This window comes from Pseudarthrobacter arbutini, from assembly GCF_054510915.1.
This window is the reverse complement of the sequence record NZ_JBTNDQ010000002.1, coordinates 228096-284424: the sequence shown is the minus strand read 5'-3', so window position 1 is coordinate 284424 and position 56329 is coordinate 228096. Positions and strand designations below refer to the sequence as shown.

At 65.0% G+C, this 56329-nt stretch carries 56 protein-coding genes and 2 pseudogenes (1 of these 58 running past the window's edge); 35 read left to right on the top strand and 23 right to left on the bottom strand.

Annotated elements, in window-relative coordinates; all coding sequences use genetic code 11:
* Positions 1-29 precede the first annotated feature (29 nt).
* From ACX80V_RS03400 to ACX80V_RS03390, 3 genes are all read right to left on the bottom strand, one after another.
* Positions 30-1544, bottom strand: coding sequence for a CYTH and CHAD domain-containing protein (locus ACX80V_RS03400; protein WP_485841949.1), 1515 nt, complete (start codon positions 1542-1544; stop codon positions 30-32).
* Positions 1545-1718: 174 nt separating this feature from the next.
* Positions 1719-1937: a three-helix bundle dimerization domain-containing protein gene (locus tag ACX80V_RS03395; protein ID WP_485841948.1), complete on the bottom strand. Its 219-nt coding sequence runs from the start codon at positions 1935-1937 to the stop codon at positions 1719-1721.
* Between the two features lie 672 nt (positions 1938-2609).
* Entirely contained in the window at positions 2610-3533 is a 924-nt protein-coding gene (locus tag ACX80V_RS03390) for a low temperature requirement protein A (RefSeq protein WP_485841947.1), read from the bottom strand.
* Positions 3534-4170: 637 nt separating this feature from the next.
* Here ACX80V_RS03390 and ACX80V_RS03385 point away from each other — a divergent pair.
* The 6 genes from ACX80V_RS03385 (at position 4171) to ACX80V_RS03360 (ending at position 11832) form a co-directional block, all read left to right on the top strand.
* Positions 4171-4410 carry a hypothetical protein gene (locus tag ACX80V_RS03385; RefSeq protein WP_485841946.1) on the top strand — a complete coding sequence of 80 codons (240 nt, stop codon included), beginning with the start codon at positions 4171-4173 and terminating at the stop codon, positions 4408-4410.
* A 228-nt stretch (positions 4411-4638) separates the two neighbouring features.
* Positions 4639-7146, top strand: a complete 2508-nt coding sequence (locus ACX80V_RS03380; RefSeq protein ID WP_485841945.1) for a galactose oxidase early set domain-containing protein — start codon at positions 4639-4641, stop codon at positions 7144-7146.
* Positions 7143-7673: a hypothetical protein gene (locus ACX80V_RS03375; protein WP_485841944.1), complete on the top strand. Its 531-nt coding sequence runs from the start codon at positions 7143-7145 to the stop codon at positions 7671-7673. Before ACX80V_RS03380 ends, ACX80V_RS03375 begins: the two co-directional genes overlap by 4 nt.
* A 56-nt stretch (positions 7674-7729) precedes the next feature.
* Complete coding sequence (locus ACX80V_RS03370; RefSeq protein WP_485841943.1) at positions 7730-9019, top strand: glycosyltransferase family 2 protein; 1290 nt, start codon at positions 7730-7732, stop codon at positions 9017-9019.
* A gap of 27 nt (positions 9020-9046) precedes the next feature.
* The gene (locus tag ACX80V_RS03365) at positions 9047-10684 is read left to right on the top strand and encodes a glycosyltransferase family 39 protein (protein ID WP_485841942.1); all 1638 of its coding nucleotides are present in this window, start codon (positions 9047-9049) and stop codon (positions 10682-10684) included.
* The gene (locus ACX80V_RS03360; protein WP_485841941.1) at positions 10681-11832 is read left to right on the top strand and encodes a glycosyltransferase; all 1152 of its coding nucleotides are present in this window, start codon (positions 10681-10683) and stop codon (positions 11830-11832) included. The genes ACX80V_RS03365 and ACX80V_RS03360 overlap by 4 nt, the downstream gene beginning before the upstream one ends.
* 331 nt (positions 11833-12163) lie before the next feature.
* Here ACX80V_RS03360 and ACX80V_RS03355 read toward each other — a convergent pair whose 3' ends face one another.
* Positions 12164-12382 (bottom strand): hypothetical protein, encoded by a 219-nt coding sequence (locus tag ACX80V_RS03355; protein ID WP_485841940.1) that lies wholly within the window; start codon positions 12380-12382, stop codon positions 12164-12166.
* 409 nt (positions 12383-12791) lie between these two features.
* Between ACX80V_RS03355 and ACX80V_RS03350 the strand changes: the two genes are divergently transcribed.
* From ACX80V_RS03350 to ACX80V_RS03340, 3 genes are all read left to right on the top strand, one after another.
* Entirely contained in the window at positions 12792-12998 is a 207-nt protein-coding gene (locus ACX80V_RS03350; RefSeq protein WP_485841939.1) for a hypothetical protein, read from the top strand.
* Positions 12999-13187: 189 nt separating this feature from the next.
* The gene (locus ACX80V_RS03345; protein WP_485841938.1) at positions 13188-13526 is read left to right on the top strand and encodes a type II toxin-antitoxin system RelE/ParE family toxin; all 339 of its coding nucleotides are present in this window, start codon (positions 13188-13190) and stop codon (positions 13524-13526) included.
* Positions 13526-13831, top strand: coding sequence for a helix-turn-helix domain-containing protein (locus tag ACX80V_RS03340; protein ID WP_320538102.1), 306 nt, complete (start codon positions 13526-13528; stop codon positions 13829-13831). Before ACX80V_RS03345 ends, ACX80V_RS03340 begins: the two co-directional genes overlap by 1 nt.
* A 524-nt stretch (positions 13832-14355) precedes the next feature.
* Here the strand turns inward: ACX80V_RS03340 and ACX80V_RS03335 are convergent.
* Positions 14356-15378 carry a zinc-binding alcohol dehydrogenase family protein gene (locus tag ACX80V_RS03335; protein WP_485841937.1) on the bottom strand — a complete coding sequence of 341 codons (1023 nt, stop codon included), beginning with the start codon at positions 15376-15378 and terminating at the stop codon, positions 14356-14358.
* Positions 15379-15574: 196 nt separating this feature from the next.
* Complete coding sequence (locus ACX80V_RS03330) at positions 15575-15946, bottom strand: ribosomal maturation YjgA family protein (RefSeq protein WP_485841936.1); 372 nt, start codon at positions 15944-15946, stop codon at positions 15575-15577.
* Positions 15947-16441: 495 nt separating this feature from the next.
* Between ACX80V_RS03330 and ACX80V_RS03325 the strand changes: the two genes are divergently transcribed.
* Positions 16442-17008: a hypothetical protein gene (locus ACX80V_RS03325; protein WP_485841935.1), complete on the top strand. Its 567-nt coding sequence runs from the start codon at positions 16442-16444 to the stop codon at positions 17006-17008.
* A gap of 201 nt (positions 17009-17209) precedes the next feature.
* Here the strand turns inward: ACX80V_RS03325 and ACX80V_RS03320 are convergent, their stop codons facing one another.
* Positions 17210-18130, bottom strand: coding sequence for an IclR family transcriptional regulator (locus tag ACX80V_RS03320; RefSeq protein WP_485841934.1), 921 nt, complete (start codon positions 18128-18130; stop codon positions 17210-17212).
* 140 nt (positions 18131-18270) lie between these two features.
* On the opposite strand from ACX80V_RS03320, the gene ACX80V_RS03315 reads away from it, so the two are divergent.
* The 15 genes and pseudogenes from ACX80V_RS03315 to ACX80V_RS03245 all read left to right on the top strand — a co-directional run.
* Entirely contained in the window at positions 18271-18936 is a 666-nt protein-coding gene (locus ACX80V_RS03315; RefSeq protein WP_485841933.1) for an ABC transporter permease, read from the top strand.
* The gene (locus ACX80V_RS03310; RefSeq protein WP_485841932.1) at positions 18929-19966 is read left to right on the top strand and encodes an ABC transporter ATP-binding protein; all 1038 of its coding nucleotides are present in this window, start codon (positions 18929-18931) and stop codon (positions 19964-19966) included. The genes ACX80V_RS03315 and ACX80V_RS03310 overlap by 8 nt, the downstream gene beginning before the upstream one ends.
* On the top strand, positions 19963-20748 hold the full coding sequence (locus ACX80V_RS03305; protein ID WP_485841931.1) for an ABC transporter permease: 786 nt from the start codon (positions 19963-19965) through the stop codon (positions 20746-20748). Before ACX80V_RS03310 ends, ACX80V_RS03305 begins: the two co-directional genes overlap by 4 nt.
* A gap of 33 nt (positions 20749-20781) precedes the next feature.
* Entirely contained in the window at positions 20782-21714 is a 933-nt protein-coding gene (locus tag ACX80V_RS03300; protein WP_485841930.1) for a glycine betaine ABC transporter substrate-binding protein, read from the top strand.
* A gap of 2 nt (positions 21715-21716) precedes the next feature.
* Complete coding sequence (gene fae / locus ACX80V_RS03295; RefSeq protein ID WP_485841929.1) at positions 21717-22274, top strand: formaldehyde-activating enzyme; 558 nt, start codon at positions 21717-21719, stop codon at positions 22272-22274.
* A 5-nt stretch (positions 22275-22279) separates the two neighbouring features.
* Complete coding sequence (locus tag ACX80V_RS03290; RefSeq protein WP_485841928.1) at positions 22280-23383, top strand: mandelate racemase/muconate lactonizing enzyme family protein; 1104 nt, start codon at positions 22280-22282, stop codon at positions 23381-23383.
* A 10-nt stretch (positions 23384-23393) separates the two neighbouring features.
* Positions 23394-24914 (top strand): aldehyde dehydrogenase, encoded by a 1521-nt coding sequence (locus ACX80V_RS03285; protein WP_485841927.1) that lies wholly within the window; start codon positions 23394-23396, stop codon positions 24912-24914.
* 25 nt (positions 24915-24939) lie between these two features.
* A complete protein-coding gene (locus ACX80V_RS03280; protein WP_485841926.1) occupies positions 24940-25938 on the top strand; it encodes an NAD(P)-dependent oxidoreductase in 999 nt (332 codons plus the stop codon).
* A 1-nt stretch (position 25939) separates the two neighbouring features.
* A complete protein-coding gene (locus tag ACX80V_RS03275; protein ID WP_485841925.1) occupies positions 25940-27127 on the top strand; it encodes an iron-containing alcohol dehydrogenase family protein in 1188 nt (395 codons plus the stop codon).
* 24 nt (positions 27128-27151) lie between these two features.
* On the top strand, positions 27152-28633 hold the full coding sequence (locus ACX80V_RS03270) for an NAD-dependent succinate-semialdehyde dehydrogenase (protein ID WP_485842055.1): 1482 nt from the start codon (positions 27152-27154) through the stop codon (positions 28631-28633).
* Positions 28633-29313: an SDR family oxidoreductase gene (locus tag ACX80V_RS03265; RefSeq protein ID WP_485841924.1), complete on the top strand. Its 681-nt coding sequence runs from the start codon at positions 28633-28635 to the stop codon at positions 29311-29313. Before ACX80V_RS03270 ends, ACX80V_RS03265 begins: the two co-directional genes overlap by 1 nt.
* Positions 29314-29390: 77 nt before the next feature.
* Positions 29391-30464: a DNA polymerase IV gene (locus ACX80V_RS03260; RefSeq protein ID WP_485841923.1), complete on the top strand. Its 1074-nt coding sequence runs from the start codon at positions 29391-29393 to the stop codon at positions 30462-30464.
* Positions 30461-30850 (top strand): carboxypeptidase-like regulatory domain-containing protein, encoded by a 390-nt coding sequence (locus tag ACX80V_RS03255; protein ID WP_485841922.1) that lies wholly within the window; start codon positions 30461-30463, stop codon positions 30848-30850. Before ACX80V_RS03260 ends, ACX80V_RS03255 begins: the two co-directional genes overlap by 4 nt.
* 92 nt (positions 30851-30942) lie before the next feature.
* Positions 30943-31324, top strand: a pseudogene (locus ACX80V_RS03250) (YidH family protein).
* Positions 31324-31443: pseudogene (locus ACX80V_RS03245) on the top strand (DUF202 domain-containing protein); the annotation flags it as partial. The pseudogenes ACX80V_RS03250 and ACX80V_RS03245, both read left to right, overlap by 1 nt.
* A gap of 208 nt (positions 31444-31651) precedes the next feature.
* Here the strand turns inward: ACX80V_RS03245 and ACX80V_RS03240 are convergent.
* The 6 genes from ACX80V_RS03240 to ACX80V_RS03215 form a co-directional block, all read right to left on the bottom strand.
* Positions 31652-32854, bottom strand: coding sequence for a cation:proton antiporter (locus ACX80V_RS03240; RefSeq protein WP_485841921.1), 1203 nt, complete (start codon positions 32852-32854; stop codon positions 31652-31654).
* A 108-nt stretch (positions 32855-32962) separates the two neighbouring features.
* On the bottom strand, positions 32963-33655 hold the full coding sequence (locus ACX80V_RS03235; RefSeq protein WP_485841920.1) for an alpha/beta fold hydrolase: 693 nt from the start codon (positions 33653-33655) through the stop codon (positions 32963-32965).
* Positions 33656-33704: 49 nt separating this feature from the next.
* On the bottom strand, positions 33705-33923 hold the full coding sequence (locus ACX80V_RS03230; protein WP_485841919.1) for a three-helix bundle dimerization domain-containing protein: 219 nt from the start codon (positions 33921-33923) through the stop codon (positions 33705-33707).
* Positions 33924-34030: 107 nt separating this feature from the next.
* Positions 34031-35275 (bottom strand): non-homologous end-joining DNA ligase, encoded by a 1245-nt coding sequence (gene ligD / locus ACX80V_RS03225; RefSeq protein ID WP_485841918.1) that lies wholly within the window; start codon positions 35273-35275, stop codon positions 34031-34033.
* A 105-nt stretch (positions 35276-35380) separates the two neighbouring features.
* Positions 35381-36073 carry a DUF4386 domain-containing protein gene (locus tag ACX80V_RS03220; RefSeq protein ID WP_485841917.1) on the bottom strand — a complete coding sequence of 231 codons (693 nt, stop codon included), beginning with the start codon at positions 36071-36073 and terminating at the stop codon, positions 35381-35383.
* The gene (locus ACX80V_RS03215) at positions 36070-36675 is read right to left on the bottom strand and encodes a hypothetical protein (RefSeq protein ID WP_485841916.1); all 606 of its coding nucleotides are present in this window, start codon (positions 36673-36675) and stop codon (positions 36070-36072) included. The genes ACX80V_RS03220 and ACX80V_RS03215 overlap by 4 nt, the downstream gene beginning before the upstream one ends.
* Before the next feature lie 91 nt (positions 36676-36766).
* Between ACX80V_RS03215 and ACX80V_RS03210 the strand changes: the two genes are divergently transcribed.
* A complete protein-coding gene (locus ACX80V_RS03210) occupies positions 36767-37417 on the top strand; it encodes a TetR/AcrR family transcriptional regulator (RefSeq protein WP_485841915.1) in 651 nt (216 codons plus the stop codon).
* On the opposite strand, the gene ACX80V_RS03205 is transcribed toward ACX80V_RS03210, so the two are convergent.
* Complete coding sequence (locus tag ACX80V_RS03205) at positions 37407-37808, bottom strand: RidA family protein (protein WP_485841914.1); 402 nt, start codon at positions 37806-37808, stop codon at positions 37407-37409. The two genes, ACX80V_RS03210 and ACX80V_RS03205, sit on opposite strands and share 11 nt — an antisense overlap.
* Before the next feature lie 254 nt (positions 37809-38062).
* Between ACX80V_RS03205 and ACX80V_RS03200 the strand changes: the two genes are divergently transcribed.
* The 8 genes from ACX80V_RS03200 (at position 38063) to ACX80V_RS03165 (ending at position 46969) form a co-directional block, all read left to right on the top strand.
* Positions 38063-38830, top strand: a complete 768-nt coding sequence (locus ACX80V_RS03200; RefSeq protein ID WP_485841913.1) for a CPBP family glutamic-type intramembrane protease — start codon at positions 38063-38065, stop codon at positions 38828-38830.
* A gap of 129 nt (positions 38831-38959) precedes the next feature.
* Entirely contained in the window at positions 38960-39838 is an 879-nt protein-coding gene (locus ACX80V_RS03195; protein WP_485841912.1) for a MurR/RpiR family transcriptional regulator, read from the top strand.
* Positions 39839-39878: 40 nt separating this feature from the next.
* The gene (locus tag ACX80V_RS03190; RefSeq protein WP_485841911.1) at positions 39879-42056 is read left to right on the top strand and encodes an outer membrane protein assembly factor BamB family protein; all 2178 of its coding nucleotides are present in this window, start codon (positions 39879-39881) and stop codon (positions 42054-42056) included.
* 11 nt (positions 42057-42067) lie between these two features.
* Positions 42068-43015 (top strand): carbohydrate ABC transporter permease, encoded by a 948-nt coding sequence (locus ACX80V_RS03185; protein ID WP_485841910.1) that lies wholly within the window; start codon positions 42068-42070, stop codon positions 43013-43015.
* Positions 43012-43833 carry a carbohydrate ABC transporter permease gene (locus tag ACX80V_RS03180; protein ID WP_485841909.1) on the top strand — a complete coding sequence of 274 codons (822 nt, stop codon included), beginning with the start codon at positions 43012-43014 and terminating at the stop codon, positions 43831-43833. Before ACX80V_RS03185 ends, ACX80V_RS03180 begins: the two co-directional genes overlap by 4 nt.
* A 78-nt stretch (positions 43834-43911) precedes the next feature.
* A complete protein-coding gene (locus tag ACX80V_RS03175) occupies positions 43912-45210 on the top strand; it encodes an extracellular solute-binding protein (protein ID WP_485841908.1) in 1299 nt (432 codons plus the stop codon).
* A gap of 2 nt (positions 45211-45212) precedes the next feature.
* Entirely contained in the window at positions 45213-46349 is a 1137-nt protein-coding gene (locus ACX80V_RS03170) for an ABC transporter ATP-binding protein (protein ID WP_485841907.1), read from the top strand.
* The gene (locus ACX80V_RS03165) at positions 46346-46969 is read left to right on the top strand and encodes an HAD family hydrolase (protein ID WP_485841906.1); all 624 of its coding nucleotides are present in this window, start codon (positions 46346-46348) and stop codon (positions 46967-46969) included. Before ACX80V_RS03170 ends, ACX80V_RS03165 begins: the two co-directional genes overlap by 4 nt.
* A gap of 32 nt (positions 46970-47001) precedes the next feature.
* Here the strand turns inward: ACX80V_RS03165 and ACX80V_RS03160 are convergent, their stop codons facing one another.
* Positions 47002-47427, bottom strand: coding sequence for a nuclear transport factor 2 family protein (locus ACX80V_RS03160; RefSeq protein ID WP_485841905.1), 426 nt, complete (start codon positions 47425-47427; stop codon positions 47002-47004).
* A gap of 235 nt (positions 47428-47662) precedes the next feature.
* Here ACX80V_RS03160 and ACX80V_RS03155 point away from each other — a divergent pair, with 235 nt between their 5' ends.
* Positions 47663-48298, top strand: coding sequence for a dihydrofolate reductase family protein (locus tag ACX80V_RS03155; protein ID WP_485841904.1), 636 nt, complete (start codon positions 47663-47665; stop codon positions 48296-48298).
* A 22-nt stretch (positions 48299-48320) separates the two neighbouring features.
* On the opposite strand, the gene ACX80V_RS03150 is transcribed toward ACX80V_RS03155, so the two are convergent.
* From ACX80V_RS03150 to ACX80V_RS03115, 8 genes are all read right to left on the bottom strand, one after another.
* Positions 48321-49145 (bottom strand): HpcH/HpaI aldolase family protein, encoded by an 825-nt coding sequence (locus tag ACX80V_RS03150; RefSeq protein WP_485841903.1) that lies wholly within the window; start codon positions 49143-49145, stop codon positions 48321-48323.
* Positions 49130-49915 (bottom strand): 2-oxo-hept-4-ene-1,7-dioate hydratase, encoded by a 786-nt coding sequence (gene hpaH / locus ACX80V_RS03145; RefSeq protein WP_485841902.1) that lies wholly within the window; start codon positions 49913-49915, stop codon positions 49130-49132. The genes ACX80V_RS03150 and hpaH overlap by 16 nt, the downstream gene beginning before the upstream one ends.
* A gap of 2 nt (positions 49916-49917) precedes the next feature.
* Positions 49918-50997: a 3,4-dihydroxyphenylacetate 2,3-dioxygenase gene (gene hpaD / locus ACX80V_RS03140; RefSeq protein WP_485841901.1), complete on the bottom strand. Its 1080-nt coding sequence runs from the start codon at positions 50995-50997 to the stop codon at positions 49918-49920.
* 33 nt (positions 50998-51030) lie between these two features.
* On the bottom strand, positions 51031-52545 hold the full coding sequence (gene hpaE, locus ACX80V_RS03135) for a 5-carboxymethyl-2-hydroxymuconate semialdehyde dehydrogenase (RefSeq protein WP_485841900.1): 1515 nt from the start codon (positions 52543-52545) through the stop codon (positions 51031-51033).
* A 59-nt stretch (positions 52546-52604) separates the two neighbouring features.
* The gene (locus ACX80V_RS03130) at positions 52605-53285 is read right to left on the bottom strand and encodes a GntR family transcriptional regulator (protein ID WP_485841899.1); all 681 of its coding nucleotides are present in this window, start codon (positions 53283-53285) and stop codon (positions 52605-52607) included.
* Complete coding sequence (locus ACX80V_RS03125) at positions 53278-54786, bottom strand: fumarylacetoacetate hydrolase family protein (protein WP_485841898.1); 1509 nt, start codon at positions 54784-54786, stop codon at positions 53278-53280. Before ACX80V_RS03125 ends, ACX80V_RS03130 begins: the two co-directional genes overlap by 8 nt.
* 147 nt (positions 54787-54933) lie before the next feature.
* Positions 54934-55428, bottom strand: coding sequence for an SgcJ/EcaC family oxidoreductase (locus tag ACX80V_RS03120; RefSeq protein WP_485841897.1), 495 nt, complete (start codon positions 55426-55428; stop codon positions 54934-54936).
* 49 nt (positions 55429-55477) lie between these two features.
* Positions 55478-56329: the 3' portion of a xylulokinase gene (locus ACX80V_RS03115; protein WP_485842054.1), read on the bottom strand. Its footprint extends 741 nt past the window's final position; only the last 852 of its 1593 coding nucleotides appear in the window; the start codon falls outside the window, past its right edge; the stop codon is at positions 55478-55480.

Genomic DNA, 56329 nt, shown 5'->3' with positions numbered 1-56329 from the left:
AAGGTGGCCACCTCTACACGGAGCGGCCTCTACAGGGAAGCGGCCGGGAACTTCTTCCATTGGCGGTGGAAACGGGCCTCGGCGTCCAGGGCGACGGATTGTTCCAAGGCGTGAAGCCGGCCATAGCTGAACCCATTTTCTCCCTGAACGAAAGCTTCGGCACCGAGCCTGCGCAACAGGTCCCGGGTGACGACGCTGTCCTGGTGGTCGCCCAGGATCTTCTGGACGCCGTGGGCGGCATCCACAAGTCGGGCGGCGTTCTCCGAACTTATGGGCGTCGCGGCCTCGGCGGCGTACCGCAGCCGCTTGCCGTCCTTCCGTGCCTCGTGCAGGGCCGGATGGTCACCGGTGCCGGCAGGATGTTTCTTGGCGTCCCGGACCGCCGTTCGCAGGCGCTTGATGTCCCGTTGGACCAGCCGGGGAATTACCTTCCGTGCCGGTTTGGACGCCATTGGCGCCAGGGGCGGGGCGGCTAGCAGCGACTCGAGGGCGTCCAGGAGGCGGAAGTAGCGCGGCCTGTCCAGTGCCTTCAGGACCTTGGTGTGGGCCTTTTGGTAGTCGGCTCCGAGCTCAAGATCGATCCGGCGGGTGACCGGTCCCATGACAAGCTCACCTGGCTCTTCGGCGATCATGTCCTTGAGACGGGCATGCATGACTTCGGCGTCGCGGGCCTCGCCGAGCACACCGGCGAGCCACTTCAGTTCATCCCGGAGGGAGTTGACAGAGCCAGTGTCGGCCAGCAGTTTCCGGTATGTCGCCAGCACTGAGCGCATCCTGCGGGTGGCTACGCGCATTTTGTGGACCGCGTCGGGGGCGTCCAGCCGGACGAGGGGGTCCTGGGCCTTGAGTTCCCGTACCTGTTCGCCGAGGTAGGCGAGCATGACATCCGCCGCTGGGCTCTTGGGTTTCGGTTGCGGTGCGACGTCTGAAGCTTCCTGCGGATCCCGGCCCAGCGCGCGGGCCAGCTTGGAGGGATGGGCGGAGGGCCGGATGCCCACAGCTGCCAGTCGTTCCTGCCCGGCATCAAGCAGGTCCCGGGAGCCCTCGACCAGTTCGATTTCCCACTCACGCCAGTTCCGGAGGGCCCGTTTGGGCGTAAGGGTCTCGGCTTCAACCTGGTCATCACTTACGCTGGCGAGAACATCGCCCTTCTTGTTCAGGAGGTGGTGCACGATGCGCCTGGTCTTCAGCCTCGCAACCGTGCCCAGGGCCCGTTCCCTGGTGTGCACGCGCACGAGCTTTAGGAGCGGTTCGGGAACCCCGTCCTCGACTTTCCCGAGCGGTTCGTGGAATTCCCTGCGCTCGTCCCCGGCTGAGGGCAGTTTCAGATGCCATCCTGCGTCCTCGCCGCCGGTTCGTCGGCGGAGTGTTATCTGCGCGGATGCCAGGCGCAAGTCCCGGGTATCGAAGTATTCGGCCTCCAACCGGTGCTCCACGGGCTTGTCCGTCCGGTCAACCCCGGGCAGTTCCTGTAGAGACGGAAGAAGGGCCGCATCCTCTACATCAAACTTCCGTTCGATCTCAACAACATGTGTCGCGGCCATAGCAAATTCTACGTCCCCGGCTGCCGGGCAGGACAGCAGAAACTGCTGCAGCCGCCCGGCCTCGCAACAATCGCCCGGCCTCCGTCACCTGTCCCTTGGGAGCACACGAGATGCTCACCCGCGGCGGGCCCCACCGGGAATTGCGTCCGTCAGGGGCGGAGGAGGTTGGTACCGCTAGCGGTCGGAGTGCTGTCCGGGGAATTCGCGATGGAGCCGGTTCCGGGCACTGTGCTCGACCAAGGTAGGTATGAAGGTTCGGATGCGGCCTGTGTCCAGGGTGTCGTACTCTTCCCTGACGATTTCCTCGATCTGCGCCCGCGGGGCCACCGGGTAGCGGGCCGCCAGCCGGCTGACGACGACTGTGACAATATGGTCCTTGCTGTCCTCGCTCATCAGCCACGTCTGAGTCACCCACTCGTAGACGTCAAGGAAAGCAAACTGGCGGTTCGTTCCACTTCGCCCGCCAGAAATCAAAAGCTAGCAGGCGCTATCCGCGGCTCCTACTTCGTGATCAACGGTGAGTACTGATGAACTGACTTCCGCGCCCGGTGCCACCACGGGGTGGTTTTCGCCGTCTCGCTTTCGGAATACATGGTTCTCGCAGCTGCCGCCGCGATTGTGCGCTGGTGCTCGATCCGGGCATAATGCGCTGTTGAATAGGCCGATATCTTGAACCTCATCAGCTCGAATACCTCACGGCGGGCTAGTTCCGGTTTAGTGATACCGATTGTCCCTGGTTGGGCGTGTCCGGAGCCGCCACGAGGTTGGCCCCAAGTCCGGCGAAATGGAAAATTCGCTGAAACTACAGGGCAGATACGCCCAGTTCCTGGCACGTGCTCTAGCCGTTGCCGACCACATGAACAGCCAACCCCATCCGTGTCAGAATCAGCGTGAGCAACTCTCGAATATCCTCCCTCCGCCCGCGCAGCACGCGATGCCGCAACGAGCCGGATCGTCGGTCGCCGAGGTTGCCGCAAGCCACTCCGTGTACGTCTCACAGCCCCAAGCCGTGGCTTCGCTGATCAAGGAGGCGGCGCGTCGCGGCTAGCAGGCATCCAGGCACTGTCAGCCCGTTACGTAGTCGGCTCCCGGGCCCTTGGCACGGTCACGGATGTGGATCCACTCGGTGCAGGCGCAACGAGGTCTGGAGTTTACTGGTGTGGGTAGTGCGAACCACCCATAGGGGGCATTGTCCCTCTGGAAACGCGAGCCAATAGCGCGTCGGCAGCTCCCGCCTTTATCGCTGGCGGCGGCAAGCGCCGACGAGCGGGATCGGCGGGACGCTAGGGAGAGTGCGAAGAGGATCCCGACTATTAGCGCGACTTGGGCGATGCCGAGGACGTTCGCACCTACCCAGGTGGTCGCGGCGCAGGCGGCCGTGGCCACGGCGGAGTCCAGCCAGGCCGCGACGCCCGCAGCCGCGACGGACTGTCGGAAGGCGGCGACCCCGGCAACGTAGATTCTCGCCCTGCCCGCGAGGAACACTGCGGCCGTCAGCGGAATGTGGTCGAACGGGTGCTCGAGCACATCGACGAGGCTGGCGGAGATCATCACGATGCCGCCGAGGATTGGTATGAACGCGTACCCGAACGCGAGCCCGGCGAGTGGAACGACACGTTCGCGGGGCGCCACTTGGAGGGCCCGGTCGGACGCCGTGTCCGCTTCCGCAAAGTACAGCGTCCAGAGGGTGGCTGCGAGGCCGAGGCCAAGCGGTGCGGCGATAATGAGCGAAGGGCTCAGCACGCGGCTACCTATCCCGAGACCGAGCGCGACCATGGAATCGCCGAGCGGGACGATGAGTACAGTGCCGTTGCGCTCGACGAAATGGTTTGGCCATAGGGAGAAATTGCTATATCGGCCCAGCTCCAGCAAGCCGACGTGTAGGGCAGCCGCAGCGCCCCACAGCCACCAGTCTGCCGGGCCTTCAACGAACCCGGCGATGACGATGAGGACAGCGGACCCGAGGTTATCGGCCGCGATCTGGCGCATGGCCTGGGTAATGCCGCGTTCGAACCCATCCGGAACATCGCCAGGTGCACGGCAACGACGACCAGATAGGCGATCCCGAACGTGGGTCCGTGTTCGCCGAACGCGTGTGGCGTCGCCAGCGCCATGACAAGGAATCCACCAGGGGACCGCTGACTTCTTCTTTCACCGTGAGGTGAGTGAGCCCGGCCTCGGGGGAGAGGGTGAAGTTGCGGGCCCGTTTGAGCAGGCCAAGCGGCAGGCGGCTGGTCCAGGTCATGACTTCTCCGGGAATTTTGCTGGATACGGAGCCGCAGGCTTCGGCCGCCGGCGTCGGGGGTTTTGATCCGGATGGTTCCGCCGTTGCGCAGCTCACGGTCGATGGCGGTGATCCCGGATTCCCAGACGGTGAGGTTTCCCGCTATCGGTGATGATCTCCCAGACGGTCGAGGCCCGCGCGTCCACCGGAAAACGGTCCTGATCGGGGGACAAGTTGAAGGCTTTGCCTGCCGCAGTGGCGTAGGAGCCCAACGGCGTTGCGGTCGCCGCCGCTGCTCCCGGCTCCGAGCAGGCGGCCACAGTGAGTACCGCGATGAGTGCGAAGGCTGCTCCGGCTTGCCGGGAGGCCATCGAGTAGATCGTTCCCGGCGGCGACAGGGGCATGGCGGAACTCGTTCTCGACGAGCCGGTGCTCAAGGACTACGCTCGGCTGCCGCACCTGGCGTACCTCGATGTCCCGGATCCCCGCGCGGCCGTCCCGAAAAAGCACCGCAGACGCCTGTGGCGTGCGGATCCACGTGACCGACCCGCCGTCGTAGCCCCGCTTCCGGCACGTGGGGTCGTACGCAGCTCCGGTGGGCAATCCCGACTCCCGGAGTGTGCGGAGCACTCGAGTGGCTAAGTGGGAAGCCTGCGAGGAAACAGGTACTGACTACTCGTTATTTCAGTACATTTCCAAAGATAGACTTGCCTCAATCCGTTGTCCTGCAAAGCAATCTCGGGGGTCTTCAATGTCTATCATTGTTGAATCGATCCCGCTGGATTCAATTCGGGACTCATTTATTTTCCTGATTACTGCCGGGCGCTTGCCAATTTGTGTAGGTGGAGTTTGATGAGGGATCCACAGCGTATGCCCGGCTTCATTGCCGTGATTCTGACCCTCCTAATTACGGTTAACCATTTTGTTGCCGGGACCGCGACACAGGCGGCGGCCGCGGATGCAGTGAATTTGGTGACCAATGCCTCGCTGGAACTGGGAGAGGGCGAACCCGCCTGCTTCAAGACGTCAGGGTGGGGAACTCCGGGGACCTGGACCTTTGCGGCGGGTCGTAACGGCGGGCGGTCATTCTCGCTCACTGTCCAAGGCTACACACACGGCGACCGCAAGCTTCTTCAAAAGGAAAGCGCCGACTGCGCCCCCGTTGTGGAGCCCGGGCTGACCTACGCGATGACGATCTGGTACCAGTCCACGGCGGAAGTGTCACTCACAATGTTCAGGCACACGGCCCAGGGGTGGAGCTACTGGGGTGACACCGAGCAACAGCCGGCGGCTGCGACCTGGACCGCAGCCACGGCCCCGACCCCCGTGATTCCCGAAGGCACCGACCAAATCGCATTCGGGCTGTCGCTTGGAGCTAGCGGAACTTTAGTCACTGACGATTATTCTTTGACTGAAATTGCGATAACCCCACCCAGCGATACCGGAGAATTGATCGCAAACGGCAATTTAGCTGATGGCGCAATAAATCCTACCTGCTTTAGAATCGCCGGATGGGGTGACCGCCAAATTACTTCGTCGCTTTCAGCTGATGTCCCGGTGAATTCGACTGCAGGCACACGCTCTTTCGATTTGAACGTCGGTTCATACGTCTCCGGGGATGCGAAACTAATACAGTCCGACCCTCCCGGCTGTGCCCCGGCCGTGCTTCCTGGAACTGAATACGATCTCCGGATCGACTATAAGTCCACAGCACCGGAGGGTGCGAGCATAACTGTGTTCAGTCATACGGCCACCGGCTGGCAATACTGGAGGGACCTCAAAAGGCTGCCGGGTGCCGGGGAGTGGACAACGGCGCAGGCCCGAACCCCCGCTGTACCTGCCGGGGTTGACCGCATCTCCTTTGGCCTGTCCATCTGGGGCAGTGGTTCGTTGAAGACCACCAACTACTCGATGGTGAAGTTTGATCCGGCCGGGCCGCCTCCAGCTGGCGGACCAGAGCTCGTGGGCTCCTGGGAGGTGCTGTCCACTCAACTCCCCGTCCGCGCGATTCATTCAACGATGCTCTACGACGGACGGCTGCTACTCATCGCAGGCTCAGGCAACGACGGGGAAAGCTTCACGGCCGGATCGTTCAAGGCTGTTGTCTGGACACCGACGACCAACGCCTTCAAGGAAATAGCTGTTCCCTATGACATGTTCTGTGCCGGACACGTTACCTTGCCCGACGGCAAGGTCCTTCTCGCCGGCGGCACCGACGCGTTTCCAACCACCGACGACGGGCCCACAGCCTTCAAGGGATCCAAGAAGAGTTACTACTTTGATCCTTCCGACGACGCATTCCATCAGCTCGGGGATATGACTGGCGCCCATTGGTACCCCTCCCTCACCAAACTCGGCAACGGGGACATCTGGTCGGCGGGCGGTATTGACGAAAAAGCCAAGGGCACGGTGCTCACCGAAATGTTTGACACCTCAGCCATGGACTGGCTGCCGCAAGACCAGGTTCGGCAGACCTGGAGTTACTGGGGAACGTATCCCCATATGTTCCTGCTCGACGACGGCAAGATGTTTTACACTGGCGGCCACACCTTCGGCAATGGCCTGCCTGGCACAGGATCCAGTATTTACAACTGGGCTACCGGGCAAATATGGGATGTTCCCGGCCTGCGTCAAAAGGACATGAGGGATCAGGCAGGCTCCGTCCTCGCGGGCCCGGCACAAGACCAGAAGCTGATGATTGTGGGCGGCGGCAATACTGACGGAAATACTCCCGCCATCAGTCTCGTTGACATCATCGATTTTAGGCAGCCGAACCCGCAGTATGTCCCGGGTCCGGATCTTCCCGGCCCGGGTAAGACGTACGTCAATCTGATCAACCTCCCCGATCGAACAGTCCTGGCGGCAAACGGCTCGCAGCTGAACCGCGCAGCCAACGTTCAATCCGCTGCCCTGTACCGCCCTGCCGCAAACAAGTGGACGCCCGTTGTGGCCGACCCCGTTGGCCGGAATTACCACTCGACGTCCATCCTCCTGCCGGATGGCAGGGTGGCAATCATGGGCTCCAATCCCATGGATAACTCGTTTGAGTTCCGGATCTCCGTCTACAGCCCGCCGTACATGTTCATGGGAGCGCGCCCCACCGTCACAACGGCACCCGGCAATGCCACTTATGGGCAAATCATCCAGCTGGGCGTCACAGGCGACGTAACGGCCGCCTCCTTGGTGGCGCCCATGTCCTCGACTCACCAGACCGACACCAACGCGCGCCTTGTGGACCTGCCTCTTGCAGGCAGCGACGGCACCCGTTCAGCACAAATACCAAACAACCCTAATCTCCTCCCGCCCGGGCCCTACATGCTCTCCGTCCTCAGCGCTGATGGTGTTCCGAGCGTCTCACGTTGGGTGTGGATTGCATGAAAGCACAAGCCAGGACTACGACCCGCAGCAGGCGTTGGATCCCCCTGCTCGCTGCCACGGGCATTGCCGTTTCAGCAGCCGTGATCTGGGGAGGGGCCTCCGATGTCGAAGGGAGCAAGCCGGGATTGGGCAACAGCCCCGAGGTTTCTTTGGCCGAGGCAGGAAAAGCTGAAGTCGGGCAGGCAGCCGATGCCAAGCCCGGGCGTCGGGACAATTCTGCTGGGCTGAAGGAGCGACGGGCGATCAACCCGGCGGACGTTCTCGCCACCGAAAACTTGTCACTTGGTGGATGTCTCCCTCAATACGGCGAGGCTGGCCAATGTCTCCCGGCCGTTCCACCCAGCCTTAGCCGGCATCTCCAGGAAATGAAGAAGGCCGGCGTGGACCCTGCTTCCATGCCGCATTCCTGGACCTGTAGCGAGGTTCGCGACTACTTCAAGGACGGACTGATAGTCCGCAAAAAAAATACTGACCCGCAGAAACTCGATGTCAGCAACGACGGCATCGCCTGTGGTCCTGATGACTGATCGCGCCGATCTCAGCTAAGCCTGCCCAAGCCCGCCCACTTCATTGGAGTCCCATGATGTACACCGCCGCGCTGGCCTGTGCCTTCGTCGTCTTGATCGCATTGGCGTTGTTTGCGATCGCGCTGTCCACTCTCTACCTGAACACATACGCATGGTGGGATCCCAAGACGCAGGTCAGCACGTCATACTCCGGCCTGCAGGAGACGGAAACCTGCTCCTTTTCGCTGATCATGCCTTGCCGGAACGAACGCGAAGACGTCATGCGAGCCACCCTGACTGCACTTCTGGGACAGACTCATTCGCACAAGGAAGTCATCATTTCGGTTGGCCATGACGACCTTGAAACCGTGCAGACCGCACATAAGCTCGCCAGCGAGTTCCCGGACCTCGTCAGCGTAAGTGTTGAGGTCGGTGAGGTAAAAAACAAACCTCGGCAGCTGAACAAAGCGCTGACCATGTGCCGAAACAGCGTGGTCGGGGTGTTCGATGCCGAGTCGATCGCCGCAGAAGCGTTGCTTGCCCATATCGACAGCGTCTTTTGGACCAGAAACGCGGACGTGGTCCAGGGCGCGGTGCAGCTGATTAACTACAGGGACACCTGGTACTCGCTGCGCAACTGCCTCGAGTACTTCACCTGGTTCAGGTCCAGGCTGCACGCCCATTCCAGGCAGGGCTTCCTTCCCCTGGGGGGCAACACGGTCTTCATCAAGCGTGACCTCCTGAACGAGGTGGGAGGGTGGGACGGGAATTGTCTCGCCGAGGACTGCGACCTGGGCGTCCGGCTGTCCACGCTTGGCAGGAAAATCATCGTGGCCTACTCGCCTGAGCTCGTCACGAAGGAGGAAACTCCCGATACCCTCAGCGCTCTGGTCCGGCAGCGCACGCGCTGGGCACTTGGATTTATGCAGGTCCTCGCAAAAGGGGACTGGAAGAAGCTTCCCACCAGAAAGATGCGCGCCATCGCCTGGTGGACCCTGATGCAGCAGCATCTCACGGCCTTCGCCGGGGTCTGCATCCCGGTTGCGATCGTGGCGGCCGTCTGGGGCGGGTTTCCGCTGGTTGTGACGCTGGTGACCTTCCTGCCGCTGATTCCCACCCTGGCAACCATCGCGTTCGACATATGCATGCTGCAGGAATTCGGGAAGGATCATAAGTTCGACATCACCTGGTACGACTATTTCCGGCTTGTCGTCGGCACGCCGTGCTACCAGCTTGTCCTGGCGTTCTCCGCCCTCCGTGCCCTCTTCAAGTTCCTGCGCCGCGATTTCCGGTGGGAAAAGACCGACCATTCCGGCGCGCACCTCTCCTACATCGATCAGAGCGTACCTCTGCCAGCCCGGCCTTAGCCGGCCATATCTTTCCAGGAGGCAACCATGGCTGCATTGGAGCTGGAACCGACTTCGACCGCCAATGGACCCAACATCAGCAGATCGCCCCAGCATCGCGGCCCGGCTCCAGGCGCGCCGTTCACCCTCCTTGGGCTCTCATTTTGGGACAGGATCACTATGGCGGGGCTCGCCCTCGCTGCCGCCGTGCTGAGTCTCTGGAATCTGACCGGTTCACCAAGCTATCAGGACGACGAAGGCACCTACACGTCCCAAGCCTTCGCGGTGCACTCGGGAAATCTGGCCCCCTACACGTACTGGTACGACCATCCGCCCCTCGGATGGATACAGATTGCGGCTCTGAACTGGCTGCCCACACTGCTTGGCCTGGGCGACGGCACTGCCATCGGTGCCACGAGGTACGTAATAGCTGTGTTCTTCGTGGCCAGCGCGCTACTCCTTTACATGCTGGCCCGTCGCATGAAGGTGCGAATTCCCTTCGCGGCCCTGACGACTGTGATCTTCATTCTCTCCCCTCTGTCCCTCGTATTGGGGCGCCAGGTCTACCTTGACAACATCGGAGTACCATGGCTCCTGATGGCGTTCTACCTGGCACTGTCGTCGCGGGACGCCCTCTGGCACCACGTCTGCGCAGGAATCTGCTTTGCCGTCGCAGTGCTCTCCAAAGAGACGCTCGCCATCTTCGGCCCGGCGCTCTTGCTCGCCCTGATGTACAGGGCACGCTGGAGCAACCGGTCGTTTTCCGTTGTTGGATTCCTCACCGTCGGCGGGCTGATTCTCGCCTTCTACCCCCTATCCGCTCTGCTCAGGAACGAGCTGTTGGCAGGCCCGAACCACGTGTCTCTCCAGGAGGCCCTGGCCTACCAATTCCTCGAGCGTTCAGGTTCCGGAACGATTTTCGAGGCCCGTTCCAGCCGGGCGGAACTGCTGACTGGCTGGCTGTACTTCGACAAATACCTCGTCGCAGCAGGGCTTGTCGCTGCCGGTGTGTGCCTCTTGCGCAAACGGTCCCGCGTCATCCCCGTGTCGATTGTGTCGTTCGCCATCCCGGTCGTGCTGGGCCAGGGCTACCTTCCGGCGATGTACATCATTGGTGTGATTCCGTTCCTGGCCCTTGCCCTCGGCACGGGGGTGGACATCGCGTGGACCGGAATGGAAAAGCTCGGGCACCAACGGGCAAAGCTCCGGCACACGCTGCGCGTAGGCTTCGTGGCTCTGCTCTCCGCATCCCTGATCCTGATGTCCGTTCCCCAGTGGTTTGAACAGGACAGGGCCCTGCTGGTTGCGGAAACGAATACAAACTGGCGCAACGCCATGACCTGGGTACAGGATAACGTCCCGCGCAGTGATGTGGTCCTTGCACCGTACTCCATGTGGTACGACCTGAATGCAAGCGGCTGGCATGACGCCTGGACGATGATCGCGACCGAAAAACCCGACCTCGACGAACGGTTCGAGACAGAGCATCCCGGGGGATGGCGGGAGATCGACTGGATCATCGTGGGCCCATCCGTCACGGCCAACATCGACCGACTGGGCCTGAGCCGCGCTGGGTCTGCCCTGCAACACTCCGAACCGGTTCAAACTTTTGGCGAGTGGAGTATTCGCAAAGTCAGCGAGCCAGCGCCCTCACAGGATACAAATCGACAGGAGCTGGCGCCGTGAAGCTTTCAGTAATCGTTCCCACGTACAACGAGGCGCCCAACGTCGGGCAACTCATCCGCCGAACGGCGGAGGCATGCCGCCACATTGATGCCGAGATCGTCTTCGTGGACGATTCAACGGACAATACTCCTGAGCTCATATTGCATGCCGCCTCCCGCACGCCTGTGCGCGTCCGCATTATCCATAGGGGAGCGCCGGTTGGCGGGCTGAGTGGAGCAGTTATCGAGGGGATCACCTCCAGCTCGGCGGAATGGTGCGTGGTCATGGACGGCGACCTCCAGCACCCACCGGAGTTAATACCGGATCTTCTCGCGGAGCTCGAACGCGGCGGGGGCGACATCGTGGTGGCCTCCCGGTACTGCGGCCGAGGTGGCGGCGCCCACGGCCTTTCGAATTGGTATCGCCGGGCCGTGTCTACCGGAGCGACGCTCGTAACCAGAAGCCTGTTTCCAGGAAGACTGCGCGGCTGCTCCGATCCCATGACCGGCTTCTTCGCACTCCGGCGCACGTCTCTGGACTGCAACGCCCTCCAACCCAGCGGGTTTAAGATCCTTCTAGAGATTCTGGCCAGGCAGCGTCTTGCGGTGTCCGAGATTCCGTTCGTCCTCGGGAAACGGACCGCGGGAAGATCCAAGGCGAGCATGAGCGAGGGCCTGCGCTTCATTCGGCAGGTGGGAGAGCTCCGCGTGGGTACGGCCGGACTTTTTGCGGCAGTGGGTGCGGTTGGCACCGTGTTGAACGTCATCATCATGGCTGTTTTGCTGGGCATGGGGGCACACTACGTCGTAGCCGCGATCGTTGCCGCGGAGCTGACAATCGTGTCCAACTTTTTGCTGCAGGAGCGCCTTGTTTTCGCCCTTATTCGCCACAAGGCGAAGGCATGGCGCACGCGCTTCATTCAGTCCTTCAGCTATAACAACGTTGATGCCCTGCTGCGGCTGCCTGTCTTGATGCTTGCAGTCGAAGCCTTTATGATCAACAGCGTCCTGGCCCAAGCAGCGACGCTTTTGGGTGCGTTCGCCCTGCGCTACCTCTACCATTTCAAAATCGTTTACACCTCCCGGCCCGCGGCCGCGGAAAAGGCGACCGTCCCGGACCGAATCCACGGGGCACTCGACGAGAACGTATACGGGGGTCCTGTTCCGTAGCACTGGAGGAGCCGGTCAACCAACAACCGTCAAGCCCGCGGCGAACCCTACTCCATGGCGACTCGTCCGGATGCCCGGCGCCGCGGCTACGCAAACAGGGTGCTGCGCTCGCTGCTGGGGCGGGGGCGGCATAAGACATGCCGCGAAACCCGAGGCCTGCAAGGCACGTACTCGAGACGGCAGCCCTGGTTGATGCCTCAAGGAGCAGACCGGCTCGCCCGTGTTCAGTAGCCTGCTCTCGGGATGGTATCGAATGCGCCGTAGAGAGAACTCGACGGGCTGCGTATCGGTGCATGAGAGCATGGGCTTGACCGCAAAGTTGACCGGGAGGTCATTTCGGTTTTCGGGACGTGAGGTAGGAGTGCCGGAACTTCAGGCCCTTCAGGACGATCAGGTTCTTGCAGTCCCGGGTCTTGGCGGGGAACCAGTCATGTGCCAATGCGTCGGCCTCGTCGACCACGATCAGCAGGTCCCAGTCGGGCTTAGAGAACTGGTCCCGCGGAGTGCCCGGCCTATTGGGCGCGGGAATACACGGAGGTGCCACCGACACGAGGAGCAGGCTGAGGCCTGACGCCGTACCACCGCTGTCGGCGAGATGGATGGCCGAAGCGCCACCTCGGATCCGCTGCCGCCGCCCTGGTGGTTGGTCGTTGCGTGAAGGCCTATCGGCCGTCCCCGAAGCCTAACGCTGCCGCACTCATGACACTAAAAGGCCTCGTCCGGGAGGCTCAACAGCGCGCGCAGCGCTTCGCAAGTGCCGCCATGATCGAGCCCTACTGGAACATAGGGCGGACCATTCTGGACACCAGAGGAACAAGCCATGGGGGAACAAGTACTCGATCGGCTCGCACGCGACCTACCCGCCGCTGAACCCAGTCGGCGACCAGTCGGCCGCCAGGAACCTAACACCACGATGGTGAGCGGCAAGAGTTGATGAATGTTTCGTGGGGTCATCGAACATGGACATGAACCTGCGTGTTTCAGAAGCCGGTGACGGCCGTCCGGGTGAGCCTACTGCGAAGGCGCAAACCGCCAAGTCGGTGCTTCTTGGTCAAGTTGCCGGTTCGGACGCCCAGCGTTACCGGCACAGGCAAGAAATCAGCGCGGGCCTGGACTTTATAATGAGGCACGACGCCGGGCTGCTTAAGCGCCTTGAGGATGCCTGAGTTCTCGCCTCGAATACGACGACATTGTAGCCTCGCCAGGTCTTCTTCTCTGCGACGCCTTGCCTAGCCACAACCCTCATGGGTGTGACGGCTGTCCCTTTTGCACGTCCAACAAGTGGCGGCCCGCAATATAGCACTTGAGTTGTAGAACACCTGAGTTGTATTATGGACTCGATGTGGAATGTTGACGTGGGACTAGTTGAGCCGTGGCTGTTAGGTCTTGACCAAGACTCGTATGAGCAGATTGTTGCTGCATTAGAGCTGCTCGCCGAGCGCGGACCTCAACTTGGTCGTCCATTGGTCGACATAGTGGTTCGTTCACGGCATAAGAACATGAAGGAGCTGCGGCCGGGATCGAGCGGGCGGTCGGAACTGCGAATCCTGTTTGCCTTTGATTTGGAGCGGCGGGCGATCTTGCTTGTCGCGGGGGACAAGGCGGGCAACTGGAGCAAGTGGTACAAGACGAACATTCCGGTTGCTGATGACCTGTTCGATGATCATCTGAGGATTCTGAAAGGAGGGGCATAGTGGCGAAGTCCATGGAGGAACTACTGGCAAAGCGTCCGGTTGACCGGGCAGCTGTGAATGCCCACAAGAAGCGCATGGTCGATGAGGTCCGGGCCTACCGGCTTCGGGAGCTCCGCGAGGCCTCTGAGCTGACGCAGGTCGAGCTGGCTGGGCGCCTGCATGTCAGCCAAAACAGGGTGTCCCGCATCGAGCACGGTGACATTGATCGTGCCCAGGTCGATACTTTGCGGAAATACGTCGAGGCGCTCGGCGGCCGGCTTCGTGTCGAGGTTGAGCTAGGCGACGAACGAATCCAGATCGCCTGACGAATCGACTCGGAGTGATCCGCGACGGCAGCCGTCCGCCCCGACCGCGAGGTCTAAAAGGTGGAAAAAGGGGTGTGCACAATGTGCACTTCGAATCGTCGTATATCGGTCGGATCGGCCCGGATTCCGCATGTTCCGGGACTTCCCAGTGTTCGCAAGGGGTGGAATGCAGTTCGAGTCCCACCTCGGGCACGCGTTACCCTCGTCAGAGGGGTTTTTGCTTTAATGTGTGGACATTGGGTTGACCGGCGCTGCCTCGATCCGTACCCGGAGGTCGTGGGGTCCTGGTTCGGGCATGTCCAGTTCGATATCGATCAGGCTGCATGGGTCTTCGATGGGCAGGGCACGGTTGAAGCGATTGTACGGACTCTGGTCATTCTGGACTCCTGGGTATTCGAAAAGGCAACGGAGTGTTCTGGGGCGGGGACTGCGTTCTCGATCGGTGGAGGGAGCCAGCGGCTGGGCCTGGCATTGACGGGCGGCGGCCACGATGAACGTGGCCGCCGTATCCAGCTGGCCCACGCTTAGTGAGCGTCGATTGCCGCAACGACGATTTTGCCCAGCGTGTGGCCGGACTCCACGATGGCATGTGCTTTGCGAAGATTCTCGGCGTTGATCGGGTGGAACGTGTGAGTGATCGTGCTGCCAATGATCCCCGCGTCGACCATCGAGGCGACCTTGTTGAGCAGGTGGTGCTGCTCAATCATGTCCGGTGTTTGGAACAGGGAGCGCGTAAACATGAGCTCCCAGTGCCACGTGAGGCTCTTGCTCTTTAGGTGTGCCACGTCGACATGACCCGGATCGTCAATGGCCACGATCTGGCCAAACGGTTTCAGGATCTCCACAAAAGCGTCCAGTTGGCCGGCAGAGTTCGTGGTGAAGATATAGTCCACGCCCTCGGGCGCGACACGCTGAACATCCTCCCGTAGGGCTTCTCCATGCCTTACGGTCCCATGGGCTCCAAGGGAGCGGACCCACTCCTGGCTTTCTTTTCGGCTGGCGGAGGCGATGACATGCAAACCCGGAATGAGGGCTCTTACCAGCTGGATCACCATGGACCCGACGCCACCTGCACCACCGATCATGAGCAATGTCCCGGTACTTTCCGGGGACAGCCCCAGTTTGACGAACAGACCCTCCCACGCGGTGATGGACGTGAGCGGCAGTGCGGCGGCCCGTGCGAAGTTAAGGGTTTTCGGCTTACCTCCAACGAGTCGCTCATCCACCGCCTGGAATTGTGCGTTGCTTCCCCCACGATTGATGGCTCCCGCGTAATAGACATCATCACCTGCCTTGAACAATGTCACCTCGGGGCCAACGGCGCGGACAGTCCCGGCTGCATCGTAGCCAAGCACCGTGGGAATCCCTGCAGGGTCCTTGCCTGAACGTACTTTCACATCAACAGGATTGACGGAAACGGCATTGACTTCCACCAGAAGATCCTTCGGACCGACTTCAGGCAAGGGGAGCAGGACATCTTCAAGGCTGGCATCATCAGAAATCGGAAGGTTCTTCGTGTAGGCAACTGCGTTCATAGTATTGGTCATGAAACCATAGTGATCCAAGGGGAATAGTTACCGTCAAGGGCCCTGAATTCCTTTTTGGTTAGCGTGGAAGCACGAGACTACTCTTACTGACGGGTAATCAAGTTTCGTTCACCCAGGGGTCCGGGTACGGCCGTCGGATGGTGGCCAGGACCTTTGGCAGGTGGTTTTGCTCCCGGTAGGCAGGAAAGCAGGGCACCTAGTGATGGCGAGTGCTGTTCACCACTGTGCCCGTCGTCCGATCCACCGCATAAGCGACGGCAGCACCGCCGGCGTAGGCCAACAAATCCGCGGTGCCGAACGTGGTTCCAAGGACCAGCCGAAGGGGCGGCCAGAAGTCTCCTAGTTCGGCAGGAAGACCAGTGAGCTGGAAGAGTTCGATCATCACGCAGACTGTAACGGCTGCTGCTGCAATCAGTGCCTTGGAATTCGACGGAATCAGGATGGCCACGAGAATATAGACCAGAACCGCGTACAGGCCATCACCGGCAGGGCCGGTCCACGCCGCATCGCTGAGCGTGCGAATGCTCAACCCGAGCACAACGCTGATCAGCCCGGCGATGCACAGCAAGGCCCGTCTGACTCTTGAACGCCCCGGCTCGAGAGAAGAGCTCACTGCCCCCAGCCTCCATTGTCGAAGTTGCCATTTCCCTCCCGGTGCGGACCAGCGAGAATCTTCGCATTCAGCCTAGCTCAGCGCTCTGTTGCGGTAGACGAGCTGGCCGCCGACGGGGGGACTCCGCCTGAAGGCGGGGCAGTTGGGTTCTTAGGCTGTGGCTTTCGCGGGCCCGAGACCTGGCTGATATTGGCCTTCCTCCCGCATTGCTACAGTGAGCCCATGAGCATGGCTAGAGGGGAAGAAAACCCGCCGGACGCCAAGGCAGGGGGCCTGCCGAACGGTCCAGTGGGAGACGGTCCGGCTGGTGTTGCGCCCGCAACAAGGACGGTACGGAATCCTGCTTCCCGGCCCTCTATCGCGCCGACTGTCCCGCTGTCTCAGCGGCTTCCCGCCTGGTTAGTCCGGAATCCGCTGCATGCAGGCTGGGCGTGGACGGGTTTTTGGGCGTTGCTGATCATCGCTGACGAATTCGTGGACCTGGCCGGCTGGACCTGGTACGTGCTTGTGGGGATGGCTGCCCTGCCCACTCTGGCCTGCACGGTGGCGGTGCTCCATGCGACCCCGCGCCGATACCTCAAGCCCCAGAAAGAATCGGTGCTCGCGCACTTCTTTGTCCGGTTCCTCGCGCTGACGGCTGCGTTTATGGTGTGGGGCCTCTCCGTGGTGGCCAGCGCCTCGATTTCCACAACGGTGCAGGCACTGGCCGGGAACTCGGAGCGTGCCGTGACGTCGTTGGGGTTCAACCTGCTCCTGGCGGCGGTCCCCCTGGTTGTCTCAGTGTTGTGGATGGCGCTTATTGTCCGCTGTGCGTGGTTCCTGCGCCGTCTCCGAGGCTGGCGCCAGAACCCGCAAGATTCGCGGCTGCCCAAGAGATTCCTGCGGCGTTCGCCCCAACTCCGGCGCGTTGTGGTGGGTCTCGCCCACCCCGGCCTGCTTCTGGTGGCTGGGCTTGGCACGTCGGTTCTGGCACTCTTCCTAAGCGCCGTGGAACTCACCCTCAACGTGATTGCCTGAGGACCGGCAACTTCACGGAGGTATCTAGTAGAAATGCGTGGCGCCGCGAAGCAGGCTCACTGCTGAAGCCGGAGTGGATCAAAGCGACGGTCCAAACTGTTCTAGCCAACTGGAGTCGAGCTGAACCCGCCATTCCAGGGAGGCCAAATTGAGCTGAACCCTGGATGGAGCTCGACGGATTGTTCGCACTCCGCCTCCGCCCTATCTGGGTGGCCTGGCGGCCGGCTCGGATGGCGCACCCAGCGTCGTCGAGAATTCCATGGCGACCTTGGCGGCGAGGGCTCCTGCCTGCTCGAGATGACGGCCGAATCGCTGTTTGGGGGCGCTGACGTTGAAGGCGGCGACAATTCGCTGCTTGAAGTCGTACACCGGTGCTGAAACACCGACAACCCCCAGTTCGAATTCTTCATCCACGACGGCATATCCGCGCCGTCGGATGAGGGCGATCTCTTGGCAAAGGTCATTAAACGTCTTGATTTTGGACGGAATGTGTCCAGTCGCCGGGCCCTGACCTGCCTCCAGCGCCAGGGGGGACAGCTCCTGCTGTGGCGCTCTTCGCTCACCCGCGGCTTGGGCGGCGTGGTTGTCGTACCAATCGCGGAGAGCGGTGCGGTCCCAGTCGCTCACGAGAACCCTGCCGGCGGACGTTCCCCAAGCGTCGACGCTGACGCCTTCCCATCCCAGGGCGCGGTAGGTGTGGTTGGACATTTCGCTCTTCAGTGTGAGCACAGTGCCGCCGCGCAGTACGCAAAGGTGCGTCGTCTCGTGCGTGGCTGCGGAAACCCGTTTGAGGTACGGCGCAGACGCGCTGACCATCCGCGCCTCCGCGGTCCTGGCCGCCAGTGCATAGAGTCCGTAGCCCAGGGTGTACAGGAGGCTTTCCGGATCCCTGTTGACCAGTCCGGCTTCAGCAAGCGTGGCGAGGGTGCGGGAAACCTGGGCTTTGTCGCGTCCGGCAATTTCGGCGACTTTGCTCACGCCTAGGCCCGAGGCGGCGACGGCTTCGGGGGACCCCAGAATTTCCAGCAGTTCGAGGTCGCGCCTGAGTCCGGAAGAGTTACGGCGCGCGGGGCGGGCAGTTGTTCCAGGGGCGCCGTTCGCGCCGTTCAATGAGTCAGTCACAGTACGACCATAACAAGGGGGCGTTGACATATCAACAACTGATATTGCGCAAAAGGGAACGACGGCCCTACGGTTGTGGCATGGCTCACGCAGATGTAAGCCACGATCCTTGACCCGACGAAGTGAAAAGGAGGATCACGTTGAACGACTCGTTCATCTCGGACTTCGGTACGTTCCTCACGAAGAGATCGGCAGACATCGCCGAATCCGCCACCGAGCACCTTGTGGTCGTTTTGGTTTCCCTGCTGATCGCCACGGTAGTCGGTGTCGGCATCGGAGTGCTTGTCTGGGACAAGCCGATTTTCCGCTCGGTCGCCATCGCCGGAGCGGGTGTAGGCCTGACCGTCCCGTCCATGGCCTTGCTGGCAATACTCATCCCGGTCCTTGGACTCGGTTGGACGCCCACGGTGGTGGGTCTCGCGTTCTACGCACTGCTCCCCATCATCCGTAACACCGTGGTGGGGCTGCGTGAAGTACCGCCCGCCGTCTCTGAATCCGCCCTGGGCATGGGCATGGGCAGGGTCAAGACCCTCTTCCGCGTCCAACTGCCCATGGCCTGGCCCGTTGTCCTCACCGGTGTGCGGGTTTCCGCGCAGCTTTCCATGGGAATCGCCGCCATTGCGGCCTACGTGGGCGGCCCCGGCCTGGGCGAAATGATCTTCAAGGGCCTGTCCAGCCTCGGCTCCAAGAACGCCCTCAACTTCGCGATCGTCGGCACAGTCGGCGTCATCGTCCTTGCACTCCTGCTGGATGGAGCGTTTGTGCTCATCCGCCGCCTCACTACCTCAAGGGGACTTCGTGTCTGAACCAATCTCCCGTCCGGCCGCCGGCGCCCGGATTGTCCTGAAAGACGTCACCAAGACCTACCCGGGCCAAGCAGGCCCCGCCGTCGACTCCTTCTCCATGGACATCGCGCCCGGCGAACTGATCATGTTCGTGGGACCGTCCGGCTGCGGCAAGACCACCACCATGAAGATGATCAACCGCATCATCGAGCCCACGTCCGGGTCCATCACCATCGACGGCGAAGACATCCTGTCCCTGAACCCGAACGAACTCCGGCGCCGGATCGGCTACGTGATCCAGCAGATCGGGCTGTTCCCGCACATGACCATCGCCGAGAACATCTCCGTGGTCCCCAGGCTGCTCGGCTGGGACAGGAACAAGACCCAGGCCCGCGTCGAAGAGCTCCTCTCCGTCGTCGAACTCGACCCGAAAACGTACGCCTCCCGCTACCCCAGGCAGCTCTCGGGCGGCCAGCAGCAGCGCGTTGGTGTGGCGCGGGCCCTCGCCGCCGATCCTCCCGTCATGCTCATGGACGAGCCCTTCGGCGCCACGGACCCCATCACGCGTGAAAAACTGCAGACCGAATTCCTCCGGCTGCAGGAAAAACTGAGCAAAACCATCGTCTTTGTCACCCACGACTTCGATGAGGCGGTCCGGCTCGGAGACCGGATCGCGGTGCTGTCCGAACGCTCCCAGATCGAGCAGTTTGACACCCCGGCGAACATCCTGGCCAACCCCGCCAACGACTATGTCACCCAGTTTGTGGGCCACGGCGCCGCCCTGAAGCGCCTCGGCCTCATCCCCGTCCATCAGGCGGCCCTGGGACCCAACGTCCCCGTCCGCGGAGCCATCGAAGTCAGCATCAACGATTCCCTCCGCGACGCCCTGGACTCGCTGGTGCTCTCCGGCGGAACCCCGGTGGCCGTGGTCAACGGGCAGGGACGGGTGGTGGGCTCGATCGACATCGAAAAGATCTCCGCCGTCCTGGGTGCAGAGATCCTTCCGCCGGCACTTGCCGCGGGAGCCCTTGCCGGGGGAGTCCGGCCATGACGGCCCAGGCCACCCGCGACCTTTCCACGGCCTTTGGAACAGCGTCCAACCGCCGCGGGAAGTACTTCTCCTTCAAACGGTTCGGCACCCCGATTGTCATAGCCCTGGCCCTGCTCGCCCTGTTCCTGTGGATCTCTTCACTCTCCCTGGACTCCATCGAACTGCGGACCCTGAACTGGCAGTACCTGCAGGACCGGACCTTCGAGCACCTGCGGCTGACGGTGGTGGCTTCGGCGATCGTGGCGGCCATCGCCATCCCTGCCGGCATCGCGCTCAGCCGGATCCACTCCAAGGCCGTCCACGCCGTCGTCTTTGGCATCGCGAATGTGGGCCAGTCCACGCCGGCCATCGGCCTGGTGATCCTGTTGGCGATCGTCTGGAAACTCGGCTTCGAAGTGGCGCTGGTGGGCCTGGTGGCCTACTCCGTCCTGCCAGTCCTGCGGAACACGCTCGTGGGACTGGAGCAGGTCGATTCAAGCCTCACCGAGGCCGCCCGGGGGATGGGCATGCGCCCACTGCAGGTCCTCACCCGGATCGAACTGCCGCTGGCCATCCCCGTGATCGTGGCCGGGCTGCGCACCGCCCTGGTCTTCTGCGTGGGCGTTGCCACCGTTGCCACCTTCATCAACGCCGGCGGCCTGGGCGACATGATCGTCAACGGCCTCAAGCTCCAGCGCTGGCCGGTCCTGATCACCGGCGCCGTGGTGGTCTCCTGCATCGCCCTCACCATCGACTGGCTTGCCGGCCTCGCCGAGGACCTCCTCAAGCCCAAAGGCACCTGACCCTTGCTTCCCATCACACCAAAGGACCCCATCATGAAGAAACCCGTTCTCGCCCTCCTGGCCGCCGGCGTCGTCGCCGCGCTGGGCCTCACCGCCTGCGGCTCCGCCACCTCATCCACCAGCGACGGCAAGGGCAAGGAGCTGGCAGGACTGACCGGCGTCTTCGGAGCCAAGGACTTCTCCGAGCAGTTCATCCTGTCGCACATCACCAGCCAGGTGCTTAACGCCCACGGCGCCGAAACCACCACCAACACCAGCGTGGTGGGCTCGGCCAACGTCCGCACCGCCTTTGAAACGGGGCAGTTCGCCGGCTACTGGGAGTACACCGGTACGTCTTGGATCACCTACAACAAGCAGACCACCCCGCTGAAGGACAAGAAGGAGATGTTCGACGCCGTCAAGGCCGCCGACGCCAAAAAGGGCATCGCCTGGCTGGACCCCGCGCCGCTCAATAACACCTATGCCTTCGCCGTCCGGGAAGACAAAGCCAAGGAACTGAACATCAAAACCCTCTCCGATGTCGCCAAACTCCCCGCAAAGGAGCAGACATTCTGCCTGGAGAGCGAATTCTCCACCCGCGACGACGGCTGGCCGGGACTGCAGAAGGAGTACGGGCTGAGCCCGGAGGCGAAGGTCTCCATGCTGGACACCGGCGTCATCTACACCGCCACCCAGAGGGGCCAGGACTGCAACTTCGGCGAAGTCTTCGAAACGGACGGCCGTCTCGCGGCTCTTAAGCTTCAGGTGATGGAGGACGACAAGCACTTCTTCCCTATCTACCAGGGCGCCCTGACCATCAAGGCTGAGGTCCTGGCCGAGTACCCGGCCATCGCCGACATCATGGCCAAGGTCTCCCCGAAGCTCACCACCGAGGTCATGCAGCAGCTCAACGCCAAGGCTGACGTCGACGGCGACGATCCGGACCAAATCGCCAAGGAATGGCTCGAATCTGAGGGACTGATCTAACCATGAGCACTCAAACACAGACCGCCGGCCAGGCGCAGGTGCTGCACCTGAACCAGGCGGACGTCCAGATCGGCGAATCCTTCATCGGCGACGGCGTCAACGCAGCCCACGTCAACACCGTCCTGGGCCACCGCAACGGTCCCGCCGGCACCGCATGGGCCACAGCACTCGCCACACCCAGCGCGGGCCATGTCCCGTTCGTCACCGTCCTCCGTCCGTCCCTCCCGGTCAAGCCGCTGACCCTCTTCGTCACCAAGGCCGCCCCCGCCGGCGACCGGCACGGCCTCCTGATCTGGGGCGCCGCCCAGGCCGGCATCGCCGCCGGCGTCGCGGACGCCCTGGCCAACGGCACCGTCACCGAAGAGCAGGCTGACTCCCACGTGATCATCGCCGCCGTTTGGGTCAACCCCTCCGCCGACGACGATGACGCCGTTTACCGCAACAACCGCGAATCCGCACGTACCGCACTGGAAAACGGTGCCCGGCACCTGCCCGCCACGGCGGCCGTGATCGAGGCACGCAACTCCCCGTCCAATCCCTTCTTCACCCCGCGAGGCTGACTGCAATGAAGATCACCGCAATCCGGCTGACCCGCATGGTCCTGCCGTTGGACCCGCCGTTCAACGCCGCCTGGGACCCGGAACCCCGCACCTCGTTCCCGGCCACGCTGGTGGAGGTGGAGACGGACGAAGGCATCACTGGCGTCGGCTCCGGCGACACGATGGACGGCTTCGAAGCCTACGAGCACTTGTTCATCGGCACCGACCCGATGGCCATCCTTAACCAGGTCCGCCGGATCGAAACGATCAACTTCCATGGCGGCCGCTACTGGCCCCTCGAAGCAGCGCTCTGGGACATCATCGGCAAAGTGGCCGGCCTCCCGGTTGCCACCCTGTTCGGCGGTGCCCGCGACCGGCTGGTGGCCTACGCCTCCTCCGGGGAATTGATGGCCCCGGCCGCCCGTGCCGAGTCGGCGCTCGCAGCCAAGGACCGCGGCTTCAAGGCCATGAAGATCCGCATCTCCCGCGACCGCCTCGAGGAGGGCCTCGAATCCGTCCGCGCCGCCCGCGAAGCCGTGGGCAGCGGCTTCGACCTCATGGTGGACCTGAACCAGATGTGGCGCATGAGCGGGGACATCGAACCGGCCCTGGAACTCGCCAAGGTCCACCGGCTGGCCGCCCAGCTGGCCGAACTCGACGTCCGCTGGCTGGAAGAGCCGCTGCCGCAGGCCGACATCAGGGGCGCGCAGCGCGTCCGCGAGCAGACCGGCATCCAGGTGTCCGGCGGCGAAATGGTCCGCAGCATGAGCGAAATGATGGCCCTGATCGAAGCCGACGCCTACGACATCTACCAGCCGGACGTGGCGCTGGCCGTGGGCATGTACCGGGCGCGCCAGGTGGCCGAAACCGCCAACCTCAAACACCGCTTCTTCACCCCGCACACCTGGAGCAACGGCCTCGGACTGCTGGCGAACCTGCACGTGGCTGCTGGCGTGGACGCCGGACCCTATCTGGAGTTCCCCTATGATCCGCCCGGCTGGACCCCGGAGCGCCGCGACTTCTTCATGGAGCCGCTGGACATCGACAGCGACGGTTCGCTGCGGGTCCCGGACCTGCCGGGTCTGGGCGCCGTCATCGACTACGACGCCGTCAAGAAATACTCGGTCTAAGGAACAGGCAATGACAGCAACAAAGAACGACTGGATCGTACGGGCCGCCGCCCAGCGCCCGGCCACGGGACTGTACATCGACGGCGGTTTCCGGGACGCCCGCAGCGGCGACACCTTCCCCACAGTGTCGCCGCGGGACGGTTCGGTCACCGCCCACGTGGCGGCTGCGGCTGAGCAGGACGTCGACGACGCCGTGCAGGCGGCCCACCGGGCCTTCGAATCCGGGGCATGGTCGCGAACCGACCGGCGCCACCGCCAGCAGGTCCTTACCCGGCTCGCCGACCTGATTCTCGAAAATCTCGAGGAACTCGCGCTGCTCGAATCCACCGACAGCGGCCACCCGATCAGCGACGCCCTCGGCGTCGACGTCCCCAGCTGTGCCCGCACGTTCCGCTGGTACGCCGAAGCCCTGGACAAGGTCTACGACGACGTCGCGCCCACCCCGCGCAACGCCCTCGCGATCATTTCCCGCGAACCGCTCGGCGTGATCGGCGCCGTCGTGCCCTGGAACTACCCGCTGATCATTACCGCCTGGAAAGTTGCCCCGGCCCTCGCCGCAGGCAACTCCGTGGTCCTCAAACCGTCCGAGCAGACCAGCCTCAGCGCCCTCCGCCTCGCCGAACTGGCCACCGAGGCCGGCGTCCCCGACGGCGTCTTCAACGTCACCCCCGGCCTTGGCGAAGTGGCCGGCGCCGCCCTGGGCCGCCACCCGCAGGTGGACAAGATCACCTTCACCGGATCCCCGGAGGTGGGCCGGTACTTCCAGCGCTACGCCTCCGAATCCAACGGCAAGCAGGTGGCCCTGGAGCTCGGCGGCAAGTCGCCGCAGGTGGTCCTGCACGACGTCGGCGACATCGCCGCGTGCGCGTCCGCCGTCGCCTGGGGCATCTTCTACAACGCCGGCCAGACCTGCCACGGCGGCTCCCGCCTGCTGGTGGACGAACGTGTCCACGACGAACTGCTCGAAGAGGTCATCAAGGTGGGCCGCTCGCTCCAGCTCGGCGACCCGCTGGACCCCGCCACCCAGATCGGCGCCATCATCGATGACCGGCAGCTCGAGAGCATCCTGGGCTACTACGGAATCGCCGAATCCGAAGGCATCAGCGTCGCCACCGGCGGCACCCGGGTCCGGCCGGCCGGCGTCGAAAACGGCTTCTACCTGGAGCCCACGGTCCTGGACCGCGTCAACAACGCCGGGCGCATCGGCCAGGAGGAAATCTTCGGACCGGTCCTGGCCGTCAGCACGTTCCGCGGCGCCGCCGAGGGCATCCGGATGGCCAACGACAGCAAATACGGGCTCGCCGCGAGCGTCTGGACGCAGGACATCACCAAGGCCCACACTGCGGCGCGCGAACTGCGCGCCGGGACCGTCTGGGTGAACACCTTCGACGTCGCGGACATCATCACGCCCTTCGGCGGCTTCAAGGAATCCGGATTCGGCAGGGACCGCTCCCTCCACGCCTTGGACGCCTACTCCGCCCTCAAAACCACCTGGATCAACCTGGGCGACGCCGCCCTGGACGACGCCTGACCTCCCGGAAGCGAGACCCCCGCAAATGACTGCAACAACCCACACCCTCTCCGCCGCCGCGGCTCCAGCGCAAGTGCCCCTGCTGCCCGGAACCGCCCGCATCGGCTTTATCGGCCTGGGCAACATGGGGTCCGGCATGACCCGGAACCTCCAGGCCGCCGGCTTCCAGCTGATCGTCAACGACGTCCGCAAGGAATCCGCCGCGGAACTCCTCGCCAACGGCGCCGAGTGGGCGGACAGCGCCGCGTCCGTCGCCGCCGGCTCCGACGTCGTCATCACCATGCTGCCCACGCCCAAGCACGTCGAGACGGTGGCCCTCGCGCCGGGCGGCATCCTGGACGGACTGCCCGACGGCGGCACCTGGGTGGACATGTCCACTTCCGTCCCCGAGGTGGCCAACCGCGTCCGTGAGGCCGGCGCCGCCCACGGCATCCGCGTCCTGGACGCCCCCGTGAGCGGCATGTCGGTAGGCGCCGCGAACGGCATGCTGCAGATCTTCATCGGCGGCGAGGGCGCCGACGTCGAACGCCTCCGCCCTGTCTTCGAAGCCATGGGCGACCCCGAACGGATCCAGCATGTGGGCGGCCACGGCGCCGGCTACGCCGTGAAACTCATGATCAACCAGCTGTGGTTCTCCCACCTCGTGGCCACCGCCGAGGTCCTGAGCATCGGCGTCAAAGCCGGCGTGGACCTCGAAGTCCTGCGCCAGGCCCTCATCGCCAGCCCGGCCAACTCGAACTTCGTCCAGAACGACGTCCTGTCCATCCTCAACCACGGCGACTACGACGAGGGCTTCGCCATCGCCCTGGCCTGCAAAGACCTCGGACTGTCGGTGGACCTGGCCCGCTCGGTGGGCGTCCCCGTGGAACTGTCGTCCCTGGTGGAGCAGCTCTACCGGAGGGCCAAGGCCCTCTACGGCGACAAAGCCGGCGAAATGACCCCCGTGAAACTCTACGAAGACGCCATCGGCGTGCAGCTGCGGACCGCAGCCGCCACCAAGGCCACCCCGGCAGAAGGAGCCTGACATGCACACCCGGATGCAGATCCATGCGGAGCTCGCCTCCACCGAACTGACCCTGGACCCCAAACCCACCGCGTACTTCGGCCGTGGCCGGGTGGCCGAGGTGGGCGGCATCGTGGCCGCGCTGGGCGGGAAGTCGGCACTGATCGTCACGGATCCGTTCCTCGCCACCACCGACGTCGTGGCCGCCGTCCGCACCTCGCTCGAGGCTGCGGGACTCTCGGTCACGGTGTTCGACGGCGTCACCCCCAACCCCACCACCACGTGCGTGGACGCCGGCTCCGACCTGGCCGCGGAATCCGGCGTGGACGTCCTGGTCCCGGTGGGCGGAGGCTCCTCCATGGATGCGGCCAAGGGGATATCCCTGGGCGCCGTGAACCCAGCCCGCGGGGCCGGCCTGGACTACAGCAACCACTTCGCCAACGCGGCGCTGCCCATCGTGGCGGTCCCGACGACGGCCGGCACCGGCGCCGAGGTCAACGCCTTCGGTGTGGTCACCGACGTCGAGGCCCACCGCAAGTTCTACGTGGGTCACGAATCCGCGCTGCCCAAGGCCGCGGTCCTGGACCCGGAGCTGACCCTGGGCCTGCCGCCGAAAGCCACGGCCGCCACCGGCATGGACGCCCTGACGCACGCGATCGAGTCGTACTCGTCCATCCGGCAGAACCCCTACTCCGACGGCATCGCCCTGCAGGTGGTGTCCATGGTGGCCGAATTCCTGCCCCGCGCCGTGGCCGACGGCACCGACATCGAAGCCAGGTCCCAGCTGCTCCTGGCGTCCCACATTGCCGGCGTCGGCTTCTCCCACACCGGCCTGGGCCTGGTGCACGCGATCGCCCACCCGCTGGGCGGCCGCTTCAACATCCCGCACGGCCTCGCCCTCTGCCTGGTGATCGAGGACGTGCTGCGGCTGAACCTCCGCAACCGCCTGGACCGGACCGCCCGCCTCGCCTTCGCGCTGGGCGTAGGGGAAACGGCAGCCACGGCGGAGGCCAACGCGGAGGCGGCCGTCACCGCCGTCGCCGCCCTGGCCCGCGAAGTAGGCATGACCGCACGGCTGGCCGATTTCGGCGTCACGGCAGCGGACCTCGACTCGCTCGTGGAGGACACCCTGGCCGACGCCGTCATCAACAACACCCCGGTGCCGCCCACCGCCGTCGAAATCCGCACGATCCTCGAGAAAGCGCTCTAAGTGGAAAACACCCTTGCCCCCGCCCTGGCCGAAACGTCCGTGACCGACAAAGAGCGGGAGTTCCTCGCGACACTGCCGACGCAGCTTTTCATCGACGGCGAATGGACGGACGCGTCCGACGGCGGCACGTCCGCCGTCGAAGATCCCTCCACCGGTGCCACCCTGGCCTGGATCGCCGACGCCTCCCCGGCCGACGGCGACCGCGCCCTCGCCGCCGCGGCCCGGGTCCAGGATTCCTGGGCGGCGACTCCGCCGCGCGAACGCGGCGAGATCCTGCGCCGCGCCTTCGAACTGGTCACCGCCCGGGCGGATGATTTCGCCCTGGCCATGACCCTGGAAATGGGCAAGCCGCTGGCCGAATCCCGCGGCGAAGTGGCCTACGGCGCCGAGTTCCTGCGCTGGTTCTCCGAGGAAGCCGTCCGCATCTCCGGCCGCTACTCCACGGCCCCGGACGGCAAGTCCCGGCTGCTGGTCACCAAGCGCCCCGTGGGCCCGTGCCTGTTCATCACGCCGTGGAACTTCCCGCTGGCCATGGCCACCCGCAAGATTGCGCCGGCCATCGCCGCGGGCTGCACCATGGTGCTCAAGCCGGCCAACCTGACCCCGCTGACGGCGCTGCTGCTCACCGAAGTCTTCCGGGAAGCCGGCCTGCCCGCCGGTGTCCTGAACGTCATCCCCACCACCCGTCCTGGCGAGGTGACCGGACCCCTGATCCGGGACAGCCGCCTCCGCAAGCTCTCCTTCACCGGGTCCACCGGCGTGGGTCGGCAGCTTATTGCCGACTCCGCCCACCAGGTGCTGCGGACCTCCATGGAACTCGGCGGGAACGCGCCCTTCCTGGTGTTCGAGGATGCCGACCTGGATGCCGCCCTGGACGGCGCCATGCTGGCCAAGCTGCGGAACATGGGTGAGGCCTGCACGGCGGCCAACCGCTTCATCGTGCACGAATCGCTGCTCGGCGAGTTCAGCCGGCGCCTCGCGGAACGGATGGCCTCCCTGAAGCAGGGCCGCGGCTCGGCGGAAGGCACCAACATCGGGCCGCTGATCGATGCCAAGAGCCGGGCGAAGGTGGACGAACTGGTCCGGGACGCGGTCGCCGGGGGAGCCACGGCACTCACCGGCGGAGCGCCGTCGGACGGTGACGGGTACTTCTACCCGCCCACGGTCCTGAGCAACGTGCCCGCCACTGCGCGCATCTTGCAGGAGGAGGTCTTCGGACCCGTGGCGCCGGTGGTCAGCTTCCGGACCGAAGCCGAGGCGATCGCGCTGGCCAACGACACGGAGTTCGGCCTGGTGGCCTACGCCTACACCCGCGACCTCAACCGCGGTTTGCGGCTCTCCGAAAAGGTGGACGTGGGGATGTTCGGCCTGAACACCGGCATCGTGTCCAACCCGGCGGCCCCGTTCGGCGGCGTCAAGCAGTCCGGCCTGGGCCGCGAAGGCGGCACGGAAGGCATCGAGGAGTACCTCGAGACGCGCTACATCGGCATCGCGGACCCTTCCTGATGCTTCGCATCCTCGTCACGGGCGGCACCAGCGGGATCGGTGCCGCCCTGGTCCGCGAGTCCCTCCGCGCCGGGCACACCGTGTTCACCACAGGGCGCGACGCCGGACGGCTGGCGGAGTTCCTTGACTCCTGTTTGGGACTCGGGCCTGTCCACGGCTCTGTGGCCGACGCCGGGGACTGGGATCAGACGCGCGTCGCCGTGGCTGCCGCGGTGGAAACTATGGGCGGCCTCGACGTCGCGGTGGCCAATGCCGGGTTCTCGGCTCCCGGCGACCTGGCGGACGGCGACCCGGAGCGCTGGCGGGACATGGTGCTCACCAACGTCTACGGCCCGGCAGTCCTGGCGAAGGCTGCGCTCCCGGAGCTCACCACCAACCGCGGCCACTTCGTGCTGATGGGCAGCACGGCCGGCCGCAAGGTGTATTCGGGCAATCTGTACACCGCCACCAAATGGGCTGTCACCGGCTACGCGGAATCGCTCCGCCAGCAGCTCGTGGGCACCGGGGTCCGGGTACTGCACATGGCCCCGGGCCACGTGGACACACCGCTGTGGAAGGAAGCGCCCGACGCCGCCATCGCACCTGAATCCGTGGCCGGGGCGTTTCTTTGGGCTTTGTCCCAGCCCGCCGGCGTCGACGTCTCAGAAGTGGCGATACGGGCCACGGGTCAGGCCTTTTAGTCGATCATCAGTGGGATCAGAGGCCACGCCCGGTGGAGGCCGATGCTTGGCAGGGATGTTTAGGGCAGACTGGTGGCGTGAGCGGAATCCGGTGGGTGCTGCATGTCGATCTCGACCAGTTCATCGCGGCGGTCGAGGTGCTCCGGCGGCCGGAGCTTGCGGGGAAGCCGATCATTGTCGGCGGTCGGGGGGACCCCACGGAACGAGCGGTGGTATCGACCGCATCCTATGAAGCCAGGGCGTTCGGTGTGGGTTCCGGAATGCCCTTACGCATTGCGGCCCGGAAAGTGCCCGACGCTGTGATCCTGCCCGTCGATCAGGAGGCTTACCTCGCGGCGTCTGAAACGGTGATGGCTACGCTGCGCGCGCAGCCCGGCGCCACCGTGCAGGTGCTGGGTTGGGATGAAGCCTTTATGGGCACTGAGACAGAGAATCCGGAAGCCTACGCCCGGCACGTGCAAGCCGCTGTCCTGGAGCGAACGCAGCTGCATTGCAGCGTGGGCATCGGCGATACGTTGGTCCGAGCCAAGGTCGCCACCGGTTTCGGCAAGCCGGCCGGCGTTTTCCGTCTCACCGCTGAGAACTGGCTCGACGTTATGGGCAGCCGGCCCACCAAGGACCTGTGGGGTGTCGGAACCAAAGTGTCGGGCCGGCTGGCAAAGCTCGGCATCAACACAGTGGCCGAGCTCGCCGCGTCCGACCCCCAGAACCTGGTTCCTGAGTTTGGCCCCAAGATGGGTCCTTGGTACGCGGAGCTCGGACGCGGGGACGGCGCCAGCGTTGTGGACGACACCCCGTGGGTTGCCCGCGGGCACAGCCGAGAGACCACCTTCCAGCGGGACCTGACCGAGCCCGCCCAGGTGGACGACGCCGTGAGGGAGCTGGCAGCTCGTGTCCTTGAGGATGTTGTGGCTGAAGGACGGCCCGTGGTTGGACTGACTCTGAAGGTTCGGTACGCGCCGTTCGTGACCAAGAACCACGGAAGGAAGATTCCCGAGACATTCGACCGGGCGGAAATCCTCGCGAGGGCCTTGGACCTCGCAGCAGGAATCGAAGCGGGCCGTCCGATCCGGCTCCTGGGCCTGCGGGCCGAAATGGCTATGCCCGACGATGCCCGAAAGGGACATACGCCTACGCGAGGCGGTTGGTGAGTGAGGTGAAGTGTTCAGTCTGGGTTTTATTGGCCGCCGTCCTGTGGTTGTGCGGGTGCACCAGTCCAAGCAGTCCAGTCACGGGGCATTCCGGAGATGTTGCCGGGGTGGTCCTGACCGCCCCGGTCTGTCCCGTCGAACGTGTTGGTCAGGAGTGTCCACCGCGCCCAGTATCAGGGGCCGCGGTTGTGGCCTTGGACGGGGACGCCGTCCGGGGCTCAACACAAACCGATAGCACCGGTGCCTTCCATCTGACTCTGCCTGACGGTCGTTATGTGATCAGGGCGACCAACGTCGGCGGCTACGCTTCGACGGCTACCGAGCTGGTGGTCATCTCGGACAGGCCCGTTCACATCACGCTGGTTGTTGACAGCGGGATTCGCTAAGCCTGATCCGGGCAGGGCCGGCAGATGTCGGCACCGATCCAAGAGCTATTCCGGCGGCATACGACGGGGAACCCCTTGCCTTAAGGAGAACAATGACCGAGCCGGATCAAGGACGCGGCTGGTTGGCCCGCAGAGTGCTGCCCGGCGGCGTAGAGCCGGACCCGCGGTTTTACTCTGGCCAACGAGCGAACCTTCCTGGCTTGGGTCCGCACGGCCCTGGCCTTCCTGGCCGGCGGGCTGGCGCTGGAAGCCTTTGCCATTGAGGCCTTCCCCGAACCCTTGCGCAAAGCGCTGGCAGTCCTCCTGGTGGCTATCGGGATGCTGATCAGTGCCGGCGCCGCAGTGCGGTGGGTCTCCATCGAGTCGAGCATGCGGCACGGAATACCTCTTCCCCTGCCGCTCATTGTTCCGCTCCTTGGCCTGGGCGGGGCAGTCACCGCAGCCGTCGTGATCATCCTGATCGCGCTGAACTAGTGCCGGGAGCTCCGGGAGCACCGGGAGCTCCGGGAGCTCCGGCTGCTCCCACGCACCAGGACCCCGGGCTCCAACCCGAACGCACGGTGCTCTCCTGGGGCCGGATCAGCATGGCTCTATTTGCTAACGTCCAGCGTCCGGGTCCTCGTGCCGGGCTCTCAGCCGACAACTTTGGTGAGATCCGCGCCGTGGCGGCTGCCGCCGTCGTCCGGTATTTCCGCCGTGGCCCTGACGCCGCCCACGGCGGCACGGCCCCGCCTACCTGGCGGAGGCCAACACCGGCTGGCCCGGCGCACGCTGAGCGCGCGGGCCTCCTCGTCCGGTCTCCTAGGGGCTTTCATTCTGCCGGGCCGGCGTCCCTGATGGTCTGCGTTGATGCTGGCGGAGTGCGAGCAGCGGAAACAGGAGTACCGAGAGCATTCCTGCTCCGACCAACGCGGATGCGATTCCGCCTGAGATAAGCCCCTCGTCCCGGCCAATGCCTGTCACCGCCACGATAATCGGCAATCCTGTTGCACCAAACAGGATGATGGCCCGTTTGTCGGCACGGCTGGACTTTGGGGGAGCAGCGAGTAGCGACGGCAGACCGCGGATGATGAGCAAGAGGAGCAGAAACAGGGGGACCAGTGCGAGCGCAGCGGGGCTGGCGGTTAGCGCGCGTAGGTCGAAGTCTATGCCTGTGTCGATGAAGAAGACCGGCACCAGGAATCCGAAAGCGATGGCGTCGATTTTCGCCTCGATGACTTTCCGGTCTTGCTCGGGAGCGCGCGCGATGGCGACTTTCCAGAGGACTCCGGCGGCGAATGCACCCAACAGCATGTCGAGTCCCACGACCATGCTGAGCACAACGAGCACGGTGAGGATGAAGATGATGGACCGGACGGCGAACTGGCCGCTGGTGTGGAGGGTCCTGGTGACCTGGGAGTGGAGCAGTGAGTGCCGTGCGCGCGACGCGAGATAAATCGCCAGGCCGGTCAGGAGAACAAACCCGAGAAGCACCGCTGTTGCCGGTCCCAACTGCCTGCCACTAAAGAACAGCGAGATCGCAACGAGAGGACCGAACCCCCCAACCGCACCCAGTGCGGTGACCGCGATACCGATCGGGGATTTCGATTCTCCTGCGTCGCGAAGGATCGGCAGCAGCGTACCCAGAGCTGTGGAACACAAGGCTACTCCGATGATCACGGCGGCCTCCGGCGTGGGGGCCAGGAGTAGGCCAGCGCCAATGCCTGCCGCCAAGGAGATGACCCAGCCAGCAGACGCACGGTTGGCGGGCCGGCCGCGGATTAGGGCGAAATCAATCTCGTTGCCGGCAACGAAGAAGAGCATGGCCAGCCCGAAATCGGCGAGCGTATCCGTGAACTCGGCGGGTTGGATCCACCCCAACAGGCTGGGGCCGAGCATGATTCCGAGGACAATTTCGAAGACCACGATCGGCACCTTGACCACTCGATCAAGGAAGCGGGCCGCAAGGGGTGCTGCGATAGCCAGCAAGGCGATCAGAACCATTGACGTCGACAAGCCATGCATCGGCGGTACCTCCGGTACCTCGGCTGCTTCGAAGGAAAAGTAATCCCAAGCTACCGCCACTATTGGCGGCATTGGCCCGCGCGGCGGAAACGTCCCCAGCCGGCTTGCCTAGCGGGCCGCTGCCGCCTCCTTGATGATTGAAGCCACGGCTTGGGGCTGTGAGACATAAACCGCGTGGCTTGCCGCGACTTCGGACACGGTTGAACCGGCTCGTCCCGACATGGCATGTTGCGCGGCCGGTGGGATCATCCGGTCATCTGAGGCGATCAGGTACCAACTGGGCAAGGAACGCCAGGCAGGTTGGGTGATGGCTCCTTCGAGGGCATCGACGCCCCAAGGGACCTGCGAGTCGGCCATGAATGCGGCCTGCGCGGGCGGCACGTCGGCCGCGAATGAAGCGGCAAATTTTTCCTGGTCCAGGAAGAGGAAACCGTCCTGGGGCGGAAGGATCGGCGGAACGGGCGCGCCGGGCGGGGGATCAGAGATGAGGGTGTTTACGGATTCGCCCGAGTCTGGTGCGAATGCGGCGATGTAGACGAGGGCCGCGACTTTCTCGTCGGTGCCGGCTTCCGTAACGACGACACCTCCGTAGGAGTGGCCGACGAGCACCACAGGGCCGTCGCACCCAGCGATGGCCCGTTTGGTAACAGCGACGTCATCGCTGAGCGACAGCGTGGGGTTCTGCACGACTTTGACGGTGTAGCCATCTGCGGTCAGCAGGTCGTAGACGCCCTGCCATCCTGATCCGTCCACGAAGCCGCCGTGCACCAGGACAACGTTCCTTACTGATTCTTCGGACAATGGGATTTCTCCTGTTCTCGAAAGGGTGTAACCGCGGTTCGGCGTGACGTCAGGTTTCCCTGTTGCGGCGGGGGAACTCGCGGTGGAGTTTGTTCCTGGCGCCGTGTTCGACAAGGGTCGGGATGTAGGTCCGGATCCGGCCGGCATCCAGCGTTTCGTATTCCTCTGTGACGACCCGGACGACCACCGGCCTGGGTGCGTCGGGATAGCGTGCGGCGAGCAGGTCGGTGACTTTGGCGATGGTGTCGTGCTTCTCCGTATCTTCCATCCAACTAGTTTGATGCCGAAGGCTTGTGGCGTCTATCACATTTTGCAGAGATGGGGGGAAACGCTGAAGCCCGCTCGACGCGCGCACGTCCGGTTTCCGTTGCGGTGTCAGGATCCCGGGCGCCCGGGCCACTCCTTGCCGGCCCAAGGGTCGTAGTCGGCGATGAGCTCCTCCTGTGGCGGACGCTCCGGTTCGGGGACGTGCTGCAGGTTCACCCGCACCCGGTACCAGAGCGAGCTTGATCCGCGCATTCCGTCGACGAGTACATCGGCGGGGTGCAGGGCCGGGACGAGGTCCACGTGCCGGGACTTCCACTCATCGAGTGCCGCGAGCGCCTCGGGCTTGGTCCTGGTGCGGGCCACCTCGATAAGCGGCATCAGCGACTGCCGGCGGCCGGAGCCGTCACCGCTGCGGGGCGCCTTCTCAGCGGGGCCGAGCTCGGCCGCCAGAGCCAGCAGCCCATCGAGGGTGCCGACGGCGTCGTCGATGCCTGCGTGGGGGTCACCCACGTCGGCGAAGCGCCCTGGCACCGTGCGGACCGTGAACTGTTCCGGCCGGATGGAGCGGACCTCAGCCCAGGTGAGCGGCGTCGAAACCCGGGCATTGGGCAACGGCCGGATCGAGTACGCCGATGCCACGGTGCGGTCCTTCGCGTTCTGGTTGAAGTCGACGAACACGCTCTCGCCGCGCTCTTCCTTCCACCAGCGCGCGGTGGCGAGGCCGGGAGTGCGGTTTTCCACCTCGCGGGCGAGGGTCTCGGCGGCGAGCCGCACCTCGCGGAACGACCACTGCGGCGCGATGCGCACCAGGATATGCAGTCCGCGCGATCCGCTCGTCTTCGGCCACCCCACCAGCCCCGCGTCGTCGAGCACCTCCCGCGCGACATACGCGACATCAACGATCTGGGCCCAGTCAACGCCCGGCATCGGATCGAGGTCCACCCGGAGCTCGTCCGGGTGTTCAAGGTCCTCAGCGCGTACAGGATGCGGGTTGAGGTCCAGGCAGCCAAGATTCACCACCCATGCCAAGCCCGCGGCATCCCGGATGACGGCCTCCTCGGCTGATGTCCCCGACGCGTAGTGCAGCGTTGTTGTGTCGATGAAGGCGGGGTGGTTTTCGGGCACGCGCTTTTGGAAGAAGGGTTCAGCGTCGATGCCCTTCGGGAAGCGCTTGAGCACCATGGGCCGGCCGCCGGCGCCGCGCAGCGCACCATCCGCGACGGCGAGGTAGTAGCGGACCAGGTCGAGCTTCGTCAGCCCGGGCTCGGGGAACACCATCTTGTCCGGACTTGAGATCCGAACCTCGGTGCCGGCAATGTCGAGGATCTCGGCCGGGGTCTTTGACGGGCTCATGGCGCCACGCTAGCAACGATCGGATGTCCCAGCCAGACCCGGTGCGGAATGGCTGCATCAGGAGGAACCGCCAAGCGGGAGCCTCGTCCTTTATGTGCGCGCAGTTCAAAGCAGGAGGACCACGCCGACTGCCACCAGCCAGAGTGACCACACCACATAGGTCACCGGCGTCAGCGTCGCGGCCAGCTTCCAGCCATGCGGTTCGAACGATCCCACAAATTCCAGCGAGCACAGTGCCAGCACTGCGCCGACGACGATCCCGACAATCCCGAGCCAAGCCGGAACTGCGGTGCTCTGGATCATGGCCACACCGGCGAGCACACTCCACGCGCCGCTGAAAAGGTAGCCCAGATGCTCGCCCACGGCCACGCCCAGATAGCGGTTGAAGGACTGGAACACGACGTCCACCGCTTCCTGGCGTGCTGCGGAGGCATCGGGGGCGGTCGCCGTACGGGCGAGATAGGGCACCAGGAACGGCCAGCGGATGAGTCCGAGGAACTGAACGACGGCGGCCAGCACGCCCGCCGCCGACCCCAGTACCAGCAGGGTTGAGTCCGCTCCGGGCAGCACGCCGGACAGCAGGACCGCCGCCGGCGCCAGCAGCACCGCCGTCATCGCGAACGACCACCACAGCAGTACAAGGCCTGACCCGCCGTTGCGGAAACGCTGCAGGATTTCCTGGGTGGGCTTGCGGAGGATGTCCGGATAATCGAACTTCGCGGCCAGAGCAGCGAACGCGGCATTGAATGCCAGCGGCAGGACGATGAGCAGCACACCGGCCGCGACGGCGGTGTTCACGGCTGCGCCCCGGCAGCGTTTCCGGTGCCGGCTGACTGGCCGTCAGCTGAACGCCCGACGGCGGCCCGCACCGCCGTGGGAGCGGACAGTCCGGCTCTGGCGCCGAGAACGCGGCGCAGGACCAGGCCCGTAATGACAGTGGCCACCACCGCGCCGCTGGAGCCGAACGCGACGTAGCCGCGGTCGGCGTCGACGATTACATTGGCGGTGACCGTCCAACCGAGAGCCCATGAGGCACCCACCGTGACCGTCCACAGCGCGGTGACCTGCCAGCCGCGGCGGAATGCTAGGCCCTGGCCCACTCCCACGGCAGTCCCGGCGATGAGGCCGGTCGCGGCCAGGGCGCCAACCGACGTCGCCGAACCCGTAGCGATGGCGGCGAGGGCACTCCCGGCGCCCATCCCAAGAGTGCTGGCGGCTATCAAGTGCCAGCTGACCGCCGGCCGCAGGGTGAGCCACTGGGCGGCGCCGATCAGGGTGCCGGCGATGGCTCCCGCCACAGCGGCCCTCAGCGGGCTATTGGCCGAGCCGACCAGCTGGAAGGCCAGCCAGCCGCCCAGCGGGAAGCCAAGGAAGGAAGGCGTCCAGCGAAGGAATGACATAGGAATCTCCTAGGAGAAAACGGTTTGTGTACGTTGTACGTTACGCTTAACGTACAATGTACACAAGAGCCCGCGAGAGAAAGTTGAGTCCATGCCTGGAGCAGTGTCCGCCCCCCGCAGCCGGCGTCCACGCAACTCCCTCACCGTCGAGGAAATCCTGGACGTCGCCGAGCGGGTGGCCGTAGAGGGGATCGAGACGTTGACCATCCGGGCCGTGGCCACCGAACTGGAGTCTTCGCCGATGGCGCTGTACCGCTACTTCAGTACCAAGGACGAGCTGGTCGACGCGCTGCTGAACCGGGTGCTGGGACGCATGGAACCGCCGTCGGAAAGTGCCAGCTGGATCCAGGACCTGGGGGTGTTCGCCCGGAACCACCGCGACATGCTCGGCCGCCACCAATGGGCAGTCACCGCGCTGTTCGCCCATCCCGTGCCCGGACCCAATGCTCTGCCGATCGGTGAGTGGGCGTTGCGGATCCTGGACCGCGGCGGGATCAGCGGCGACGCGGCCGTGGCAACGTTCAGTGGCATCATCGGCCTCAACTACGGCTGGGCATCGTTCGTGGTGGCCCGGACCGGCGGTGCGGGGGATACGTTGGCTGAGGACCTCGTCGACCCGGGTGTGGCGCAGGCCTTCCCGCTCACCGCCTCCCTGGCGGGGCCGATGAGCCGCTATGGCAGCGTGGTGCACTACGAGCTGATGCTTGGCCAGCTGCTTGCCGGGATCTCCTTCACCGCATAACGGCGGCGACCGCGCTGATCTCGACCAGTGCCCCGGGCACGCCCAGCGCCGCGACTTGCGCTCCGGTCACCAGGGCCGGTTCGTCGGACGCGAGTTCCGATGCAATCGCCCCGTACGCCGCCGCGAGGTCCACTCCATCGACGAAGAGCACTGTCCACTGCACAACGTCGCCGAGGGTAGCGCCGGCTGCGGCGAGCGCGGTCCGTGCGTTCTCGAGGGCGCGGGCAGACTGGACGGCCACGTCGCCCTCTCCGACGAGTGCGCCGTCGGCGTCGACGGCGTTCTGGCCGCCGACGTAGATGGTGGTCGCGCCGGGCGGCACGATGGCGACGTGGCTGAAGGCCGGGCTCGAGATGAGCCCCTGGGGGCGGATGCGCTGTATGGATGCCATGCCTGTATGTTCTCACCGACCGCAGGCCCAGGCGACCCTCGAAACATAGCGAAAGCTTCAACGGGACGGCTGCTGACCGCCTTGAAGCATTGCGCCACCGTTCATGCGCAGTTTGCACACGCCGATACCCTGGCAGATACGCTCAATCAGTCGCGCGGCCAGTGCGAATGCCGCGCCGTGAAGAATGCCGATCCATTAAGCCTGGAACGAAGCGACGCGGCGCGGTGTGGGGAACCATGGCGGGAGATCAGTTCATGAAAAGCGCACCCGCCGCTCTCCGGATTCAGTATTCGGACCGGAACCTGTCGTGGTGGCCCGTACTGCTGTTCCTTCCAGCCCGGGCCCTCCTGTCCTTCCTGGCGCAGATAACAACGGCCGGCATCCTGTGGGCCACAGGCGACCCGACTCCCTGGGAATCCTCCCGGGGTTGGTGGACCGTCTACGGCACGCTCACCGACGCGGGGTGCCTGGTCCTGCTGGTGCTGCTGCTCCGCCGGGAAGGACTGCGCCTCCGCGACGTGTTCGGTCTCACCCGCACCAACTGGGGCCCTCAACTGCGTGCCATTCCGGTGTACTTGCTGGCCCTGCTGCCCGCAGTCGCGGCCGCAAGCCTGGCCACCCTTCCTTTCTACGGGCCCGGAGCCCTCCCGCCCCAGGTGACTGCCATTCACCTGCCGCTGTGGGCTGCGATCTACAGCAGCACCCTGTGGCCGGTGATTTGGGCGTTCACAGAAGCAATGGTCTACCTCGGCTTCCTGCTGCCACGCCTTCAGGCCTTCACGGGCAGTGCCTGGAGGGGAGCGGCCATCGTCGTCTGCTTCTGGAGTGCACAGCACCTGATGATCCCCTTCATTCCCGACGGAACCTACCTCATCTCTCGGTTACTTGGTGCACTCCTGGTCACCGCTGGTCTGACACTGACCTTCGTGCTGCTGCGTCGCCGGCTCCTGGCCTCCACAGCCGTCCACTGGCTCAGCGACGCCTCCACCGCGATCCTTGCCGCCTTCGTCCTCACCCGCTGACAACGAGCGGGCGGCCAAGCCCACGCGGCTGTGAAACTATGTTTCCCACCGCAGGCGTCTATGAAATATTTTTTCTCCGTTTACCTTTGTGCCTTTCGCCGTTGACCTGGCATCCGTAGCTTTTTTGGTGTGACAACAACTCAGCAAGTACCGGCCACAGCCCACCGCGAGCAGTTCCTGGAAGCGGTGCGGGAAAACCTCGCTTCCTTCACCGCGGTCGAACTGAGGATCGCCAAGGCGATGCTCAACGATCCTGCCGGACTGATCAACCAGTCCATTGGCCAATTCGCGGTAGTGGCGGGTGTTTCCGCGGCGTCGGCGGTGCGATTTTGCCGGGCCATGGGACTCGCTGGTTTCCAGGAACTCAAGCTGACCCTGAGCCGCTCGGCTCCCACGCAGGCGGTCCGGACGGCAACGGACGTCGACGCCGGGGACTCGCCGGAGACAGCAAGCCGAAAGGTAGTGCTGGGGTCGGCGGAAGCCCTGGCCACGGCGGCCGGCAACATCGATCATTCGGCCATTGCTGCCGCGGCGGGAGTGCTCGGCGAAGCCCGCAGGGTCCTGGTGGCCGGCATCGGTACTTCCGCTCCGCTGGCCGCGGATGTGGCCTATCGGCTGGCCTTGATCGGGGTGGAAGCTGTGTTTCCGGCGGACGCGCACGTCCAGCATGTCATGGCGAGCCACCTGACGGCGGGGGATGCCTGCCTGGTCGTCTCCCACACCGGTTCCACCGTGGAAACCCTTGCCGTCGCCGGTGCCGCCCGCGACGCCGGGGCCACGGTGCTGGCGGTCACCAGCTTCGCCGGAACACCCCTGACCGACATTTCGGACTACGTGGTTGTTGCCGGCAGCCAGGAAACCGCCTATCGCGTGGACGCCATGACCAGTCGCGTGGTGCACCTGGCCGTCCTCGACGCCCTCGTTGTGGTGCTGGCGCACGCCTCGCCCGGGCGGTCCGAGACCCTGGCGTCGAGCAACGAAATCCTGGCCCGCGGCCACCGAATCTAACCCTCTTTCCCAACACCAACCTCATTCCCGGGAGACCCCCATGCCCACATTCATCCATGGCCTCGTGACCGACAGCGCCGGAGCGCCGTTCCCCGGTGTCGCCGTTACCAACGGCTGCGACGTCGCCATAACGGACGACGGCGGCGCGTTCAGTCTGGAGCCCGCCGGGCAGTTCATCGCCCTCACCCGCCCCACGGGCTGGACCACCGACCGCTGGTTTGCCCGGATCGACGCCGACACGGCTGAGGAAACGGCCATCACCTTCGTGCTGGAGCCGGACGAACAGCCGCTGCCCTACCAGTTCATGCACATCACGGACACACACATCGATGCCAAGCGCGAGTCCGAATGGTCCTTCGACTACGGCCGCCTCACCCAGGCCAGCCAGCTCAAGGAGTTCCTCCAGGACCTTCCGCAGCTGTCCCCAGCCAGCCGGTCGGTGATTATCACCGGAGACCTCGTTGATCACGGCAGTCCCGACGAATTCGTTGAGCTCATGGATGCTGTGGCGGACGCCCCGGTCGCGGTAAACCTCGTGCCCGGCAATCACGACCACATGCACCCGGGCCTCAAGGGCCTGGTCTCGCGCAACAACTACATCATCAACGACGGCAACCCGGAGCTCTACGAAGCAATGGTGGGCCCCCGCTGGTTCTCCTACGACGTCGCGGGACTGCACGTAGTGGTGATGGACTGGCACACCCACGAGCTCGGCCTGGACCACACGGCCCAGGAGGAATGGCTCCGGAACGACCTCGCGGCCGCGGGGGAGAGTACCCCGTACATCCTCTGCATGCATGACCAGCCGGGCCATTCCATCATGGACAGGCTGCCGCGCATACCCCTGGCCACGTTCTCCGGACACTGGCACACCTCCCGTGTGGTGGACATCGACGGCGTCCTGCACGTCAACAGCCCTACGCCCTTCTTCGCCGGCCTGGACTACTCGCCGCCGATGTTCCGGGAAGTGCTCTGGGATGGCACGGAGATCACGCTCAACTCACGCACCATGCCGGCACGCTACCTCCACAACCCCGAGCACGCCTTCGATGTGGACAAGGCCACCTTCGCCGGTTACAACGCCAAGCCCGAACAGCCGCAGGTCCGCTGGCGGCACCAGCTGGCCGGTGCAGGGCACCGCGCAGGCGTTGCTGTTGCGGACGACATGGTCCTGGCCGGGTCCCAGATCGAGGACAAGCCTGCGGGCAGTGTGGAGGCGCTCAACGCCGCCACCGGCAGCCTGCTGTGGTCAGCCCGCACGGCGTCAGCGGTCAAAACCACGCCCCTCAAGGTGGACGGCACCGTGGTGGTCGCAGAGGTCAACGGTGCAGTGGCTGGACTCGACGCCACCACGGGTGATCGCATGTGGACCACACCGTCCACCGACCCATACCGGCGCTTTGCCTGGCAGTCGCCCGTAGCCTCGGAAGGGATCGTGGTCCTGGGCGACCAGAGCGACCTCCGTGCCCTCAATGCCGCCACCGGCGAGGTCCTGTGGCGCAGGACCGATCTGTCCCCGCACCACAACATCGTTACCCACTCCAGTGTGCTGATCCTCGGACGGACAGTGGTGGTTGGCTTCTGGCCGACGCCCAACGCGCCGATCGCCGTCGACCTCTACACCGGCGAATCCCTGTGGGCGGTGCCGGCCCTGAAAGATGACCCTTGGGAAACTGCGCGGAAGCTCCGTGTAACAGGCACGGCCGTGTTCGACGCCGCCGACGACAGCATCCTCCTTCCCGCCATCGGCGGCACCGTCAAGCTGGACCGCGCAAGCGGGCGTGTGCTGTGGGCGGCGGACCATGAGGGCGGGTACAGCCCGTCAACACCCGTCGTCACGCCCGACGGCTATGTCGTCACGGTCACCGGCCGCGGGATCCGGATGCTGAACCGGGAAACCGGTGCCCAGCTCTGGGACGTCGCCGTGGACGGAGTCGCGCCCTTCCCCATGACCGCCTACCGCAAAAAGGCCCACCCTGTCATGGCGGCGCCTTTGTATGTCGCGGCAGAGGACGCACTCCTGCTCCCCGGACTCGACGGCGTCATCCGGCGCTATCGCCTCGACGGCACCCCGGCGGGTGAGTTCCGGATCGGCGTTCCGCTCGCAGCGCCGCTGGTAGCTGCCGACGGCGGCTACCTGACGGTCGGCGTCGACGGCGGCGTCCTGTCGCTGGACGTGCCCTCAGGCCCGCGAGCGGAAATCGGCGCCTCATCATGACAACGCCCGTGATGAAAGAGCGACCCCAGCTTGAACAGCGGGCATCTGGAGATAGTCCAGCGCCGGTCGATGGGCTGGCGCCGCGAACACCGCGTGCGCCCAGGCCCAGCCTCACGCCCTACCTGCTGCTTCTACCCGCGCTGCTGGGCATGCTGTTGTTTGTCTACGGCCCTGCGCTGTTGTCCCTGTTCGGCAGTTTCTTCATCATCCCGCTGTCCAAGGGGCCCTGGAAGTTCGCCGGTCTGGACAACTACAAGTCCGTGCTCAGCGACCCCCTGATCCAGCAGGCCGCGTGGAACACGCTGATCTACTCGGTGGCTACGATCATTCCGTCCATGGTGCTGGGATTGCTCCTGGCGCTCCTGATGGAGCGGTTTGGAAGAAGAGGATGGCTGGCCAAAACAGCACTCATCCTGCCAATGACGGCCAACATGGTGGCGATGGCGGTGGTTTTCAAATGGATCTTCGCCCTGCAGGGCGGCCTGGCCAACCAAACCCTGGCCATCGTCGGGCTCGCCCCCGTCAACTGGCTCGAGGAGGCCGAAACCTCGTTGCCTACAGTGATCCTGGTGGGACTGTGGCGGGCAACATCCCTGTGTACCCTGCTGTTCATGGCCGGTCTCACCACCATTCCCGGCTCCGTCCACGAGGCCACAGCGGTGGAGGGAATCCGCGGCTTCGCGAAGCTCCGCACCATCATCCTGCCCATGCTCAAGCCCACGGTCGTGTTCGTCTCCGTCCTTTCAATCACTGGTGCGGCGCAGGTGTTCGAAATCGTCCATGTGATGACCGACGGCGGACCGCTGGGCAGCTCGGAGGTGGCCATGACCGCCGCCCAGAGGGTCGGCTTCGAGTATTTCCGCGTGGGCGAAGCCTCTGCCATGTCCTTCACCCTCATCGCCATCCTCCTGGCCATCGGCATCATCGGCCGAGGCCGCAGCCCCAAGGAAGAGTCATGATCCGTCTCTATAAGCCGCTCGGACTGGTTCTCGGAGCCGTTGCCGTCATCCTCGCCTTGATCCCCTTCTACTGGATGCTCCGCACCGCGGTGGCGCCCGCCGACGGCAATGCCCTGACGGGGCTGAGCCTCATCCCGGCGGAGCTGGACCTGTCCAACTTCGCCCGGGCATGGAATCGCGCCAATCTGGGTTCCGCGATGCTGAACGGCATCACAGTGACCCTGGGGATCCTGCTTCTGCAGCTTCTGACGTGCATCCCGGCGGCTTATGCCCTCGCGAGATTCCGCTTCCGCGGAGCCGGGGTCCTGCTGGGCCTCGTGCTGGCCGGCCTCCTCGTCCCGAGTCAGGCCACCTTGATCCCCACCTTCGTGGGCCTGAACCTGCTGGGCCTCGGCGACACCAGGATCGGCCTGGCGCTGCCCTTCGTCACCAGCGCCATCGGAATCTTCATGCTCCGTCAACAGATGCTCTCCATCCCTGACGCCATCATGGAAGCCGCCCGCACCGACGGCCTCGGGCCGCTGCGGACCCTTGCCTCGGTGGTGGTCCCCATGTCCGCGCCCTCGATCGCAGCCTTCTCGATGCTGTCCATCTTCACTCACTGGAACGACTACCTCTGGCCGCTTCTCGTCGCACGCAGCCCGGAAATCATGACACCCCCGCTGACGCTTGCCATGTTCCAGAACGCAGACACCGGCTTCGACTACCCGGCACTCGCCGCCGCCGCCGCCATCGTCACGGCGCCTGTCATCATCCTGTTCCTCCTCGCCCAACGGCACTTTGTCCGCGGCATGGCCGGCCCGGAAGTCGCCGGCTAGCCCCTCAAACCATTCCCTCCATCCCCATTCCTCCAACCCCTCCCACAGCAGCGCCACCAACCAACCAAGGAAAAAACAATGCGCACCAAAGCAATCGCCACGGCGTCCGTTCTGACCGCCGTCGCCCTGGGCCTGTCCGCCTGCGGAACGTCCACCGAATCCGCCCCCGCCAACCAGGCTGCCGCGGCCTCAGCGATCGACAAGTGCACACCCGCCGGAACCAGTATCAAACTGGCCTTCGCGCCGCAGGGTACGCCCGCCGTCGAGCACGCCAAGAAGGTCATGGAACAGAAGTTCCCGGGACTGACCATCGACGCCGTGCCCGCGCAGAGCGGCAACTACTCGGACCTGACCAAGCAGATCGTGGCGGATTCCGCCGTCGGCAAGCGGCCGGACCTCATCATGACCGGCCTCGGGCAGCTGCGTTTCTGGACGGACACGTTCAACCCCGCCACGATTGACCCCGCAACGCTTCCTGACGGTTACCAGAAACAGTTCCTCTCCGCCGGCAAGGTTGGCGACAAGAGCTACCTGGCGCCGTTCCAGATTTCCACCCCCGTGATGCTGGTCAACAAGACGCTCCTGGCAGACGCCGGCATCACTGATCCGGCCAGCATCAAAACCTTCGGCCAAGTGGTCGAGGTCGCCAAGAAGGTCACGGAGAAAACCGGCAAGCCCAGCATCAATATCGCCTCTGACGACCTCCCGGACTGGTTCTCCCAGGCCCTGGTCCAGTCCTCGGGCGAAAAGTTCGTGGCCGACGACGGATCCTTCGGCTTCGACACCCCCAAGGGACGGGAGGCCATTGGCCTGATCTCCACCCTTGCAAAGGAAAAGCTCGCACTGAATGTCAAGATGGACGACGGCCAAGCCCAGTTCGTCGCCGGAAACCTGGCTTTCCAGATGGCCACCACGTCCCGGATCGCCCAAGTCTTGAAGAACGCCCCGAAGGACCTCGACTGGACCCCGATCGACCTTCCCGGCCTGAACGGCCCGGAGGGCGCCCTCCCCGCAGGCGGCAACGGCTGGGTGGTCATCTCCGAAGACTCCTGCAAGGCCGCGTTCTCACAGGCCATGGTCACTGAAATGCTGACCAAGGATGCCTCGCTCCTGAGCAGCGGCAAGGACTACAGCTACATCCCGGTCAACAAGCTCGCCACGGAAGAGCTCCTCAAGGGCGACAACATCGCCCCGCAGATGCGTTACGCCTGGACCTACAACAAGGCGCTGACCGTCTGGAGCGGCTTCGCCGGAGCCCAGACCGCCCCCATTGTCGACACCCTCCGCACCATGCTCCAGCAGATGGGCACCGGCAAGTCCGCCGAAGATGCAGTGCCGGCAGCAGCAAAAACCATCAACGCCCTCCTCGGGAAATAGGCATGCCCTCCATCTCACTCCAAGACATCTCCAAGAGCTTCGGCAAGGTCACCGCCCTTGACGGTGTCAACCTTGAAATCCGCGACGGCGAAAGCCTGGCCATCCTGGGCCCGTCCGGCTCCGGCAAGTCCTCCCTCCTGCGCATCATTGCCGGGTTGGAGGAACCGGACACAGGACGCGTTCTGCTTGATGGCGCGGACCAGTTGGGCGTCCCCGCACACCGTCGGGACATCTCCATCGTCTTCCAGAACTTCGCGCTCTATCCCCACCTGTCGTCCTTGGGCAACATCACGCTGGGGCTGCGCCATGGCCTTGGACTCTCCAAAAAAGAAGCCGAACAGAGGGCCCGCGCAACCGCGGTGCGCATGCGCGTGGAAGACCTGCTGGACCGGCGGCCCAAGGCGATGTCCGGTGGCCAGCGTCAGCGCATAGCCTTGGCCCGGGCACTGGCCAGACACGCCGGCGTCGTCCTCCTGGACGAGCCCATGTCCGGCCTGGACGCCCAGCTGCACATCTCGCTGCGGGCGGAAATCCACCAGCTCATCAGCCAGGAAGGAGCTACGGGGGTCACCGTGACCCACGACCAGCAGGACGCCATGTCCATAGCCGACCGGATCGCCATTATGAACCGCGGGCGCATCATCCAGCTGGGAACTCCGGACGAACTCTACGACGAGCCGGTTTCGGCGTTCGTGGCCGGGTTCATCGGGGCACCCCCGATGAACCTGCTGGCGACCACCCCTGACCAGCCGGGCCGGCTGGCCTCAGCGTTCGGACGCATCCAGCTCCCGGAAGGAGGCACTGCCGGGACGGATTCCGGGCTGGGTTCCGACGCGAAGGTGGGCATCCGGCCGGAGGATGTCCTGTTGGGCACCCCGGGCCGGGCCGACGCCTGGGCATCGGAAGGGACGGCGATCCTGGTGGAGCCCAACGGTCCGCTACGGACCGTCCACGTTGATCTGGGAGATGAAGTCGTGCTGCTCTCGTGCCGCCCGGATGAGCGCCCGGATCTCCACTCCAGGGTGAGCCTGTGGGCCCTCCCCGAGAAGATCCACTGGTTCAGCGGCCCGGAGGGCCTGCGGGCCGGAACGGCTGCCGGGCTGGGCCTCACGGCGGCGGCAATGGCGGGTGCCGTATGAAATTCCTGTTCGACTGGAACGGCACCATAGCCGACGACGCCGCGCGGGCATGCTTCGCCACCAACGCCGCCCTGGATGCCCTCGGGGCGCCGCGCATCGATCCCCTTGAATTCGACCGCAAGTTCATCCTCCCGATGGACGAGATGTTTCTCCGGCTCGGTGTTTCCGGGGACGACCTGGCAACGGCAGCGTTCCACTGGAACGAAGCCATGGCCTCACGGGACGCCCCTATCCGCGCCGGCGCGGCCACCTTCCTCCGGACCCTGCACGACGCCGGCGAGTACTGCGCCGTCATCTCCGCGGCGGGAGAGCAGTATCTGCGCGACGAGCTGGCGTACTTCGGCCTGACGGACTGCTTCGACGAGGTCCTCACCGGCGCCACGGACAAGGTCACGGCACTTGAGGGCCTGCGGCAGGAAGGACAGGCGCTCTACTTCGGCGACACGGAATACGACATCGCCAGCGCCGTCGCCTCAGAGTGCATCGCCGTCGGGGTTCTCAGCGGGTACTGCCCCGAAGACCGGCTGCGGTCCGCCGGAGCGCAGCACATCATCACGGACTACGAAGGAATGGACGGGGTCACTGCACGCACGCTCTTCGGCGGCTACGTGACGCCATAGCTTCCTAAACGTGTCGAAGCTCCGGTCAGTCGCTAACTGACCGGAGCTTCGCCATTGAACGGCGGACGAGCGTGGACGAACCACTCATCGTCGATGCCCAAGCGACGTCGCTCCTCCCACGTGTCCTCGTAGACCCGCCATTCGGTTAGCCCTTCGCGGGCGGCAACAGCCGTCCACAGCGCAGGTCCCTCGAGAGCGGGGAATCCCGGACACACCGTGTGGCCGACGATGGTGACTCTGTCCCCTCGGGCCAAGACGGCTTCGAAGATGTTCCGGTACCCGGGAAAGGAATCGAAGAAGCTGCGCCAGGCTTCGATGCAGACAGTCTTGCCGATGAAGGCGTTGCCGTCGGTGTCGATAAAGGAATGGTCGTTGGCCATGAGCCGCCCAAGCCCCGTCAGGTCTCGCGCGTTGATGCACTCGTTGAACCCCATGGCCAATCCGGCGGAGTCGTCCATGCCGGAACGCTACCACCCGGTGACTGAAGGGCGGAACCGGGTATTGGCGGTGGGTGGGGAACGCGACGTCGGTCGCTTGGGCACGCGACATGCTGCGCCCAAGCTGGTCCCGAACCGGTGAGCCAACGCGGCCCCCTTGAACGTCTGAGCGCGGCAGGGCTAGCATTGCCGGCACGGGCGCCGATGCCACACCTGTACAACGCGGTGCCGACGTCGATCAATCGAGGAGACGGCCATGGGCGAGACAACTGCAGAGGCGTCATCAGCGGACCTGATGGTCGACCTGATCATCTCACTGGACGGGTACGCCTCGGCTGAGGGATGGCCAGGCTGGTGGGGGCTGGAGGGGCCGGAATACCTGGCGTGGCTCGGGCAGGAGGGGGAGAAGGACTACACCTTCCTCCTCGGGGCGAAGACGTACCGGCTGATGTCCAGCATGTCCGAGGAAGCCGCGGCCGGCGCGTCAGGATTCTCCGAGAATGAGGGGGCCAGCCTTACCGGCCTTGCCGCCGTGCCCAAGGTGGTCTTTTCCTCCACCCTGCAGGAGCCCCTGACGTGGCCAAACACGGAGCTGGTCACCGGGGACGCGGTCCCGGCCGTGGCGGAGCTGAAACGGACCAGGACCGGGACCTTGAGCACCCTGGGCAGCCTCAGTCTCTGCCGGTCGCTGCTGACCGCCGGCCTGGTGGACAGGTTCCGGTTGGTCGTCTTCCCCGTGATTACGGGCAGCACCGGGCGGGAACGGATCTACGACGGCTATCCGGACATCTCGCTCGAAATGGTGAACAGCAGGACGTTCGACGGCCGGCTCCAGCTGCTTGAGTACATCCCCACCGTACTCAGCGGTCCGCCGGGCAGCGGCCCCACCTGAGCCGATCCGTGGTGTTCCCTCGTCAGTAGCTGGCGGGGGTTTCGCCGTCGGAGCGCGTAGTGAATGCGGCGGCCAGTGCCTCGGAGCCGCGGGCCAGGATGGCGACGTCGGCGCCCACCAGGACAAAGGCGGCTCCGGCCGCCAGGTAGCTGTGGGCGGTGTCCGGGTTGAACGCGTTCACCCCGGCTGGTTTCCCGGCCGCTTTTGCGACCGCAAGGCAGTGTTCGACTGCGGCACGCACCTTGGGGTGTTCCTGCTGTCCCAGCACGCCCATCGAAGCCGCGAGGTCGGACGGCCCAAGGAAGATGCCGTCCACACCGTCCACGGCCAGGATCTCCTCGACGGCCTCTACGGCCGCCGTCGATTCGATCTGCACCGTGACGCTGACGGTTTCTAACGCCCGGGCGAGGTAGTCCGGGACACGGTTCCAGCGGGCGGCGCGGGCCAGGGCGGATCCCACGCCGCGGACGCCTTGGGGCGGGTAGCGGGTGGCGGCGACGGCTGCTTCCGCCTCCGCCACGGAATTGACCATCGGGACCAGCAGGTTCTGCACTCCCAGGTCCAGGTACTGCTTAATGAGCACGGTGTCGTTGACCGGTGGCCGGACCAAGACTTGGACCGGGTAGCCGTTGACCGCCTGGAGCTGGGCCAGGATGGATTCGAGGCCGTTGGGGCTGTGTTCGGCGTCGACCAGGAGCCAGTCCAGGCCGGATCCGGCGCAGAGCTCAGCGATCAGCGGGCTGCCGGAGCAGACCCACATTCCCGCCAGGGGGCGGTCAGCCGCGGCGAGGGCGTCGCGGAACGTGTTCGCGTAGTCAGGAATTCCGGGTTCTACTCGAAGCGGCATGTGATGGCCCCCAAAGGTCCGTAGTCGGCGTGGACGGTGTCGCCCTTGGACACCCACAGCGGGCGGGTGAAGGAGCCAGCGAGGATGATGTCCCCGGCTTTCATCCCATCGCCGTGGGCAGCGATCTTGTTGGCGAGCCAGTGCACGCCGTTGGCGGGGTGGTCCAGGACGCCGGCGGCAACACCGGTTTCCTCCACGGTGTGGTTTTTGTAGAGGATGGCCGAGACCCAGCGGAGGTCCACGGCGTCGGGCTTTACGGGGTTGCCGCCGATCACCATGGCGCCCATCGCGGCGTTGTCCGCGATAGTGTCCACGATGGTCCGGCCCTCCATTTCGATCCTGGAGTCCAGGATCTCGAGGGCCGGCACCACGTAGTCCGTGGCGGCCAGGACGTCGAAGATGGTGCAACCGGGTCCGGACAGGTCCTTTTTCAGCACGAACGCCAGCTCCACTTCCACCCGGGGATGGGTGTACTGGTCCCACTCCACCGAGCAGCCGGTTCCGAGCACCATGTCATCGAAGATGGCGCCGTAGTCCGGCTCGGTGATGCCGGTGGCGGCCTGCATGGCCTTGGAGGTGAGGCCGATCTTGCGGCCTACCAGCTTGCGGCCGGCGTCCTCGTTGCGCCGCCGCCACAGCTGCTGCACGGCATAGGAGTCCTCCACCGTCATCTCCGGGTAGCGGGCCGTGAGGCGGGGGACCGGGGTGCGGGTCCGGGCGGCCGCCAAGAGTTCGTCGGCGATGGCCTCAATCGTCTTCGCGTCCAGCATGGCTACAGCTGCGCCCCAAGCTTGAAGCCTTCCGCTGCACTTTCGGCGTCTTTTCGGGTGTAGGAGAAGCCGTCGGCACCCACAGTTACCGCCATTTCGCTCTTTTCCTCACGCACGACGACGGGCTGCGGCCTACCGTCGAGGTCCAGGACCAGGGAGGCCTCGGTGTACCAGGACGGGACCACCGGGTTGCCCCACCAGTCGCGGCGCTGGTTGTCGTGGACGTCCCAGGTGACCACGGGGTTATCGGGGTCGCCGGTGTAGTAGTCCTGGGTGTAGATCTCGATCCGGTGGCCGTCGGGGTCCAGGATATAGAGGTAGAACGCGTTGGACACGCCGTGCCGGCCGGGGCCGCGTTCGATCCGGTCCGAGATGCGCAGGGCGCCCATCTTGTCGCAGATCTGGATGATGTTGTGCTTCTCGTGCGTGGCGAACGCGATGTGGTGCATGCGCGGGCCGTTGCCGCCGGTCAGGGCGGTGTCGTGCACGGTCTGCTTGCGGTGCATCCACACGGCGTACGTGACGCCGTCGGAGTCCTGGATGTCCTCGGAGACACGGAAGCCGAGGTCCTCCAGGTACTTGCGGCCGCGCGGCACGTCCGGCGTGACCTGGTTGAAGTGGTCCAGGCGGACCAGTTCGCCGGCGGAGTAGAGGTCATAACGCTGGGTGAGACGCTCCACGTGCTCTACCTCGTAGAAGAACTCGTAGGGGAAGCCCAGCGGGTCCTCGACCCGGACGGAATCGCCGATGCCCTTCGTGAAGCCCTCCGTGCGGCGTTCGGTGCGGCAGCCCAGTTCTTTGTAGTAGGCCTCGGCGGCGTCCACCTCGGCGGGGGACTTCACCCGGTAGGCAAAAGCGGCCACGGCGGCGATGGGTCCCTTGCGGAGCACCAGGTTGTGGTGGATGAACTCCTCGAGGGACCGCAGGTAGATGTTGTTCTCGTCTTCCTCAGTCACGTGCAGGCCGAGGACGTCCACGTAGAACGCGCGGGATTTGGCGAGGTCGGTGACCACGATCTCCATGTAGGCGCAGCGGACAATGTCTGGCGCCGGGACGGTGGGGGTGGGAACGAAGTTCGTCATGGGGTTCTCTCTTCTTTGAAAGGGCTGGGTGGCTCAGGCGCCGAATTTGGGGGTGTGAACCGTGCCGAGGCTGATGTGCACGGCCTGCTGGTCGGTGTAGAAATCGATGGAGCGGTAGCCGCCTTCGTGGCCCAGACCGGAGGCTTTGACGCCGCCGAACGGGGTGCGGAGGTCGCGGACGTTGTGGCTGTTCAGCCAGACCATACCGGCCTCGACGTTCTGCGAGAAGTTGTGGGCGCGGGTCAGGTTCTGGGTCCAGATGTAGGCGGCGAGTCCGTACCGGGTGTTGTTCGCGAGGGCGAGGGCTTCGTCGTCGTTCTCGAACGGGGTGATGGCGACGACCGGGCCGAAGATCTCCTCCTGGAAGATCCGCGCGTCCGGGGCGACGTCGGCGAAGACTGTGGGTGCGATGTAGTTCCCTTCCGGGAGGTGCTCGGGCCGGCCGCCGCCGGCCAGGAGCCGGCCTTCGGTTTTGCCGATTTCCACGTAGGAGGCCACCTTCGCGTAGTGCTCGGGGTGGACCAGGGCGCCCACTTCTGTCTTGGGGTCGTGCGGGTCGCCGACCACGATGTTCTTGGCGCGGGCGGCGTACTTTTCGCAGAATTCGTCGTAGATGGCGCGTTCGACGAGGATGCGTGAGCCGGCGGTGCAGCGTTCGCCGTTGAGGGAGAAGACTCCGAACAGGGCGGAGTCGATCGCGGCGTCGAGGTCTGCGTCGGCGAAGACCACGCACGGGGACTTGCCGCCGAGCTCCATGGACAGGCCCTTAAGGTTTGCTGCAGCGTTGCGGAAGATGGTCTGCCCGGTGGTGGTCTCGCCGGTGAAGGAGATCAGTGGCACGTCCGGGTGTTTGACCAGGGCGTCGCCGGCTTCCTCGCCGAGGCCGTTGACCAGGTTGAAGACACCGTCCGGGAGGCCGGCGTCCTTGAAGATCTGCGCCCAGAGCGAGGCGGACAGGGGCGTGAATTCGGCGGGCTTGAGGACCACGGTGTTGCCGGTGGCCAGGGCCGGGGCGAGCTTCCAGGACTCGAGCATGAACGGCGTGTTCCACGGCGTGATGAGGCCCGCGACGCCGATCGGCTTGCGGTTCACGTAGTTGATCTGCGCGCCGGGGACCTTCATGGCGTCATCGAACTGCGCCACGATCAGGTCCGCGAAGAAACGGAAATTCTCCGCCGCACGCAGCGCCTGGCCCTTCGCCTGGGTGATGGGCAGGCCGGTGTCGAATGTCTCCAGTTCGGCAAGGCGTGCTTCCTGGGCCTCGACGGCGTCGGCGATCCTGTTCAGGACACGGGCACGTTCCCGTGGCTTCATCTTCGGCCACGGGCCGTTAGTGAACGCTTCGCGGGCGGCGGCCACGGCGAGGTCGATGTCCTCCTTCTGGCCGGCGGCGGCGGTGGCGTAGTTCCGGTTGGAGACAGGATCCAGGACGTCGAAAGTTGCTCCGTTCACGGAGTCAACGAACTGGCCGTTGATGTAGTGCTGGATGTGGCTGGGGAGGTCCTGCGGTACGTAATGGTTCGTGGTCTGTTCGGCGGTGAACGTCATTGTTGTCTTCCTTTGCTTCTGATGCAACGCGGGGTCACTTCTTGCCCATGCGGGGCCGTTTATCGGGCGTTAGGTGACCCCGCGTTGCTTTGGGCGAGGTACGCGTCCAGGGTGGCGGCGCGGTGCCGGCGGGCGGATTTCTCAATCTCTTCCGCGCCGGCGCCGGCCTCGATGAGCCGGAGCAGCGCTTCGTGCTCATCCACCGATTCGTGGGCACGGCCCGGGACGAAGCGGAACGTCGAAGACCGCAGCGAGGCGAGCCGGTTCCAGCCCCGGTGGACCAGGTCCAGGATGTGCGGGTTTGGGCAGCGCTCAAAGAGGATGCTGTGGAAGTCCTGGTTCAGCGCCGTGAAGCGGACGGGGTCGAAGTGCTGGAGGCATTCCCGCATGTCCTCGTTCACGGCCCGGGCGCGTGCAATGTCCGCCGGGCCAATCAGCGGCGCGGACAATGCGGTGGCGGCTCCTTCGACGATGCTCAGGGTCTGCATCGTGTAGAGGTACTCGGTGGGGTCGATCCCGGAGACCGTAGCGCCGACGTTCCGCTCGAACGTCACCAGTCCTTCGGCCTCGAGGCGCCGGATCGCTTCACGGACCGGGACCACGCTGATGCCCAGATCCTTGGCGATGGCGGCCAGGACCAGCCGGTAGCCGGGGGAGTAGGTCCCGTCCACGATCCGGGCCTTGACGGCCGCGTAGGCCTGTTCGGATTTGCTGCCTGTCGCCATCAACGTCTCAGTCATTGGCTTTGCCTGCTTCCCATCCCACGTACTTCATCCGCCAGGCCGCGTTCAGTGGGTAGAGGCCGTCCACGCTGTGGCCCTGCGCCACCATTTCCGCGATGAACGTTTCCTCACGCTCCTGGATGATGGAGTCGTCCGCCAGCTCTGCGGCCAGAGCTGGCGGGATGACCAGGATGCCGTCCGAGTCCGCCACGATGATGTCGCCGGGCTGCACGGTGGTGCCGCCGCAGGCGATGGTGATGTCCGTGTCCCACGGGATGTGCCGGCGCCCCAGGACGGCGGGGTGCGGATTGGCGTAGTACGTGGGCATGTCCATGGCCGCGACGGCGGCGAAGTCCCGGACGCCGCCGTCGGTGATGATGGCCGCGGCCCCGCGGACCTGGGCCCGCAGTGCCAGGATGTCACCGATGGTGCCGGTGCCCTTCTCGCCGCGGGCCTCCATGACCAGGATCTCGCCCTCGTTGACGGAGTCGATTGCCTGCTTCTGGGCGTTGAAACCGCCGCCGTGGGTCTTGAACAGGTCCTCGCGGTTGGGCACATATCGCAGGGTCCGGGCCAGGCCCACGATCCGCTTTTCCGGGCGGGTGGAAGTCAGGCCGTCGATGCTGACGTTGTTCAGGCCGCGCTTGCGCAGCTGGGAGGAGAGCGTGGCGGTGCAGACGCTTTCCAGTTTGGCTTTCAGTGCAGGGGTCAGGACATGCCCGACGGCGGCAGCCTCCACGAGTGCCAGGCCCGCCGCTGCGCGCGAACCGTACGCCTCCTCCCGCTGCGCGTCATCTGCCTTGGGCTGCGCACCAAAGTCAGCGAACGCCGTCGTGCCTTCCTCCACCCGGGTGACCAGACGCCCCGTGGTGACTTCAGCGCCGCCGGTGGCTCCCGTCGTCGTGCTGACTTCAACCTCGACGACGTCGCCGGGCTTGGCCACGGAGGCGCCGGCGGGGGTGCCGGTCAGGATGATGTCGCCCTCCTCTAGCGTCAACAGCTGGGACAGGTCGGCGACGAGGCGCGCGAACGGGAAGAGGAGGTCCGCGGTGGTGTCGTCCTGGACCAGATCGCCGTTGTGCCAGGTGCGGATACGCAATTGGGCCGGATCCACGGCATCCGCGGGGATCAAACCGGGACCGATCGGAGTGAAGCCGTCGCCGCCCTTGGACCGGAGGTTGGAGCCCTTGTCCGCGTAGCGGAGATCGTAGACGCCGAGGTCGTTGCTGGCGGTCACCCACTCGACATGGCTCCAGGCGTCCTCCACAACGACGCGTCGGGCGGGCTTGCCGATGATCAGGGCGACCTCGCCCTCAAAGCCGAGGAGTTCACAGCCGGCCGGACGCTCCACAACGGAAGGGGCCTCGGCCGAACCATGCGCCAGCGAGGAGGGGGGCTTCAGGAAGTAGGAGGGCTGCTCCGGCGTGCGGCCACGCTGGGCTGCCCGGCTGGGGTAATTGATGTGCACCGCGATGACCTTGCGGGCCGCGGCCAGAGTGTGCTCGGTGACCTGATCCAAGTGCTGCTCCTCATCGAGTACGAAATCGTATACGAAGGAATATTGCAGATATCCCTTGCGACGTCAATGGGTGTGGTCAATTGTGTGATCGTTGCCAGGCGTTGCCAGGCGTTGCTGTCGTCGGCGTCGGAACCACTACGGTGTCGGCTAGGAATGTGCCCGAGACAAGTAAGTCTCAGGGACGAGTCCTTCTTCTGAGGAAACGTGCGTTTGCGTCCCGGGGACGATATCGGTGTTTTGGGCGCTTACTGCGAGCCAATGGCTATTCGATTGGCGGGTGGCAGTGAAGCTGATGACTCCGCGCCTCGTCCCTGTTTTCTCCCCAGCGGGGTTAATCTGCCCGGTCATGGTCCACCGGGCGTGAACCACGGCCACCTCAGTGCCGAGGTCGCGGACCCTGACGCGCTCCAGCACCATCACGGTGTCCGGGAACATGCGCCGGAACCCAATGGCATGGTTTTCACGGATCTGATGCCGGTTCGTCCACCAAAGACCGACAACGTTAACGAAGTCGGCGTCCTCTACAAAGAGGGCCGCCAAGGCCTCCGGATCCGCCGCGTTCCAGGCAGCAGCGAACTCTTCGGCGATCCCACGTGTTACTGGGCATTGGATATGGCACTTTCGGGCTCTTGGGGACTTCATCCTTACAGGAGAACCTTAGCGACCCACCACGGTGCTGACTGGAGGTAGGCTAGCTGGAGGTCGAAGACACGGCGGCCCGGCTGTCCTGGGCAATATGCCCGCAGGCCCGCGCGTACTGCTCGCCGATGACGGGCTGAAAGTCCGACGCCGGTGCCGCGGCAAGTGCCACAGGCCAGTCGGGACGGGCTCCCGTGAGTGCCCATGCGGCCTGTACGGCGGCGCCGCGGGCCACGTACTCGCCGGGACTTGGCACCACCACCGGGAGGTCAAACACCTGTGACGCGATCTTCTGTACCGCCGGGTTCTGCACGGCTCCGCCGATCAGCAGCAGCCGCCGTGCCGGATAGCCCAACGCCTGCAAGGCTGCCAGGCCACCGGACAATCCGCACAGCATCCCTTCGATGGCCGCCCGGGCAATGTTGCTCCGGGTTGCGGACGCGATGCTGAGGCCGTGCAGGCTGGCCTTGGCGTGCGGCAGGTTGGGGGTGCGTTCGCCCTCAAAATAGGGCACCAGAACCACGCCGCCAGCCCCGGGCGCCGCTTCCAGTGCCAGCCGGGAGAGCTCATCAAAACCGATGTCCAGCAGCGCGGCCATGGAGCTCAGCACCCTGGCGGCGTTCAGCGTCACGGCGATGGGCAGATAGTCGCCGCCTGCGTCTGCGAAGCCGGCAACTGTTCCGCTGGGATCATGGCCAGCTTCGGATGCGACAGCGAAGACAGTTCCACTGGTGCCGACCGAGACCACCACATCCCCGGGCCTGGTACCCAGGCCCAAAGCTGCGGCTGCGTTATCCCCGGCGCCGGCGCCGAGCAGGATCTCACCCCGCCCGCCGCCACCACTTGCGCCAGCATCCGTAACTGAGCCTGCGTGGGTGTTGCTCCCGGCAAGACAGAGCGGATG

Coding starts and splice junctions, on each gene's coding strand:
- ACX80V_RS03400 (WP_485841949.1), bottom strand. CDS start 1,544: ATGGCCGCGACACATGTTGTTGAGATCGAACGGAAGTTTGATGTAGAG.
- ACX80V_RS03395 (WP_485841948.1), bottom strand. CDS start 1,937: ATGAGCGAGGACAGCAAGGACCATATTGTCACAGTCGTCGTCAGCCGG.
- ACX80V_RS03390 (WP_485841947.1), bottom strand. CDS start 3,533: ATGCGCCAGATCGCGGCCGATAACCTCGGGTCCGCTGTCCTCATCGTC.
- ACX80V_RS03385 (WP_485841946.1), top strand. CDS start 4,171: ATGGCGGAACTCGTTCTCGACGAGCCGGTGCTCAAGGACTACGCTCGG.
- ACX80V_RS03380 (WP_485841945.1), top strand. CDS start 4,639: ATGCCCGGCTTCATTGCCGTGATTCTGACCCTCCTAATTACGGTTAAC.
- ACX80V_RS03375 (WP_485841944.1), top strand. CDS start 7,143: ATGAAAGCACAAGCCAGGACTACGACCCGCAGCAGGCGTTGGATCCCC.
- ACX80V_RS03370 (WP_485841943.1), top strand. CDS start 7,730: ATGTACACCGCCGCGCTGGCCTGTGCCTTCGTCGTCTTGATCGCATTG.
- ACX80V_RS03365 (WP_485841942.1), top strand. CDS start 9,047: ATGGCTGCATTGGAGCTGGAACCGACTTCGACCGCCAATGGACCCAAC.
- ACX80V_RS03350 (WP_485841939.1), top strand. CDS start 12,792: ATGGACATGAACCTGCGTGTTTCAGAAGCCGGTGACGGCCGTCCGGGT.
- ACX80V_RS03335 (WP_485841937.1), bottom strand. CDS start 15,378: ATGACCAATACTATGAACGCAGTTGCCTACACGAAGAACCTTCCGATT.
- ACX80V_RS03305 (WP_485841931.1), top strand. CDS start 19,963: ATGACGGCCCAGGCCACCCGCGACCTTTCCACGGCCTTTGGAACAGCG.
- ACX80V_RS03300 (WP_485841930.1), top strand. CDS start 20,782: ATGAAGAAACCCGTTCTCGCCCTCCTGGCCGCCGGCGTCGTCGCCGCG.
- fae (WP_485841929.1), top strand. CDS start 21,717: ATGAGCACTCAAACACAGACCGCCGGCCAGGCGCAGGTGCTGCACCTG.
- ACX80V_RS03290 (WP_485841928.1), top strand. CDS start 22,280: ATGAAGATCACCGCAATCCGGCTGACCCGCATGGTCCTGCCGTTGGAC.
- ACX80V_RS03285 (WP_485841927.1), top strand. CDS start 23,394: ATGACAGCAACAAAGAACGACTGGATCGTACGGGCCGCCGCCCAGCGC.
- ACX80V_RS03280 (WP_485841926.1), top strand. CDS start 24,940: ATGACTGCAACAACCCACACCCTCTCCGCCGCCGCGGCTCCAGCGCAA.
- ACX80V_RS03275 (WP_485841925.1), top strand. CDS start 25,940: ATGCACACCCGGATGCAGATCCATGCGGAGCTCGCCTCCACCGAACTG.
- ACX80V_RS03265 (WP_485841924.1), top strand. CDS start 28,633: ATGCTTCGCATCCTCGTCACGGGCGGCACCAGCGGGATCGGTGCCGCC.
- ACX80V_RS03240 (WP_485841921.1), bottom strand. CDS start 32,854: ATGCATGGCTTGTCGACGTCAATGGTTCTGATCGCCTTGCTGGCTATC.
- ACX80V_RS03230 (WP_485841919.1), bottom strand. CDS start 33,923: ATGGAAGATACGGAGAAGCACGACACCATCGCCAAAGTCACCGACCTG.
- ligD (WP_485841918.1), bottom strand. CDS start 35,275: ATGAGCCCGTCAAAGACCCCGGCCGAGATCCTCGACATTGCCGGCACC.
- ACX80V_RS03215 (WP_485841916.1), bottom strand. CDS start 36,675: ATGTCATTCCTTCGCTGGACGCCTTCCTTCCTTGGCTTCCCGCTGGGC.
- ACX80V_RS03210 (WP_485841915.1), top strand. CDS start 36,767: ATGCCTGGAGCAGTGTCCGCCCCCCGCAGCCGGCGTCCACGCAACTCC.
- ACX80V_RS03205 (WP_485841914.1), bottom strand. CDS start 37,808: ATGGCATCCATACAGCGCATCCGCCCCCAGGGGCTCATCTCGAGCCCG.
- ACX80V_RS03200 (WP_485841913.1), top strand. CDS start 38,063: ATGAAAAGCGCACCCGCCGCTCTCCGGATTCAGTATTCGGACCGGAAC.
- ACX80V_RS03190 (WP_485841911.1), top strand. CDS start 39,879: ATGCCCACATTCATCCATGGCCTCGTGACCGACAGCGCCGGAGCGCCG.
- ACX80V_RS03185 (WP_485841910.1), top strand. CDS start 42,068: ATGAAAGAGCGACCCCAGCTTGAACAGCGGGCATCTGGAGATAGTCCA.
- ACX80V_RS03180 (WP_485841909.1), top strand. CDS start 43,012: ATGATCCGTCTCTATAAGCCGCTCGGACTGGTTCTCGGAGCCGTTGCC.
- ACX80V_RS03175 (WP_485841908.1), top strand. CDS start 43,912: ATGCGCACCAAAGCAATCGCCACGGCGTCCGTTCTGACCGCCGTCGCC.
- ACX80V_RS03170 (WP_485841907.1), top strand. CDS start 45,213: ATGCCCTCCATCTCACTCCAAGACATCTCCAAGAGCTTCGGCAAGGTC.
- ACX80V_RS03165 (WP_485841906.1), top strand. CDS start 46,346: ATGAAATTCCTGTTCGACTGGAACGGCACCATAGCCGACGACGCCGCG.
- ACX80V_RS03160 (WP_485841905.1), bottom strand. CDS start 47,427: ATGGACGACTCCGCCGGATTGGCCATGGGGTTCAACGAGTGCATCAAC.
- ACX80V_RS03155 (WP_485841904.1), top strand. CDS start 47,663: ATGGGCGAGACAACTGCAGAGGCGTCATCAGCGGACCTGATGGTCGAC.
- ACX80V_RS03150 (WP_485841903.1), bottom strand. CDS start 49,145: ATGCCGCTTCGAGTAGAACCCGGAATTCCTGACTACGCGAACACGTTC.
- hpaH (WP_485841902.1), bottom strand. CDS start 49,915: ATGCTGGACGCGAAGACGATTGAGGCCATCGCCGACGAACTCTTGGCG.
- hpaD (WP_485841901.1), bottom strand. CDS start 50,997: ATGACGAACTTCGTTCCCACCCCCACCGTCCCGGCGCCAGACATTGTC.
- hpaE (WP_485841900.1), bottom strand. CDS start 52,545: ATGACGTTCACCGCCGAACAGACCACGAACCATTACGTACCGCAGGAC.
- ACX80V_RS03130 (WP_485841899.1), bottom strand. CDS start 53,285: ATGACTGAGACGTTGATGGCGACAGGCAGCAAATCCGAACAGGCCTAC.
- ACX80V_RS03120 (WP_485841897.1), bottom strand. CDS start 55,428: ATGAAGTCCCCAAGAGCCCGAAAGTGCCATATCCAATGCCCAGTAACA.